We start from the raw sequence: 44,821 nt of genomic DNA on the forward strand, positions 1-44,821 counted from the left end.
AATATCAGTCTGACACTGCCAGTCGAAAACGACTCGCCACCACTCAAAACGCCACAACCGGCCTGGCACACGATGAGCGGCCCCCGGGAACAAAACCCAGGAGCCGCTCATCCATGGCTATTGACAACCGGATCTACATATCAGTTGACAGCTCCGGTGTACTTCTCGCCCGGACCCTTGCCCGGAGCATCGGGGATGGTGGATTCCTCGCGGAAGGCCAACTGCAGGGAACGCAGCCCGTCGCGCAACGGCCCGGCGTGCTGCGAGCCGATTTCGGGGGCCGCTGCGGTGACCAGGCCGGCCAGGGCGGTGATCAGTTTGCGGGCCTCATCGAGGTCCTTGAGCTCCTCCGCGTTGTCCTCGGCGGCGAGGCCGAGCTTGACGGCGGCGGCGCTCATCAGGTGCACGGCGGCCGTGGTGATGACTTCGATCGCGGGGACCTCGGAGATGTCGCGGATCTCCTGTGAGACGTCGGCCTGGGCGGCCACGGGCTCGAAAACGTGTGAATTACTCTCTGAAGTGCTCATGCTGGTAAGCTTGTCACAGACCGACTGAATGTCGTTATTTTACTGCGGGGAAGCCTTTCGGCTCCGAAGTGCACGTCCGATGGACTTGTCACGTAGGTGCGCCCGAGGGGATTCTTTCTGTAAGATGGGATTTCAGTTTGCAAGCGGAGTTCTCTCCCACCCGCGTCAGCCGCGAGTCTTCCTTCGGGAAGCAAGGTTGCCGGGTACCTGGTCGGGTATTTCCCTCGGACGTCAGTTCGGCGGGGATACATGCCGCCTCCTTGAGGCAGGCAGCTCCGATCTTCGAGGCCTTCGATTGCTCCGGCAATTGGGGGCCTTCTCTTTTTGCCGGTGGAATACCCCTCACGAACACAGGAGCTTTAACATTAGCGAGCCAAGAATCAATGAGCGTATCCGCGTCCCCGAGGTGCGGCTGGTCGGCCCTGCAGGCGAGCAAGTAGGCGTTGTCCGTATTGAGGATGCCCTGCGTTTGGCTGCCGAGTCCGATCTTGATCTCGTTGAAGTTGCACCGCAGGCCAAGCCTCCGGTGTGCAAGCTGATGGACTTCGGCAAGTACAAGTACGAAGCCGCCGTCAAGGCACGCGAGGCCCGGAAGAACCAGACCAACACGGTCCTGAAGGAAATCCGCTTCCGCCTGAAGATCGACACCCACGACTACGAAACCAAGCGCGGCCACGCGCTCCGGTTCCTCGGTGCCGGGGACAAGGTCAAAGCCATGATCCAGTTCCGCGGCCGTGAGCAGCAGCGCCCCGAGATGGGTATCCGCCTGCTCCAGCGTTTCGCGGATGACGTCGCCGAAGTCGGCGTCGTAGAGTCCAGCCCGCGGATCGATGGCCGCAACATGGTCATGGTGGTGGGTCCCCTGAAGAACAAGGCCGAAGCCAAGGCTGAGGCCCGCCGCGCAACGCAGCGCGCGGAAGCCAAAGCAGAGAACGAAGCCAAGGCTTCCGGCCGCGTTGACACCTCCGGCCCCGAAGCGCCCCTGACGCAGTCGCTGGCCGATCTTCTTCCGGAAGGCTACGAGGTCCGGACTGCGGCACCTGAGGCAACGGTGACCGAGGCCGAGACACCGGCAGCGGAAGCCCCCGCAGCGGAAGCCTCCGCGGTCGACGAGGCCCCGGCCAAGTCCGCCCCGGTGGAAGAAGCTGTCGTCTCGGAGGCCCCCAAGGCCGAGACGGCCGCCGAGACCAAGGTCGAGGCAGCTCCGGCAGAAAAGGCTCCCGTCCAGGAAGCGCCCAAGGAAGCGCCCAAGGCCGCCAAGGCTGCTCCGAAGCGCGAAGCTCCGAAGGCCGCCGCCAAGCCGGTCGTTGCCAAGGCGCCTGCGGCGCCGAAGGCTGCAGCCGGGAAGGCTCCAGAGGCTGCCCGGGCCCCCGAGGCTGAAAAGGCTGCTCCGGCAGCGGCGCCGAAGCCGGTTGCCGCTCCGAAGCCGGTACCGCGTCCGTCGGCGCCGAAACCTGCGGCACGGCCGGCCGCACCGAAGGCAGCCACCAAGCCGGGCAGCAAGAAGACCAACTAGTTCACGGCTGCCGGACAGCAATGTCCGGCAGCAAGCAACCAGCATGCCGCCCGCAGGGGCGGCTGCACGAAAGAACTGCAGACCTCGTCTGCGGATACGTAAGGAGATCGGTTCCCATGCCGAAGATGAAGACCCACAGCGGTGCTAAGAAGCGCTTCAAGCTGACCGGCAGCGGCAAGCTGCGCCGCCAGCAGGCCAACCGCCGTCACTACCTCGAGCACAAGTCCTCCAGGCTGACCCGCCGCCTCGCCGGCGACAAGATCGTCTTCAAGGGCGACGCAAAGGTCATCCGGAAGATGCTCGGCATCTAATTTCCAAGTTCTCTGACTGATTGCCACCTGGCACCAGTCAACTACCACAATGGCTTCTCAGGCCCGCCGGGATTTCCGGCAGTAGACGCTTGGGATCAGATTTTGAAGGAGTACGCACGTGGCACGTGTGAAGAGGGCGGTCAACGCCCACAAGAAGCGCCGGGTTATCCTTGAGCGCGCAAAGGGCTACCGTGGACAGCGTTCACGCCTGTACCGCAAGGCCAAAGAGCAGCTGCTGCACTCGTTTGTGTACAGCTATGGCGACCGCAAGAAGAAGAAGGGCGACTTCCGCCGCCTGTGGATCCAGCGCATCAACGCTGCATCCCGCGCCAACGGCCTGACCTACAACCGCCTGATCCAGGGCCTGAAGGCCGCTGAGGTCGAGGTTGACCGCCGCATGCTGGCCGAGCTCGCCGTTTCCGACGCCAACGCCTTCGCCGCGCTGGTCAAGGTCGCCAAGGACTCGCTGCCCGCCGACACGTCCGCCCCGGCCGTCCAGGCTGAGGCTGCACCGGCTCCGAAGGCCGCCAAGAAGGCTCCCGCGAAGAAGCCTGCTGCCAAGAAGGCTGACGCCGAGGCCGCAAAGTAGTTCCTACCGCCGTCGAAAGACAGCGTCGTTCAAGGACCGGCTGGAAAGCTACTAAGGTTCTTATATGAACGAAACCGGGCGCCCGCAAGACTTTCCACTTTCCAACCCCCGAGCTGATCGGGTGAGGAAGGTGGCACAGCTTGCCGGGCGTCCGGCCCGTTTAAAGCGCAGCGAGTTCCTGGCGGAGGGCCCGCAGGCTGTCAGGGAGGCCCTGGTCCTGCACCAGAAAAGGATTGCCGCGGGGGAGCCCGGCCTCGTCTATGAGGTTTACGCGAGCGAGGCCTGCCTCGACCGGCACCCGGACCTGGAAACACTCGCAGAGGGCACCACTGCATACCTCGCCACCGAGGAAGTGCTGGCCGCGATGGCGGACACCGTGACCCCGCAGGGCATTCTTGCGGTCTGCGGTTTCCTGGACGTCAGCCTTGAGCAGGTGCTCGACGCCCGCCCCCGGCTGGTCGCCGTCCTGTGCCAGGTCCGCGACCCAGGCAATGCCGGCACCGTGCTTCGGGCCGCGGACGCGGCCGGCGCGGACGCGGTCATCCTGACCGGTTCGAGCGTGGACATCTACAACCCCAAGGCCGTGCGGTCGACGGCGGGATCCCTCTTCCACCTTCCGATCGTCCTGGGTGCCGACGTGGCGGAGCTGGCGGCCCGCTGCAGGGAACGCGGCATCGGCGTCCTCGCGGCGGACGGCCAAGGCCAGCTGAACCTGGACCGGCTCCAGGACGAGAATACCGCACGGCGCCTGGGGGCCTCCGGCGCCGAGTCTGTCTATGCCCTGGAAAACCCGACAGCATGGCTTTTCGGCAACGAAGCCCAGGGCCTGTCCGAGGACGAACTCGCGCTGGCCGACCACCGGGTGGCCGTGCCGGTCTACGGAGGAGCGGAGAGCCTCAACCTGGGAACCGCGGCAACTGTCTGCCTCTACGCGAGCGCCCGATCGCAGCAGGGCACCGGCCCCCGGCAGGACTAGACGGGGCACAACGTCGGCGGGGCCCACCTTTCGGTGGGCCCCGCCGTCGTTGTCACCTCCGCGGCACTCGTGCTGCGCGGTCTGTGGCCGGTGCAATTACGTAGTCTTGTTGCGTCCTGTGATGGCGCCGTAGATGCCGGCAACAACCAGGCCGCCCACAATGGCGAGTAGCCAGGAACCGAGATTCCAGAATTCCATCTTGCCGCCGCCGAACAGAAGGTCGCCGATCCAGCCGCCGACAATGGCGCCGACAACGCCGAGCACCAGGCTGGTGACCCAACCCCCGCCGACCCTGCCCGGCATGACTGCCTTAACGATTGCACCTACTATGAGTCCGAGAATGATCCAGCCTATGAAGCCCATGTCTCCTCCTACATATTCGTCGGTATCCAAATTGTGAATCCCGATTATGGCTTCAAGCTAACATAGGCGGCTTTACTTGTCAGCAGGATCATACCCAATCGTTACGTGACGCCGCAGGCCCCCGCCGCGGTGCGGCGGCGGTCCGGAAACGGGTACGGTATTCCTTGCGGATAAAGGCAACTTCCGGCGTCCGCAACCATCCCGGAAGAATCCCAAAGGAGAAGCGCACGTGGCTGCAAATGGCGGAACCAAGGCGATTGTCGCGGCGCTGGCCGCCAATCTGAGCATTGCCGTCCTGAAGTTCGTCGCCTTTGTCCTGACCCTGTCTTCATCCATGCTGGCGGAGGCCATCCACTCGCTCGCGGATTCAGGCAACCAGCTGCTCCTGCTCATCGGCGGCAAGCGGGCACAGAAGGAAGCAAGCGCCGAACATCCCTTCGGCTACGGACGCGAACGCTACATCTACGCCTTCATCGTCTCCATTGTGCTCTTCAGCGTCGGCGGCCTCTTTGCCCTGTACGAAGCGTGGGGGAAGATCCAGCACCCGCATGCCATCGAAGGGGACTTCTGGTGGGTGCCGCTGGCCGTGCTCCTCGGCGCGATCGTTGCCGAGTCCTTCTCCTTCAAGACGGCGATCGCCGAATCCAACCACATCCGCGGGACACAGAGCTGGATCAAGTTCATTAGGAACGCCAAACAGCCGGAGCTTCCGGTCATTCTGCTGGAGGACTTCGGCGCCCTAGTGGGCCTCGTGTTCGCGCTCCTCGGCGTCGGGCTGACGCTCATCACCGGAAACGGCATCTGGGACGCCCTGGGTACCGGCATGATCGGCCTGCTGCTAGTGGCCATCGCCGTCGTGCTCGCGGTGGAAACGAAGTCCCTGCTGTTGGGCGAGTCGGCGACCAGGGCCGACGTCGCGAAGATCCGGACGGCCGTCGAAGCCGGAGGAACCAGGATCATCCATCTCAAGACCATGCACCTGGGCCCCGAAGAGCTGCTCGTGGCGGCCAAGATCAGTATCGGCCGGACCGACTCCGGCCAGGACATCGCCAAGGCGATTGACGACGCCGAGATCCGGATCCGCGAAGCGGTTCCGATCGCGCGGGTCATCTACCTCGAACCCGACGTGGAGCGCGTCAGCGCTCCCTGAACCGGTCTCCGGACCCGCTCTCCCGAACCGCTGTCTCCGGGCCCGCGGCCGTCACACCCGGGCCACCGTGGCGGTGCGGCTACGGTGCCAGCGGCCGTTTGCGTTCCACCGCACCGCTGATGACCGCCACGCCGAGTCCCAGGATGGCCAGGACGGCGCCCACGAGGGCCGGGGCGACGTAACCCCAGCCCCACGCGATCACAAGACCGCCGAGGAAGGCGCCCAGTGCGTTGGCCACGTTGAGGGCCGAGTGGTTCAGCGAGGACGCCAGCGACGGCGCGTCGGGGGAGGCGTCCAGCAGGCGCGTCTGCAGTGCCGGCACCAGCATGGAGCCGGCGCCGCCGACCACGAAGACCATGACATAGGCCGACCAGGGCCAGTGCACGGCCACGGCGTAGACCACGAGGGCCACAGCGATGCCGGGCAGGACCCAGTAAATCGTGCCCATGACGGACTTGTCGGCGATCCGTCCGCCGACGATATTGCCGGCCACCATGCCGAGGCCGTAGAGCGCCACCACCAGCGGCAGCCACGGACCGGGGATGCCGGCCACGTCGGTCATAGTGTGCGCGATGTAGGTGTACGTCGCGAAGAAACCGCCGAAGCCCACGATGCCGATCAGGATGGCAAGCCAGACCTGCAGCCGTTTGAGCGCCCCCAGTTCGCGGCGGACGCTGGCATCAGCGTGCGGTTTCTGGAACGGGACGAACTTCCAGAGCATGGCAAGCGTGATGAGGCCGATCAGGCCGACCAGCAGGAACAGGAGCCGCCAGCCGTAGCTCTGGCCAAGCCAGGTGGCAAAGGGAACGCCGATGACGTTGGAGACCGTCAGGCCGGCCATGACCATCGAGATGGCCCAGCCGCGTTTCGTGGGCGCCACGAGGGAAGCCGCGATGACGGCGGCGACGCCGAAAAAGGCGCCGTGCGGCAGCCCGGCCGCGAACCGGGAGACCAGCATGCTGCCGTAGTCCGGGGCGATGAAGGAGGAAAGGTTCGCAATGCTGAAAAAGAGCATGAGCCCAAGGGCCAGATACTTTCGCGGCAGTTTTGCGCCGACGGCGGCAAGGACCGGCGCGCCGACGACGACGCCGAGGGCGTAGGCCGAAATCAGGTGGCCGGCCTCGGGGGTGCTGATGTTGAGGCCGTGTTCGACTTCCTTGAGCAGGCCCATCATGGTGAATTCGGTGGTGCCGATGCCGAATCCGCCCATGGCAAGGGAAACGATGGCAAGGGCAAGGTGGCGGGTGCCGGTCTTCGGCGTCGCCGGGGCTTGTGTGGTGGTTGTCATTCGTCTGCTTCTCGGGGTGTTGCCCGGCGGTCGCCAGGAGAATTCGGCATGTTAAATATGATTTATCAACGTCGCGGACACGCCGGATATTCCCGGGGTGATCAGGAGGGCGGTCACCACCATTCTCCCCCAGACGGCCGCCGTCCCGGTCGCCCGCCGTAGACTGGGGGCGTGACTGGACTCATTGGCGTCGTAGGCGGCGCAGTAGTGGACTCGCTGGCGGAACCGGGACGGCTGCTCGTCGCACGCCGGACCTCGCCCCCGCAATTTGCCGGCATGTGGGAGTTCCCTGGCGGCAAAGTCGAGCCCGGTGAGACTGCCGAGCAGGCCCTGCACCGCGAACTCCGCGAGGAACTCGGCGTCCGGGTGCGGCTCGGGACCGAGCTGGAAGCGGCCTCCGCCGCCGGATGGCCGCTGAACGAGCGGGCGGTGATGCGGGTCTGGTTTGCCGAACTGGTGGACGGCGACCCGCAGCCGCTCCAGGACCATGACGCGCTGCGCTGGATCGATCTCCGGAACCGGGAGGAAGTCCTGGGCCTGCCGTGGATTCCGGCAGACTTTCCGATTGTCGAGTCGCTGCTGGAGGCCGTCCGGATCCCTGGTCCGCACGGCCCGGCCGGCGAACTGATCCGCTGAAAGGCGCTCCCTGACGCATTAGCCGCGCCCACCCCTCGCCAAACGTGCGGGCATGTGTCTACTCTGAAGCGAACCGAGAGGAGCGGCCAGTGCAGGTGGGGGTCGGACGGGAGCAGCGGCCAGGGGAGCGCCGGGTCGCCGCCACGCCGGAGACGGTGCAGCAGATCACCGCCCTCGGCCTGAACGTCATCGTGGAGAGCGGCGCCGGAACAGCCGCCGGGTTCGCGGACGCGGCGTTCAAGGAGGCCGGCGCCACGATGGCCACGGAGCTACCGCTCGACTCCTTGGATGTCTTGCTGCACGTCCGGCCGCTGGCGCCCTGGACGGCCGCCCGGCTTCGGCCCGGCGCCATCACCATCGGGTTCGCTTCCCCGGCTTCTGAGTTGCCGACCGTCCGGGCGCTGGCAGCAGCCGGTGTCACCGCCTTCGCCCTGGAACTTGTCCCGCGGATCTCCAGGGCACAGTCCATGGACGCCCTCAGTTCCCAGTCCCTTGTCTCGGGCTACCGCGCGGTACTGGAGGCCGCCCTGCGTTACCCGCGGTTTTTCCCGCTCTACATGACCGCCGCCGGGACCATCCCGCCGGCGAAGGTCCTGGTTCTCGGGGCCGGGGTCGCCGGACTGCAGGCCATCGGCACCGCCAAGCGGCTGGGGGCCAGGGTGTCAGCCAACGACATCCGCGCGGCCTCCGCCGATGAGGTCGCATCCATGGGAGGCACCTTCATCAACCTGGACCTCACCACCGCCGAAGGAACGGGCGGCTACGCCCGTGAACTCGGTGAGGACCGGGCCGGGCGCCAGCGCGGCCTGCTCGCCCCCCACGTCGCAGCCGCCGATGTCCTCATCACGACCGCGGCGATTCCGGGCCGCCCCGCCCCCTTGCTGGTGACGGCGGACATGGTTGCGGGCATGCGGGCCGGTTCAGTCGTGGTCGACCTCGCTGCCGAATCCGGCGGGAACGTCGAGGGGGTAGTAGCCGGCCAGGACATCCAGGTGCCGGTCGTCGGGGGATCCGTGACACTCGTTGGCCTGCAGGATGCGGCATCCGCGATGCCCTCGGACGCATCCCGCCTGTTCGCCAGGAACGTCAGCAACTTGCTCGCCCTCATGACCGTCGACGGTTCCGTCGCGCCGGACTTCCTCGACGACGTGGTCGCCGGAGCCTGCCTGACGTGCGGCGGTTCCGTGAGGCATGCCGCCACCGCCGCGGCATTGGAGGCCCTGACGGTGATGCCTGAAGAGATCGAAGGGCGGCCCTGATGGATCCGGTTACGTTGCTGACAGTAGTGGTGCTGGCCGTTTTCGTGGGCTTCGAGGTGGTCTCCAAAGTGACCAGCAAGCTGCACACACCCCTCATGTCCGGCGCCAACGCCATCCACGGCATTATCCTCGTCGGTGCGGTCATCGTGGCGGGGCAGGCCACCGACGTGTGGGCCTTGACGATCGCCCTCGTCGCGGTGATTCTCGCTACCGCAAACCTGGTCGGCGGTTTCGTGGTCACCGACCGCATGCTGGAGATGTTCAGCGGCCGGAAGCGCGTCCGCCCCCGCACCGGAGAAAGCGCTGCCGGGGCGGGCGTCCCCGGGGGTCCCGGTGCCGGTGAAGGAACGTCCGGGGAAAGCCGATGAGCATCCTTGCGCCCGGCTGGACGGGGCTGCTCTATCTCGTGGCGGCCGTCTGCTTCATCCTGGCGCTTAAGGGCCTCAGTTCACCCCGGACCGCCCGCCGCGGCAACGCCATTGGAGCAGCGGGCGCCGTTGTGGCGCTGGTGACCGTATTCCTGTCCGCAAGGCTGGAGAACCTCCCGCTGATCCTGGCCGCGATCGCCGTGGGCGCCGCCGTCGCCGTCCCGGTGGCCCGGCGCGTGCACATGACCCAGATGCCGCAGCTGGTCGCCCTGTTCAACGGGGTCGGGGGCGGCGCTGCCGCACTGGTTGCCGTGCTGGAGCTCGGCCACAGCGGGGATCCGTGGGTCCGCCTGGCGGTGGTCTTCACGATGCTGGTGGGTGCGGTGTCGTTCGCCGGCTCCGCGGTGACGGTGGGGAAGCTGCAGGAGCTGATCAGCACCCGCCCGCTGTTGTTTCCCGGCATGCCCGTGGTGATGGGGCTCGTCATGTTGGGTGCGGTGACGTCCGGGGCCGTCATCAGCCTGACAGGTTCCGCCGGCTGGTCGTGGGCCCTGCTGGTCCTGGGCCTCGCGGCCGGGCTGCTGCTGGTGCTGCCCGTCGGCGGGGCCGACGTTCCGATCGTGATCTCCCTGCTCAACGCCTTCACCGGGCTCGCGGTGGCCGCCTCCGGCGTGGTGCTCGGCAACGTGCTCCTGCTCGTCGCCGGAACGCTGGTCGGGGCAAGCGGAACCATCCTGACCAAGGTCATGGCCTCGGCGATGGGGCGGGGAGTGGCGGGCATCATGTTCGGGGCGTTCCGCGGCGGCTCGACGGCGGGCTCGACCGCCCTGAGCGACCGGCCGGTGCGGTCGGCCTCGCCGGAGGATGTGGCTGTGCAGCTTGGCTACGCCCAGCGCGTGGTGATCGTCCCCGGCTACGGGCTGGCCGTTGCCCAGGGCCAGCACGCGGTGGCGGAGCTCGCTATCGCCCTCGCGGCACGCGGTGCGGAGGTGGTTTTTGCCATCCATCCAGTGGCCGGGCGCATGCCGGGGCACATGAACGTGCTCCTCGCGGAGGCCAATGTGCCGTACGAATTGCTGCGGGAGCTGGGCGAGGCCAACCCGGAATTCCCGAACACCGACATCGTGCTGGTGGTCGGGGCCAATGACGTGGTCAACCCGGCAGCGAAGACATCGCCGGGCTCACCGATCTACGGGATGCCGATCCTGGACGTGGTGCAGGCCCAGCAGGTGGTGTTCCTCAAGCGCTCGATGCGCCCCGGGTTCGCCGGCATCGAGAACGAGCTCCTGCATGATCCGAAGACCACGCTCCTGTTCGGCGACGCCAAGGACTCGCTGTCCAAGGTGCTGGGCGCGGTCAAAGCGCTTTGACCGGGGGCCCGGGCGGGAGGCCAGTGCGGTTGCGGCCAGCGCGGTTGCGCCAGCGGGGATAAACAGCGGGGTCAAGCAGCGGGGTCAATCGGCAGGTCCGAACAGCGGGCGCGGGCGATCGGTCTCAGCACGGCCCGCTCAGGCAACGAGGCTCAGAACAGCGTCGGCTGCGCGGCAGCGGCGGCCTGGTTGCCGTGGTGCGTTCCAGCAGCCGTTTCCGGGATGCTGCCGGCCGGGTACTGGGCTTCTTCCTCGCGGGGATCATCGTTGAGGTCGCGGTGGCTGAAGCCCTGTGAGCCGGAAAAGCCGTGCAGGGCTTTGAAGTGGCGGATGCGTCCGGAGAGCCATGCCCGGTATTCCTTGGAAGCGTAGGAGCCGCTGCCGTAGAGGCGCCGGTACTTGCCGGCCAGCTGCGGATGCTCCCTCGCAATCCACTGCATGAACCATTCCCGGGTGCCGGGCTTCAGGTAGAGCGCGCCGGCCGTGACCCCCGTGGCGCCGGCTGCGGCAAGGGAGCTGAACAGAGAGTCCAAGGCTTCGTCGCTGTCGGAGAGCCAGGGGAGGATGGGCATGGCCATGACCCCGCAGGGCAATCCCGCCTCCTGCAACCGGGTGACCAGTTTCAGCCGGGCCCGCGGGCCGGGGGTGCCGGGCTCCACAGCCTCCGAGAGCTGCTCGTTGGTCATGGCCAGCGAGATGCCGACTCCGACCGGGACCTGCGCCGCGGCATGCTTCAGGAGCGGGATGTCACGGGCCAGGAGGGTGCCCTTTGTCAGGATCGACAGGGGGGTACCGGAATCGGCGAGGGCGCCGATGATGCCGGGCATCAACTTGTACCGTCCCTCGGCCCGCTGATAGGGATCCGTATTGGTGCCCAGGGCGACGTGTTCACGCCGCCAGGAAGGTTTTGCCAGTTCCCGGCGAAGGACCTCCGCAGCGTTGATCTTGACCACCACCTGGCTGTCAAAATCCAGCCCGGCGTCAAAGTCCAGGTACGTGTGGCTCTTGCGGGCAAAGCAGTACACGCAGGCGTGGCTGCAGCCGCGGTAGGGGTTGATGGTCCATTCAAACGGCATGCGTGAACCGGCGACCACCTTGTTGAGCACCGATTTGGCAGTGACCTCATGGAAGGTGATCCCGGCAAACTCAGGGGTGGTGACAGAACGCACCAGCCCGGCCAGGGGCAGGAGGGCATCGGCGGCCGGGGCCGACGGGGATCCGCTGCCGCCGGTGCTGCCTCCGGGACCTGCCTCTCCGGGACCTGCCTCTCCGGGACCCGTGGGCCCGGGACCAGCTCCAGCGCGTTCAGCGGCTCTTTCCTGTGGGGCTTTGAGTGCCTGGGCGTCCCATCTCATAGCTCCATTCGAATGTATGTTCGATTCAAAGTCAAGGACCGGCCCGGCAAGCCGCCACGGCCGGGGGGGGTCCTCCGGACCGGCGTTGCTAGGCTGGGGCCCATGATTCTCCTTACCGGCTTCGAGCCCTTCGACGGCGAAACAACCAACCCTTCCTGGTCCGCGGCCCGCGCCGCGGCGCAGCTGCTGGAAGCCGAGGGTCTCGCAGTGCAGGCGGTGCAGCTTCCCTGTGTCTTCGGGGAGTCCATCACAGCGTTGGAGGAGGCGCTGGAGCGTCACAGCCCCGAGCTCGTGGTCTGCGCAGGCCAGGCTGGCGGCAGGCCCCGCATCTCGCTGGAGCGGGTGGCCATCAACTGTGACGATGCCCGGATTCCGGACAATGCGGGCAACCGTCCCATCGACGAGGCCGTGGTTCCCGACGGACCGGCCGCCTACTTCACCTCACTTCCCGTGAAAGCAGCCCTCGCGGCGCTGAACGCTGCACAGATCCCGGCCGAGGTCTCCCAGACGGCGGGAACCTACGTCTGCAACCACGTCTTCTACGGGCTCATGCACGCCCTGCGGCTGCACCCCGGCACCCGCGGCGGCTTTGTCCACGTCCCGTACGAGACGGCCCAGCTCCCGAAGGGGAGCAGCGGCCCCTCACTGCCGGCGGAGCACATGGCGCAGGCGCTCGCCGTCGTCGTCCGCACGGCTCTGGCCACGACGGCGGACCTCAAGCTCTCCGCCGGCGCCACCCACTAGGCGCCGCCCGCTAGGAAGCGGGCAGTCTAGTCGACGAGTTCCCAGACAACTCTTACAGCCGCCGCGACGCTGGACTCGCCGGCTTCGACCGTGAGCGACTCCGCAGCCACGGCGCGCTGCATTTTCCCGACCGGGATCGGCGGCTGGAAGCCGGACTGCTGGGCGATGGACACTGCCTTGCCCAGCCCGGCGCCGGCCAGGGCAGCGTAGTGCCGCGCCGTGGCCAGGGCGTCGTTCCAGGCCGCCTCGCGGGCGCGTGCCGTGACCGCGGAGGGATCGGCGAAGCCCAGCTGCAATCCGTTGAGCCTGACGTCGTCGCCGCCGGCAGCGACCGCGGCAGCGATGATGGCGGAGGAGCCCGCGAGCTCCCGGATCCGGACGCTGAGTGTACTGGACGCCAGGTAGCCGGAGACACTTTGCCCGTGCCCTTCCTGCCAGGTGACTTCGGCCCGGACGTTGAGCCCGGAGGCCGTGATGTCCGGGCTCCCCACGCCGTGGGCCCGGAGCGCCGCAGTGACGGTGCCGGCGGCGCGGCCTGCGTCGCCGTACGCCGCGTCGACATTGCCCCGGCGGCACTCGACGCCGATGGAAATGGTCAGCAGGTCCGGCGCGGCTTCGGCGCTGCCGGACCCGGTCACCGAGATCGTTCTTGGGTTGTCCGTCATCTCACGCCTCGTTCCGTTCGCGGGCCGCGGGGCCCCTGGTGGTCGCCTGCGGGTCCGGGTAGCCGCCGCCCTGCAGCCCGGCGTGCCGCTCAAAGAAATTGCCCGACCCCGGATTGCCCGTCCGCCACTGGGACCAGGCCGCCGCCACGAAGTACAGCGGCAGGAAGGGCACTCCGAGGCACCACGCATACTGCGTGCTGTGGCGCTCCTCGTGGCCCAGCAGGACGGGATTGGCCAGGGCCTCCTGGAGGCCGGCCCGGAACAGCACCACGTTGCCCACGGTGAAGGCCCCGGCAAAGGGGAGGCGCCACCGGTAACGGCTGGCGATCAGCAGGCCGCGCGGGCCGGAGCGGACGGGCGTGCGCGCACAGGCTGCCAGCAGCAGGCCCAGGAGGGTCGAACCATTGAGCACATTGATGATCTGCCGCAGCCGTTGTCCGGAAGTCATGAGGCCATGCTAGCGGTGGGCCGAGAACGATAGTGGGGGACGGACGTCACGTTCGGGCAGCGGGGTGCCTTCTACTAGACTGGAAGCGAGCGCCCGCCGGAGGGAATTCGGCGGGCCCTGCCCTATGTCAACGACCCGCGACCCTGCCCCGTGCAGCGGTCCGTGCCGCTGGCATGACCCGACTCGTAGCTAAGAACAGTAGATGACTGAAACTTTGCCGGGCGCCGCCGTCCCGAATCCTCTGGATGAAGCCGCCATCACCGCCGCCGTAGACCAGGCCGTCGCCGCCATAGCCGCCGCCGCCACGCTCGAGGAACTCAAAGCCGTCCGCCTCGCGCACACCGGCGAGAAGTCCGCGCTGAGCCTCGCCAACCGCGAGATCGGCGGCCTGCCCAAGGACCAGAAGGCTGCGGCCGGAAAGCTCATGGGCGCCTCCCGCGGACGCGTCAACAAGGCGCTCGCGGACCGCACGGCCGAGCTCGAAGCCGAGAACGACGCCCGGATCCTCGTCGAAGAGACGGTGGACGTCACGGCGGCCCCGCGCCGGCGCCGGGCCGGCGCACGCCACCCGCTGTCCACCCTGCAGGAGCGCGTGGCGGACATCTTTGTCGGCATGGGCTGGGAAATCGCCGAAGGGCCCGAGGTGGAATCCGAATGGTTCAACTTCGATGCCCTGAACTTCAAGCCGGACCACCCGGCCCGTGACATGCAGGACACCTTTTTCGTGGAACCGCCCGAGGCCCACCTGCTGATGCGCACGCACACGTCCCCGGTCCAGGTCCGCTCCATGCTGGAACGGGAACTGCCCATCTACGTGCTGTGCCCGGGCAAGGTGTTCCGCACCGACGAGCTGGACGCAACCCACACGCCGGTGTTTCACCAGTTCGAGGGCCTGGCCATCGACAAGAAGCTCAGCATGGCTGACCTCCGCGGCACCCTGGAGCACTTCGCGCGCCAGATGTTCGGCGACGACGCCCAGATCCGGCTGCGCCCCAACTACTTCCCGTTCACCGAGCCCTCGGCGGAGCTGGACATCTGGCACCCGGGCGCCAAGGGCGGCCCGAGCTGGATCGAGTGGGGCGGCTGCGGCATGGTCAACCCCAACGTCCTCCGCGCCGCCGGCATCGATCCGGACATCTATTCAGGTTTTGCCTTCGGCATGGGCATTGAGCGCACCCTCATGTTCCGCAACGAGGTTGGCGACATGCGCGACATGATAGAAGGCGATGTACGTTTCAGCGAGCACTTCGGGATGGAGATCTAACAGTGCGTATCCCACTTTCCTGGCTGCGTGAATTCGCGCAGGTACCGGCCGCAGCAACGGCCGAAGACGTCATGGCAGAGCTGGTCAAGGTTGGCCTCGAAGAAGAAGGGGTCCACCGCCCCACGGACACCATCCGCGGCCCGATCGTGGTGGGCCAGGTCCTGAGCATCGTCAAGGAACCCCAGACCAACGGCAAGACCATCAACTGGTGCCAGGTCCGGGTGGTCCCCGAGGGCCAGCCGCAGACGCTTGCCGGCGAGGGCATCGACCCCTCCGGTGTGCAGGGGATCATCTGCGGCGCCCACAACTTCGTTGAAGGCGACAAGGTGGTGGTCACCCTTCCCGGTGCCGTGCTGCCCGGCGACTTCCGCATCTCCGCCCGCAAGACGTACGGCCACCTCTCCGCCGGCATGATCGCCTCCGTCCGTGAACTGGGCATCGGCGAGGACCATGACGGCATCCTGGTGCTGTCGCGGATCGGGCTCGACCCGGAGCTCGGCACCGACGCGATGGAGCTGCTCGGCCTCTACGACCAGGCCGCGGAAATCAACGTCACCCCGGACCGCAGCTACTGCTTCTCCATCCGCGGCGTGGCCCGCGAATACGCGCACGCCACCGGCACCGTTTTCACCGACCCGGCGTCCAGGGTCCAGGCCCCCGCAGCCCTCTCCGGCGGCTACGGCGTCAAGATCAACGACGACGCCCCCATCTACGGCAAGCCCGGCTGCGACCGCTTCGTGGCCCGCACCGTGCGCGGCGTGGACGCCACCCGGCCCACCCCGCCGTGGATGTCCTCCCGCCTCCGGCTCGCCGGCATCCGCTCCATCTCCTTGCCGGTCGACATCTCCAACTACGTCATGCTTGAGCTCGGCCAGCCGAACCACTGCTACGACCTCGACAAACTCTCCGGCGACATCGTTGTGCGGCGTGCCACCGCGGGGGAGAAGATCACCACCCTCGACGACAAGGAGCGCACGCTCGACGTCGAGGACCTCCTGATCACGGATGCCTCCGGACCCATCGGCATCGCCGGTGTCATGGGCGGGTCCCATACGGAAGTATCGGACTCCACCGCCAACATCCTCGTCGAGGCCGCGCACTTTGACGAAGTCTCGATCGCCCGCTCCCGCCGCCGCCACAAGCTGCCGTCCGAGGCGTCCAAGCGCTTCGAGCGCGGAGTGGACTGGCAGGTCGCCAACGTTGCTGCCCAGCGCGTGGTGGACCTCCTGGTCGAGCTCGCCGGGGGCACGGCAGACGAGGCCGGGACCGACGTCGGGACCGCCCCGGATGCCGTCACCATCGAACTTCCGGCAGGCTACGCCGCGGACCGGATCGGAATTGACTTCAGCGAGGAGCAGATCCTGACCTCGCTGGAGGACCTCGGCGCTATTGTCGGGAAGAACGGCGCCGGCTACACAGTGACCGCACCGAGCTGGCGCAATGACCTGGAAACCAAGGAAGACCTCTCCGAGGAAATCGCCCGCCTGGTCGGCTACGACAAGATCCCGGCGACCCTGCCGGTGGCGCCTCCGGGCCGCGGCCTGACCCGCGTCCAGCAGCAGCGCCGCCGCCTGATCCAGGCGCTGGCGGACGCCGGCCTCACCGAGGTCCTGGCCTACCCGTTCGTCTCCAAAGCTGCCAATGACACCTTTGGCGTGGCCACGGAGGGCACCGAGCGCCAAGCCCTCAAGCTCGCCAACCCGATCAGCGAGGAGCATGGCTTCCTGCGGACGTCCATCCTGCCGGGCCTGATCGAGGTGGCCAAGCGCAACCACGCCCGTGGCTTCCGCGACCTCGCCTTGTTTGAGGCGGGACTCGTGTTCCTGCCGGGCGGGAACCTGGGCACGGCCACGATCCCGCCGCTGGGCGTTAAGCCCTCCGAGGAGGTGCTGGATGCCCTGTACGACGGCGTCCCGGACCAGCCGCTGCACCTCGCCGCCGTCCTGACCGGCCATGATTCACCCGCCGCGCCCGCGCATGCGCCCCGTCCTTGGGACTGGGCGGATGCGCTGGACTTCGCCCGGCTCGCCGGTGAGGTCCTCGGCGTCGACATCCTGGTCAGCCAGGGGCAGCACCAGGCGTTCCACCCGGGACGGGCCGCGCGGCTCACGCTCCGCACCGGCGACGTGGTGGGCTACGCCGGCGAGCTGCACCCGAAACTGCTGGCGGCGCACGACATGCCGGCACGCTCGGTGGCGCTGGAGATCAATGCCGATGCCCTGTTCGAAGCCGCAGCCGACGTGATCGTGGCCAAGCACATCTCGACCTACCCGGTGGCCACCCAGGACGTGGCCCTCGTGGTGCCGCAGGACATCCCGGCGGACGATGTCCTCTCGGCCTTGCGCGAAGGCGCCGGCGAACTTCTTGAGGACGTGGCGCTCTTCGACGTGTACGTGGGCAAGGGGATCGCCGAGGGCAAGAAGTCGCTGGCGTTCAGCCTGCGGTTCCGCGCCCCGGACCGCACCCTGACCGCCGACGAGGCCTCCGCGGCCCGCGAAAGTGCCGTGGCCGTTGCGGCCGAACGCTTCGGAGCCGTACAGCGCTAAGCAAGGAAGGGGCGGGCATGGCATCACGACTCATCGTGCGTGCCTGCCCGCCCCTTCGCACACCCGGGCAGACCTTGGCGGCGGCGGCCGCCGGGCTGCAACGCGATGCCGGCGCCCTCCTGGAGGCCGCCGAGCACGCGCGGGCCCGCGCCATGGCGCCCGGCGCCCGCGACGAATTCCTGTCGGCGCGGCTCGCGCAGCGTCGCTTCGCCGCCGAACTGCTCGGAGTGCCGCCGTCGGGCCTCACTGCCCGGTACACCTGTCCACGCTGCGGGAGCGGCGGGGACGTCTCGCACGGCAGGCCCGGCTACTCCTACGAGGGAGCCGCCGTACCGCTGCTCCTGAGCCTCGCCAGGGCGTCCGGCTGGACGCTGCTGGCGGCAGTGACCGATCCAGGGCCCGGCCTGGGACTGGGGATCGACGTCGAGGACCCGGCGCGGATGGACTTTCACGGCTTCGACGCCGTGGCGCTGGCTCCGGCGGAACGGCTGGCGCTCCACCGGCTCCCCGCCACGGGACTGCTGCGCGGACGGGCGCGGCTCTGGGCCCGGAAGGAAGCCTGGCTCAAGATGACCGGTGAGGGCCTGCGGAAAGCCCCGGACACGGTCGACGTGCTGCACCGGACCGGGGTCCGGGACCTGGCTCCTGCCGAGACCGGCCTGCCGGCGGACCTCGTGGCCGCCGTCGCGCTCCGTCATTCCCGGGCCCTAAGGCATGCGGCGCCCTAGGAGGGCGGCAGCGGCGGGAGCGCTCCTTCGTAGAGCCAGGGATGCAGCAGGGCCTCGGAATCGATGCCCGTGGCGCGGTCCGCGGCGAGGATGAATGCCGGCGTTGATACGGAGCCGTGCCGGAAGCGGTGCGCCCAGTCATGCAGCAGCGCGAAGAACGCCAGGTCGCCGCAGCGCAGGCGCAATGCGTGCAGGGCGAGGGCTCCGCGCTTATACACCCGGTCATCAAACATCAGCTCCGGCCCGGGATCGCCGATGAGCAGGTCCTGGCTGCCGGCGTCGAGCTTTCGCCATGCGGCTGCAGCGCGGGACGCGACGGACATGACGCCGGCCTCCTCGGACCACAGCCACTCCGCGTAGCAGGCGAAGCCCTCGTGCAGCCAGATGTCTTTCCACGATGCCGCTGTCAGCGAATTCCCGAACCACTGGTGCGCGAGCTCGTGGGCCATCATCCGCTGCGACTCCCACTCCAGGCCCAGATGGTTGGGACCCAGGATAGACAGGGTCTGCGCCTCGAGCGGGATCTCCAGGACATCCTCGCTGACCACCACGGTGTACTCGGGGAACGGGTAGGGGCCGAAGCAGTTCGTGAACGTCCGCATCATGTCGGGCTGGCGCGCCAGCCCGGTCCTTGCTGTGTCGGCCAGCGACTCCGGGACGGCAGCGAACTGCGGCACCTGCCCGGACGGCCGCTCGGGGTTCAGCGTCAGGAGCCCGTACCGCCCGATCTGGACCGTGGCGAGGTACGTGGACATCGGTTCGGCCTGCTCATAGACCCAGGTTTCGCGGCTGGACCTGCTGGTCCGGGAAAGCAAGACGCCGTTGCACACGGGCCGGTAGTTGACGTCCGTCGTCACGCTGATCCGGTAGCTCGCCTTGTCCCCCGGGTGGTCGTTGCACGGGAACCAGGATGCCGCGCCGTTGGGCTGGCCGGCGACGAGGACGCCGTCGGAGAGCTCCTCCCAGCCCACGTCGCCCCACAGGCCGCGGCGCGGGGCGGGGTAGCCCTCGTAGCGGATGTCGAGGGTGAAGGTCTCGTCCGGCAGCAGCGGCACATCCAGGGCCACGATGAGCTGCTCGGCACGCTGGCTGAACTTGCGGACCTTCCGCCCTCCCAGCTGGACCTTGGTCACGCGCAGCCCCGTCAAATCCAGGACAACGGCCGACGTCGGAAGCTGCGCCACCGCCTGCAGCACGGCCCGGGCGCTGAGCCGGTTGCTGCTGACCCTGTAGTCGAGCTCGAGTTCATAGCGCCGGACGCGGTACGCGCTGGTGCCGTGGCCGGGCATGTAGGGATCCGGCGCGTTGGCTTCCTGGCCGGGCGGCGCGACGACGAGGCCGCTGCCTGCTGGTTCGCTGGGACTCATGGGACGGACCTTCAGTGGTTGCTGGACTGGAGTTAGTTGCTGGGCTGGCGTTGCCGGGGCTTGGGGGCAGGAACTGCCGGGCCCACCCACGGGCTGACCGGGTTGCCCATCCAGTACGTCGCCGCGGGGACCGTTTCGCCCCGCATGACCAGGGAGGCCGGACCCACGGTGCCGCCGCTGCCGATCCTGGCCTGCGGGAGGATGACCCCGTGCGGACCCATGGTTGCTCCGTCCTCGAGCGTAACAGTGTCGATGCTCATGACACGGTCGTGGAAGAGATGGGTCTGGACAACGCAGCCCCGGTTGACCGTTGAGTTCTTGCCGAGGGTGACCAGGTCCGCTTCGGGAAGCCAGTAGCTTTCGCACCACGTGCCCGCCCCGATCCTGGCTCCGAGCGCCCGGAGCCACCAGACCAGTGCAGGAGTTCCCGTCGCGGCGCGCGCGAACCACGGGGCGCTGACCATCTCGATAAACGTATCCACGACCTCGTTCCGCCAGATGAAGGAGCTCCAAAGCGGGTGCTGGCCGGGCCGGATGCGTCCGACGAGAACCCATTTGGCCACCACGGCACTGCCCGCGGCCGTCGCACCGGCGAAGAGGACCACGATGCCGCCAAGAAGGGCGGCAACGCCGTAGTTGAAAGTACCTGCCAGCCAGTCGAAGGTCAGCAGGACCCCGGCGGCGATAGCCACCGTCAGGACCACCGGGACAAACCGGCACAGCTCCCACACCGTGCGCGCGACCTTCAGCTTCAGCGGCGGCTGGTAGGTCCGCATGTCATCGGAGGCGATGGCGGTGCGCCGGAGCCGCACCGGCGGGCTGCCCAGCCACGAGGTGCCGGACTTCGCCTTGGCGGGTGTCGCCGAGAGCACGGCCACGAGGGAATTCTTGGGCACGTTGCGGCCGGCCGCCGTCATTCCGGAGTTGCCCAGGAAGGAGCGCTTCCCGATCTTGGCCGGGGCAATCCTCAGCCAGCCGCCGTCGAGTTCGTAGGACGCCACCAAGGTGTCGTCCGCCAGGAAGGCGCTTTCGCCCACCGTGGTCATCTTCGGGATCAAAAGGACCGTGGACGCCTCGACGTTCTTGCCGACCCGCGCGCCGAGCAGCCGCAGCCAGACCGGCGTGAAGAGGCTGGCATAGACCGGAAACAGGAGGTCGCGGGCCAGGTCGAGGACCCGCTCTGTGGCCCAGACCTGCCAGCCGATCCGGCTGCGCACCCGGTAGTAGCCTTCGGCGAGTCCGACTCCGAGGAGCCTCGTCGTGAGCAGGATCAGCAGCAAGTTGGCCAGGAACCAGGCCAGCGCCGCCGGCGGAAGGGACACCAGCAGCTGCGGGAGCGCCGAGGACAGGGACGGCCGGCCCCGGACGAAAAGGAAGACCACCAGTGCGGCTGCGGCGGCGGACACATAGGGGATCAGTGCCAGAACGGCCGAGGCAGCGGCGAAGCCGGCAAACCAGAGCCGGCCGGTCAGGTGGTGTTCCGCCGGGACGGCGGGCCAGGTATGCCGGGCCTTGCCGCGGCGCTCGGCGGGTGAACCGGCGACCAGCTGCCCGGCCTTGACCTTGCCCAGCACGGCAGAACCGGGCTCAACCTGGGCTCCGGCACCGATGACCACGCCCGGCATGAGCGTGCTGCGCGCCCCGATAGTAGCGCCGGCACCGATCCGGATGGCCCCGATGTGGACGCAGTCGCCGTCGATCCACCAGCCGGACAGATCGACTTCAGGTTCGATGTTGGCGCCGTTGCCGAGGGAGAGCAGGCCCGTGACGGGCGGGACCGAATGCAGCTGGACGTCCTCGCCGATTTTCGCGCCGAGTGCCCTGGCGTAGTACGGGACCCAGGGGGCGCTGGCGAGGCTGATGGCCCCGGCAAGATCCTGGATTTGTTCGGCGAGCCATAGGCGCAGATGCACCCGGCCCGAGCGGGGGTACGTTCCGGGGCCCACGTTCCTCAGCAGGAGCCGGGCGGCGGCCACGGAGACCAGCATCCGCCCCGCGGGGCTTACGAACACGAGCCAGGACGCCCCCACCCACCACCAGGACACGGTCGGCGCGTCGCTGAACCCGGCGAGGGCGGAGAGCAGGTTGTTGGCGGCCATGAGGTAGGTCAGCCAGCGCATGCCCACCAGGATATGCAGCGGAATGCCCATGAGGGTCTGGAAGACCTGGGACTTCCGGGCCGTCGGCCGGACAGTGCGTTCCGGTGCCGGGCCGGCGCCGCCCTCGGGCAGCGACTGGCGGGCCGCGTCCACGAGGGCCCCGATCCTCGGGGTCGCGTAGACATCAGCCACGGTGATGGTGGGGTAGCGCACCCGGAGGGCGGAGACCAGCTGCGCCGCGGCCAGGGAGCCGCCTCCGTAGGCGAAGAAGTCGGCGTCGAGCGTGCTGACGGCGCTGCCGAGCACGGAGCTCCACTGTTCCACGATCCAGCGGGCGTCGTCCGGGAGGTTCAGCGGAGCACCCTCGGCATCGGCCGCGCCGGCGCCGGCAAGGGGCCAGGGCAGGGCGCGGCGGTCCACCTTGCCGCTGGTTTTGGTGGGCAGCGATTCCACCAGCGTGAGGAGGGGGATGAGCGGGGCCGGAAGGCTCGTGCCCAGCCGCGCCCGGGCTTCCACCAGGTCGATCTCCCGGCCGGCAGCAGGAGCCAGGTAGCCGACCAGGATCTGGTTGCCGGCGGCCGTCGTCTGAACGGCCGCCGCCGCACCGGCAACGTCCGGCAGCGACTGCAGGGCGGCGTCGATCTCGCCGAGCTCGATCCGGCGGCCGCCGAGCTTGACCTGCTCATCCGCCCGCCCCTGGAAGATCAGGCCCCCGGCTTCGTAGCGGACCAGGTCGCCGGAGCGGTAGGCGCGCGCCCAGCCGAGGGAGGGCATCGGGGCGTATTTTTCGGCGTCCTTCGCCGGGTCCAGGTAGCGGGCCAGCCCGACGCCGCCGATGATCAGCTCGCCGACCTCGCCTTCGGCGACGGGCCGGGACCGGGCATCGACGACGGCGAGGTCCCATCCGTCCAGCGGCAGGCCGATCCGGATGGGACCGGGAGAACCCAGCGGCGCAGCGCACGCGACGACGGTGGCCTCGGTGGGGCCGTACGTGTTCCACACTTCACGGCCGTCGACGGCGAGCCGCTCCGCGAGTTCAGGCGGACACGCCTCGCCCCCGAAGATCAGCAGGCGGACGCTTTCCAGGGATTCGACGGGCCAGAGTGCCGCGAGCGTGGGAACCGTGGACACGACCGTGATGCCGTGGCTGATCAGCCACGGGCCCAGGTCCATGCCGGTCCGCACCAGCGCGCGCGGAGCGGGGACGAGGCAGGCGCCGTGGCGCCACGCGAGCCACATTTCCTCGCACGAGGCGTCGAAGGCCACGGACAGCCCCGCCAGGACGCGGTCCTGGGGTCCGATCGGTTCGCCCTGGAGGAAGAGCCGGGCCTCGGCGTCGACGAACGCGGCTGCCGAGCGGTGCTGCACCGCCACTCCCTTGGGTGTCCCGGTGGAGCCGGAGGTGAAGATCACCCACGCGTCGTCGTCGACAGCGGGCGGCCTGGCGGCAGGGAAGGGCCGGGGCCGCGTGCGGTCGGTGACGATCCGGCCGCCGCCGCGCACAATGCCGGACACCCTGGCTTCGCCAAACACCAGCTTGGCCCGTTCGTCGGGATCGTCCGCGTCCACCGGAACGTAGGCGGCGCCCACCAGCAGTACCGCAAGGATCGTGACGTAAAGCTCGTTGGTGCCGGAGGGGATCCGGACCCCGATCTTGTCGCCCGCCCCGAGCCCGGCCAGGTGCAGCTTCCTGGCCGCGGCCCGGACCTCCGCGAGGAGCTGGGCGTAACTGAGCGAATGGTGACCGTCGTCGAGGGCGGAGGCATCCGGGAAGCGGGCTGCGGTGTCCTGGATGATCCCGATGAGCGTGCGTTCCGGCGGGGCCGCGAGGGCGCCGGGCAGCTGCGCCCGGTACACCGGCCCGGTGTTGGGGGCATCACTCGTAGGCGCTTGCTGCTCAGTCACACGGGCATTCTCCCTGCATCAGATGAACGGAAGGTGTCCGGGTTGGCCGGCTGTTTGCATGCTGTTCCCCTGCTGTTCCCTTGGGGGCCGGCTCAGGGGACCAGGATGACCTTGCCGGTGGTGCGGCGCTGTTCAAGGTCATCATGGGCCTGCGCTGCTTCGGCGAGGGAGTAGCGGGCCCCGATCCGTACCTTCAGGCTGCCATTCGCGGCGGCGGCGAAGACTTCGTCCGAGCGCCAGCGGCGCTCCCGTGCGTTCCGCAGGTAGTGCCCCATGGTCGGCCTGGTCAGGTACAGGGAGCCGCCGGCGTTGAGCCGCTGCGGGTCGAACGGCGGTACCGGACCGGAGGCGCCGCCGAAGAGCACGAGCATGCCCCTGATGCGCAACGCGGCGAGGGAACCGTCGAAGGTGTCCTTCCCGACGCCGTCGTACACGACGTCCGCTCCGGTCCCGCCGGTGAGGTCGCGGACCTTGTCTGCGAAGCCGTCATAGCGGAGCACGTGGTCGGCGCCGGCTTCGCGGGCCAGCTGTTCCTTCGCGTCCGTGGAGACGGTGGTGATGACGTGCGCGCCCTTGGCCTTGAGCAGCTGGATCATCAGGAGCCCGACGCCGCCGGCGCCGGCGTGGACCAGGACGGTGTGGTCCGGTTCGACCTTGAAAGTGGAGTTGATCAGGTAGTGCGAGGTGACGCCCTGCAGCGGCAGGGCCGCGGCGGTGAAATCGTCCAGGCCGTCAGGGACCGGGAGGGCCTTGTCCTCGTCGACGAGGGCGTAGCCGGCGTAGCAGTTGACGCCTTCCGCAGTGGCCACACGGTCGCCGGGGGAGAACCCGGTGACGCCGTCGCCCAGTTCCTCCACGGTGCCGGAGGCCTCGGAGCCGGGGGTGAAAGGGTACTGGACCTTGTAGACGCCGCTGCGCTTGTACGTGTCGATGAAGTTCACGCCCGCGGCCGCAACCTTGATCAGCAGCTGTCCCGGGCCCGGCACGGGGCGCTCCGTCTGTGCGAGTTCCAGAACCTCGGGTCCGCCCGCTTGCCGGGCGAGGATTGCGTGCATCATGTGTCTCCTTTGTCCGGCCGGGGATTTCCTGGCCCGAATCCTGGCTCCATCCTAGGGACACCTGCGCCAACGGCGAAGTGACCGCCGGAATCCGGCGGTCACTTCGTGGTCATGCGCTTCGTTGCGGCCCGGAGGCAGCGGGCCGCACCCGTTACGGGCCGTCCTAGTAACGGCGCGTAACGGTTGCCATGGGGCACTCGAAGTGGCGTCCAGCGGCCAGGCCGACGTCGTTCAGGTAGCGGACGATGATGCCGTACGACTGGAGCAAGGTGGTCTCCGTGTAGGGGACCTGGTGCTTCGCGCAGAACTCGCGGACAATCACGGCTGCCTTGTCAAGCTGCGGGCGGGCCATGTCGGGGAAGAGATGGTGCTCGGCCTGGCGGTTGAGGCCGCCAAGCAGGAGGTCCATGAACCGGCCGCCGGAGATATTGCGGGACGTCAGCACCTGGCGGCTGAAGAAGTCCACGCGGCTGTCGGCGGGCAGGACCGGCATGCCTTTGTGGTTTGGCGCGAAGGAGGCGCCCATGTAGAAGCCGAAGACGGCGAGCTGGACGGCGATGAAGGCCAGGGCGATGCCCCACGGGAGGAAAGTGAAGGCCAGGACCGGCAATGCGCTAAGCCGGACCGCGAGGATCGGGATCTCCACCCAGCGGTGGGTGACCTTGGCACGCTGGACGACGAACTTGACCGAATCGATCTGCAGGCCCAGGCCCACAAGGAACAGCAGCGGGAAGAAGAGCCAGCCCTGCTTGCGGGTGAGGAAGGAGAACCGCCCCTGCCTGGTTGCCGCGGCTTCCGGGAAGAAGGCGATCGCGCCGGTGGCGATATCGGGATCCTTCGAAATCACGTTGGGGTGGTTGTGGTGCGCGCCGTGCTTCTGCTCCCACCATGAGTAGCTCATCCCGGCGACCGAGGTGGCAAGCAGCCGTGCGGCCCAGTCGTTGGCGCGGCGGGAGGCGAAAATCTGCCGGTGTCCGGCCTCGTGGGCCAGGAAGCTGAGCTGCGTGCAGACAATGCCCAGGGCTGCGGCAATCAGGAGCTGGAACCAGCTGCCACCGATCAGGGCAAAGCCGACCCACGTGGCGGCCATCAGCAGGACCAAAACGGAGAACACCGTGACGTAGAAACCGACGCGGCGTTCGAGGAGGCCTGCCGCCTTGACGCTCTTGAGGAGCTCCGAATAGCTCAGGACGACGGCGTTGGGTTGCCGGACGCGCGTTTGCGGGCGCTCCGAAGTGGTAGTGGGGGTCATGGAGCGGTGGCCTCGTAACTGTTACGGGCAACGCTGCTGCCGACGGTCGCGGCTGCGCGGTCAAGATCACCCTTTAGCCAGCATACGCCACGGCGCCCTGCAGGACTCTGGCCCTGGCCGAATCGGATGGCGGCGGAACTTCGGGACACGGGCAATCGAATGCATAAATATCGGCATCTATGCATAATCTTGCTGTATAGTCGTGCCTATGACTATTTCTGTTGCCGTCTCCGGCGCAAGCGGCTATGCCGGCGGCGAGGTGCTGCGGCTCCTCGCCGGTCATCCCGACGTCACGATCGGCGCCATCACAGCGCACAGCAACGCCGGTTCCAGACTAGGGGAAGTGCAGCAGCATCTCCATGGCCTGGCCAGCCGCATCCTCGAAGACACCACGGTGGATAACCTGTCGGGGCACGACGTCGTGTTCCTGGCACTTCCGCACGGGGCCTCCGCCGGGATCGCGGCGCAGTTGCCTGCCGGCACGCTCGTGATCGACGCCGGTGCCGACCACCGGCTGGAGGATCCGGCCGCCTGGGAAAAATTCTATGGCTCACCGCACGCCGGGACCTGGCCCTACGGCCTTCCGGAGCTACCCGGCCAGCGCGAAGCGCTCCGCGGCGCCAAGCGGATCGCCGTCCCGGGCTGCTACCCGACGTCGGCCCTGCTGGCACTGACTCCAGGTTTCAGCAACCACCTCCTGGAAGGCGGGGACGTCGTCATTGTTTCCGCCTCGGGCACTTCCGGCGCCGGCAAGGCCGCCAAGGCCAACCTGATCGGAGCCGAGGTCATGGGGTCCATGAGCCCCTATGGCGTCGGCGGCGGGCACCGGCACACGCCGGAGATTGAACAGGGCCTCTCCAAGGCACTGCATGGGCCGGTCACGGTCTCTTTCACGCCCACCCTCGCTCCCATGAGCCGGGGCATCCTCACGACGGCGACCGCGAGGATCCGGCCGGGCGTCACCGCCGGCGAACTGCGCCGCGCCTGGAGCGAGGCGTACGACGACGAGCCGTTCGTCCACCTGCTCCCGGAAGGCCAGTGGCCCTCCACCAAGTCGGTCCAGGGATCCAACCACGCCGTTCTGCAGCTGGCGCTCGACGCCCGCATCGGCCGCGTCATCGTCACCTGCGCCATCGACAACCTGACGAAGGGCACGGCCGGCGGCGCCGTGCAGTCCATGAACATTGCCCTCGGCCTCGCGGAAACCGCCGGCCTCAACCTGCAGGGAGTCGCACCGTGAGCATCACCGCACCCAAGGGATTCCGCGCCGCCGGAGTCACAGCCGGCCTCAAGGCCTCCGGCAACCCGGACATGGCCCTCGTGGTCAACGACGGCCCTTCCAAGGCCGCCGCCGCCGTCTTCACCTCCAACCGTGTGGCCGCCGCCCCCGTCCACTGGTCCCGGGAAACCGTCAAGGACGGCCGGGTGGACGCCGTCATCCTCAACTCCGGCGGAGCCAACGCCTGCACCGGACCGGAGGGCTTCCAGAACACGCACACCACTGCGGAGAAGACGGCCGAGTCCCTGGGCATCTCGGCTACGGACGTCGTCGTATGCTCCACGGGCCTGATCGGTGAACAGCTCCCCATGGACAAGATCGTTCCCGGGATCGGCGCAGCCACGGCCGCGCTGACCACGGACGGCGGCGCCGCAGCCGCCACGGCCATCATGACCACCGACTCGGTGTCCAAGCAGGCAGTGTTCACCGGCGCGGACGCCGAAGGCAACGAATTCACCATCGGCGGCATGGCCAAGGGCGCCGGCATGCTCGCCCCAGGACTCGCCACCATGCTCGTGGTCCTCACGACGGACGCGGACGTCCAGCCGGAAATGCTCGACGTCGTGCTCCGCGACGCCACCCGTGTCACCTTCGACCGCGCTGATTCGGACGGCTGCATGTCCACCAACGACACCGTGGTCCTGCTCGCCTCCGGCGCTTCCGGCGTCGTCCCCTCGGCCGTAGACTTCGGCGCCGGCCTGACGCAGGTTTGCGCGGAGCTGGCCAGGAAGCTGATCGGCGACGCCGAGGGTGCCAGCCACGACATCGCGATCCGCACCTTCAACGCCGCCACCGAGCTGGACGCGGAGACCGTCAGCCGCGCGGTCGCCCGCTCCAACCTGTTCAAGACCGCCATCTTCGGCAAGGATCCGAACTGGGGCCGCGTGCTCTCCGCCGTCGGCACCACGGACGCGGCCTTCGAGCCGGACCAGCTGAACGTGTCCATGAACGGCATCCAGATCTGCCGCAACGGCAGCATCGGCGACGACCGCAGCCTCGTGGACCTGGAACCGCGCGAGGTGCTCGTCGAGATCGATCTCCAGGCCGGCGGCGCCGAGGCCACGATCCTGACCAACGACCTCACGCACGACTACGTCCACGAAAACAGCGCCTACTCAAGCTAGGCCGTTCCCGGAGGGACGAAAAACCATGAACACCCAGACCCGCGAGACCACATCCATGGCCGACGCCCAGGACAAGGCCGCCACCCTGATCGAGGCGCTGCCCTGGATCCAGCGCTTCGCCGGCACCACCATGGTGATCAAGTACGGAGGCAACGCCATGGTCAACGACGGGCTCCGCCGGGCCTTCGCGGAGGACGTCGTGTTCCTTCACCATGTCGGCATCCACCCCGTCGTCGTGCACGGCGGCGGCCCGCAGATCAACGCCATGCTCAGCCGCCTCGGCATCGAGTCCGAATTCAAGGGCGGCCTCCGCGTCACGACGCCCGAGGCCATGGACGTGGTGCGCATGGTCCTGACCGGCCAGGTCGGCCGGGAACTCGTAGGCCTGATCAACTCCCATGGCCCCTACGCCGTGGGCATGTCCGGGGAGGACGGCGGCCTGCTCCGCGCGGTCCGGACCGGCACCGTGGTGGACGGCGAGGAGGTGGACCTGGGCCTGGTCGGTGAGGTGGTCGGCGTGAACCCCGAGGGCATCCTGGACATAGTGGCCGCCGGCCGGATCCCGGTCATCTCCACCGTTGCGCCGGAGATCTTTGACGACGGCACCCCCGACAGCCTGCAGCGGGCCCAGACCACCGGCCAGGTCCTGAACGTCAACGCCGACACGGCGGCGGCGGCGGTCGCGTCAGCACTCGGTGCATCCAAGCTGGTCATCCTGACCGATGTCGAAGGCCTCTACGCCAACTGGCCGGACCGTTCCTCGCTCATCTCGTCGCTGACAGCTTCGGAGCTGCGCGAGATGCTGCCGCGCCTTGAGTCCGGCATGATCCCGAAAATGGCGGCCTGCCTGAAAGCGATTGACGACGGCGTCGAGCGGGCGCACATCGTGGACGGCCGCCTGCCGCATTCGATGCTCCTGGAAACCTTTACGACCGCGGGTATCGGCACGCAGGTCGTCCCGGATGAGGAAGTGAACGCAAATTGAGCAGTACTGAACTGAGCCATTCCGCTGAAGGCCGCAGCAGCGATGGGGGGCCGGGTGTGGTCGGGCACCGCGATGGGCCCACGGCCTCCGCGGTCCCCGTCCGAGCTGGCGAGGACGGGGTGAGGCTGGGGACGGGCGGGGCCCCCATCGCTGCGGAGGCCGCCGCAACCACAATTGTTGCCAGCAGTAGCGGAGCCGATTGGCTCTCCCGCTACTCATCCTCCCTGCTGGGCGTCTTCGGCACCCCGCAGCGGGTCCTGGTCCGCGGAGCCGGCTGCCTCGTCTGGGACGCCGACGGCAAGGAATACCTGGACCTGCTCGGCGGGATCGCGGTCAACGCCCTGGGCCACGCCCACCCGTTCGTGACCTCGGTGATTTCCAGCCAGCTCGCCACCCTGGGCCACGTCTCCAACTTCTTCACGAGCCCGACGCAGATCGCCCTGGCCGAGAAGCTGCTGGAGCTCAGCCACGCCCCGGCCGGCTCCAAGGTCTTCTTCGCCAACTCCGGCACGGAAGCCGTCGAGGCCGCCTTCAAGCTAGCGCGCCGTAATGCCGGTCCGGACTCCAAACCGCGGACCAGGATCGTCGCCCTTGAGGGCGCGTTCCACGGCCGCACCATGGGTGCCCTGGCACTGACCTCCAAGGAAGCGTACCGGGCGCCGTTCGCGCCGCTGCCCGGCGGGGTCGTCCATGTCCCCTTCGGTGACATTGATGCCCTTCGTGCCGCGGTCGATGACACGACCGCCGCCGTTTTCCTGGAACCGATCCAGGGCGAGGCCGGGGTCCGCCCGCTGCCGGCCGGCTACCTCAAGGCTGCCCGGGAAGCCACGAGCGCAGCCGGTGCCCTCCTGATCCTCGACGAGGTCCAGACCGGAATCGGCCGCACCGGCAAATGGCTCGCGAGCGAGGACTCGGGGATCGTCCCCGACGCCGTCACCCTCGCCAAGGGCCTGGGCGGCGGATTCCCGATCGGCGCCCTCGTGACCTTCGGCCCGGAGACGTCCGGGCTGCTCACTGCCGGCCAGCATGGGACCACCTTTGGCGGCAACCCGGTAGCCACCGCGGCAGCCCTGGCCACCCTGCATGTGCTCGAAAACCAGCGCGTCCTGGCACACGTCCGGGAAGTGGGGGAGCATCTGCGCTCCGGCCTTGCCGCCATCGACGGCGTCACGGAGGTCCGCGGCGAAGGGCTCCTGATCGGGTTCGACCTCGACGCCGACGTCGCCCCGGGCGTCGTGGCCGCCGGACTCGACGCAGGCTTCATCGTCAACAGCCCCGGACCGCGCACCATCCGGCTCGCGCCGCCGCTGATCCTGACGGCCGAACAGGCCGACCGCTTCCTCGCAGCGCTGCCCGCGTTGCTCCAGACCGCAAAGGACGCCCAGTGACCGAGAATCCGAAGAGCCAGACCCGCCACTTCCTCAAGGACACTGACCTCTCCCCGGCCGAGCAGGCGGAAGTGCTTGAGCTCGCCGCCCGGATGAAGGCCGCGCCCTACAGCGTGCAGCCCTTCGCCGCGGAAGGCAGCGGCCGCAAGACCGTCGCCGTCATCTTCGACAAAACCTCCACCCGGACCCGGGTGTCCTTCGCCACCGGCGTGGCGGACATGGGCGGGAACGCGCTCATCATCAACCCGGGCGAGGCCCAGATCGGCCACAAGGAATCCGTGGAGGACACCGCCAGGGTGCTCGAGCGCATGGTGTCCACCATCGTGTGGCGCACCGGTGCGCACGCCGGCCTCGTCGCCATGGCCGAAAACTCCAAGGTTCCGGTGATCAACGCCCTGTGCGATGACTACCACCCCTGCCAGCTCCTGGCCGACCTGCTGACCATCAAGGAACACAAGGGCCAGCTCCAGGGCCTCACGATGAGCTACCTCGGCGACTCCGCCAACAACATGGCGAACTCCTACCTGCTGGCCGGCGTCACGGCAGGCATGCACGTGCGCATAGCCGGCCCGGAAGGCTACCTTCCCTCGCCGGAGATCATCGCCGCGGCCGAAGACCGCGCCTCGCAGACCGGGGGCTCCGTGCTGGTGACGGTCGACGCCGCCGAGGCACTGCTCGGCGCCGACGTCGTCGCCACGGACACCTGGGTGTCGATGGGCCAGGAGGACGAGAAGGAAGCCCGGCTGAAGCTGTTCCGCGACTACGCCGTGGACGAGGCAGCGATGAAGCTCGCGGCGCCCGACGCCGTCGTGCTCCACTGCCTTCCGGCCTACCGGGGCTACGAGATCGCCGCGGACGTCATTGACGGCCCGCAGTCCGTGGTCTGGGACGAGGCGGAAAACCGGCTCCACGCCCAGAAGGCGCTCATGGCCTGGCTCATGCACCGCTCCGGCCTGGCTCTGGTCGACGGGCTCTCGCCGGTCGGTGGGCCGGCGCCGGCGGAGGGGCTGGCCTAGTGTCCGCCCAGCCGGCCTCCCCGGGCGCCAGCCCGGCCACGAAGACGGCCAGGCAGGCGCGGATCACCGCGATCCTGACGGGCGAGTCCGTCCGTTCGCAGGCGGAGCTTGCGGCGCTCCTGGCGGACGACGGCGTCCAGGTCACCCAGGCGACGCTGTCCAGGGACCTCGTGGAACTGGGCGCGGTGCGGGTCCGCGGCAAGGACGGCGTGCTCGTCTACGCCGTACCGGGGGAGGGCGGGGAGCGTGCCGCCAAGAGCGGCGTGACCCAGGAGATCCTCGACGCGCGGCTGGCCCGGCTCTGCGGGGAACTGCTGGTCACCGCCGAAGCCTCCGCAAACATCGTGGTGCTGCGTACCCCTCCGGGAGCCGCGAATTTCCTGGCCCTCGCGATCGACCACTCCGTGATGCCCTCGATCCTGGGCACGATCGCCGGGGACGACACCGTCCTCCTGGTCACCCGGGACCCGTCGGGCGGCGCCGACGTGGCCGCCCGTTTCCTGCAGTTCGCCGAGGAAGCCGGCCAATAGCTGCGGTTGGCCTGCCGCAGGGGTGTGACAGGCTGTTCCGTAGACAAGTTTTACCCGACAGACTTTTTCCCAGACACAAAGCATCACCAAACAACGAAGGAGCATTTGACGTGACTGAGCGTATTGTTCTGGCCTACTCCGGTGGCCTGGATACTTCCGTAGCCATCGGCTGGATCGGAGAAGCCACCGGCGCCGAGGTCATCGCCGTGGCGGTCGACGTCGGACAGGGCGGCGAATCGCTGGAGACCATCCGCCAGCGCGCGCTGGGCTGTGGCGCCGTCGAGGCCTACGTGGCCGACGCGGGCGACGAGTTCGCCAACGAGTACTGCATGCCCACGCTGAAGGCCAATGCCCTCTACCAGGGCCACTACCCCCTGGTCTCGGCGATTTCCCGCCCGGTGATCGTCAAGCACCTGGTCAAGGCCGCCCGCGAATTCGGCGCCACCACGGTGGCCCACGGCTGCACAGGCAAGGGCAACGACCAGGTCCGCTTCGAAGTTGGCATCCAGACCCTCGGCCCGGACCTGAAGTGCATCGCCCCGGTCCGCGACCTCGCCCTGACCCGCGACAAGGCCATCGCCTTCGCCGAGGACAAGGGACTGCCGATCGAGACCACGAAGAAGAACCCGTACTCGATCGACCAGAACGTCTGGGGCCGCGCCGTCGAGACCGGCTACCTCGAGGACATCTGGAACGCGCCCACCAAGGACATCTACGACTACACCGCCACCCCTGAATTCCCGCCGGCACCCGATGAGGTCACCATCTCCTTCGAAGCCGGCGTGCCGGTAGCGATCGACGGCGTCAAGGTCACCCCGCTGCAGGCCATCAAGGAACTCAACCGCCGCGCCGGCGCGCAGGGCGTGGGCCGGATCGACGTCGTCGAGGACCGCCTGGTCGGCATCAAGTCCCGCGAAATCTACGAGGCTCCGGGCGCCATGGCCCTGATCACGGCACACAAGCACCTCGAGGACATCACGATCGAGCGCGAGCAGGCCCGCTTCAAGGCGACCGTCGGCCAGCGCTGGTCCGAGCTGGTGTACGACGGCCAGTGGTTCTCCCCGCTCAAGCGCTCCCTCGACGCCTTCATCGACGACACCCAGCGCTACGTCTCCGGCGACATCCGCATGGTCCTCCACGGCGGCCAGGCGATCGTCAACGGACGCCGCTCCGAGACCTCGCTTTACGACTTCGACCTCGCCACCTACGACACCGGCGACACCTTCGACCAGTCGATGGCGCGGGGCTTTATCGAGCTGTGGGGCATGTCCGCCAAGGTTGCCTCCGGCCGCGACATCCGCGTCGCAGGCCAGTGATGGAGGGCCAGGGCCCACGGGCGCAGGGGGCCCCGGCCGAGCGAAGCGAGACTGCGGTGCGCCCGGGGACAAAGTCTGAAGCCACCAACACTGGCGCCCTGTGGGGCGGCCGGTTCGCCGGCGGCCCCGCGGACGCCCTCGCGGCGCTGAGCAAGTCCACGCACTTTGACTGGCGGCTGGCCCGCTACGACATCGCCGGGTCCAAGGCGCATGCCCGCGTGCTGCACAAGGCCGGCCTGCTGGACGACGCCGAACTGGAAGGCATGCTTGCCGCCCTGACGCAGCTGGACGGGGACGTCGCCTCCGGCGCCTACCTGCCGGCCGAGTCCGACGAGGACGTGCACGGATCCCTCGAACGCGGACTGATCGAGCGCGCCGGAGCCCAGCTGGGCGGCAAGCTCCGCGCCGGCCGGTCCCGCAACGACCAGGTGGCCACGCTGGGCCGGATGTTCCTGCGCGACCACGCCCGGATCATCGCCCGCGGCGTCCTCGCCACGATCGATGCCCTCGTGGCGCAGGCCAAGGCCCACCACGGTGTGGCCATGCCGGGACGGACGCACCTCCAGCACGCCCAGCCGGTACTGCTCAGCCACCACCTGCTGGCCCACGCCTGGGCGCTGCTGCGCGACGTGCAGCGGCTGGCGGACTGGGACAAGCGCGCCGGGGTCTCGCCCTACGGCTCGGGTGCCCTCGCGGGCTCCTCGCTCGGGCTGGACCCGGAGGCGGTGGCGGCGGAACTGGGCTTTTTCTCAGCCACGCACAACTCGATCGACGGGACGGCCTCCCGCGACGTCTTCGCCGAGTTCGCCTGGATCACGGCCATGATCGGCGTCGACCTCTCCCGGGTCTCGGAGGAAGTGATCCTGTGGGCCACAAAGGAGTTCTCCTTTGTCACCCTGCACGACTCCTACTCCACCGGCTCCTCGATCATGCCGCAGAAGAAAAACCCGGACGTGGCCGAGCTCGCCCGCGGCAAGGCCGGCCGGCTGATCGGCAACCTGACCGGGCTCCTCGCCACGTTGAAAGGCCTGCCGCTCGCGTACAACCGCGACCTGCAGGAGGATAAGGAGCCGGTCTTCGACGCCGCGGACACGCTGGAGGTCCTGCTTCCGGCCGTGTCCGGCATGATCGCGACGTTGACGTTCAACACCGAACGGATGGAGGCCCTGGCACCGCAGGGCTTCGCGCTGGCCACGGATATTGCCGAGTGGCTGGTCCGGCAGGGTGTTCCGTTCCGCGAGGCGCATGAGCTCTCCGGTGCCGCTGTGAAGCAGGCCGAAAGCCGCGGCGTCGAGCTCTGGGACCTGACGGATGCTGAGTACGCGGCCATCTCGGAGCACCTGACGCCGGAGGTCCGCACGGTCCTGTCCACCGAGGGGTCGCTCAACAGCCGCAATTCCCAGGGCGGCACGGCACCGGCCGCCGTCGAACGCCAACTGCTGGCCCTGGCGGCCGAGCTCGACGGCGTCCGCGGTTACGCCGGCTAGCAACGCACGCGAGAGGGGCCACGCCGGCAGGGTTCCCTGGCCGAGCTTGCGAGGCTAGGGTGCCGGTGGGGACTTCCGGTCGCATTTCCGCCGACGCTCCTGCACTGCCTGCAGGAGCGTCGGCGGATTTCCTGCCAAAGGTGAGGGGGCGTTGGGCGTTTGCCGCGGAAGTCTTCCCGCTAGCATTGCGGCATGAGCGAATCTTTCCGCGAGCTTCTGCGCTCCCTGCCGGATTTCCCGGACGAGTTGCCCGAGTTCGATCCCGCCACGGCTCCCGCGGACCCGGCGGAGTTGTTCCGGCTATGGCTTGCCGGTGCCCTGGCCGCCGGAGAGCGCCAGCCGAACGCCTGCAGCCTGGCCACGGCCGATGAACTCGGCCGGCCGTCCTCCCGCATGCTGATCCTGAAAGACATCGACGACGACGGCTGGCACTTCGCGACGTCCCGCGACTCCCGGAAGGGCCGGGAGCTCGCGGCAAACCCGCATGCGGCCTTGACCTTCTATTGGCAGCTGCAGGGCCGGCAGGTGCGGGTCGCCGGGGACGTCGTGGAGCTGTCCGCCGCGGCGTCAGCATCCGACTGGAACGCAAGGCCCGGCGCGGATGGCGGTGAGAACCCCAGCTGGCAGCTGTACGCAGTCCGGCCCCGCGAGATTGAATTCTGGCAGGCCCGCCACGACCGCCGGCACATCCGCCACCGCTACGGCCCGGCGGTCCCCAGTTAATCCCCGTTAATCGGCTTGCTCCGGTTAGGATGGGCGCCATGACCGCAATCACACCAGAAAAGCTGCTGGAAGAACTCCACGGGGCAGCGGATATCGTGGCCGGAATCGCCGCCAACCTCACGGACCAGGACGTCAGGTCGCGCTCAGAGCTGCCCGGCTGGACCCGCGGCCACGTGCTGGCACACATCACGGGCATCGCCAACGCGATGGCGCGCCAGCTTGAACACGCCGCGCGCGGCGAAAGCATTGAGCTCTACGACGGCGGCTACGAGGGCCGCACCCGCGCCATCGATCTGGCCGCGGGACACAGCCTCGAGGAACACCGCGCCGACCTGGACGCCGCGCTGGAATGGGCCTTGCGTGCTTTCGACTCCCTCGACGCGGCGGGCTGGCGCGAGCCCATCACCTACCGCGGGGGAGTCGTGTTCGACGGCGGCCTGGCGCTTTGGCGCGAACTCGTCATCCACTCCACCGATCTTGGCACCGGCCGCGGACCGGAAACGTGGAGCCGGCCCTTCTGCGGGCACCTCTTCGACTTCCTGTCCGCCCGGGTGCCGGCGGGGCAGAAGTTCGTCCTGCAGCCGCTCGGACTGCCGGCTATTGCCATCGGCACCGGTGGCAGGTCCACGGTGATCAACGGCATGCTGACCGACATTGCGGCCTGGCTCGCCGGCCGCACGCCGACTCTCGGCAGCCTGCGCGCCACTGCGGCGGCCGACGGCGTCGACCTCCCCGCGCTCCTGCCGTGGCCGGCCGGGGTTCCGGTGAGCAACTAGCACACGCGGCTCAGCCGGCGCAGCTCACTTCAGGACGCCGTTCAATCCGGGGCAGCGCTCAATTCATCGCAAGCGCCACTGCCCGTTCGCGGTCCAGAAGGCTCTCTTTGATGGCGAGCCCCCAGCGGAAACCGCCCAGGGTGCCGTCGGTGCGGATGACGCGGTGGCAGGGAACGAACAGGGCTGCGGCGTTGAAGGCGCACGCACTGGCGGCCGCCCGGACGGCCTTGACGTTCCCGGACAGCGCGGCGTACTCCGTGTACGTCACGGGGCGGCCAGGCTCCACTTTCCGCAGCACGTCCCAGGCATGGTTGCGGAAGGGGCCGGACTTCTGCAGCACGGGCACTTCCATGGCCTGCCCTGGATTGCCGGCGTAGAACGCCTCCACGGCTTCGGAGATGGCGGCGAGATCCGGGACGGGCTCGTAGCCGGTGGGCAGGAGCTCCGCGTGGATCTGGCCCGTCAGCTCGCCGGGAACGGCGGTCCAGCCCGAGGCCAGCACGGCGCCATCGCGGGCAATGATGGTGAAGGGACCGTCCGGGGTAGACATGGTCAACAGCTGGGCTTTCATGGTTTCGCTTTCTTCGGAGTCTGCGCCGGGGTGAGAAGTTTCTTGCGTGCCGCGGCCTGGGCTGCTGCGGCGGCAAGCCAAAGGTGCATGGTGGCGTATGAGCGCCATGGGCTGACGCCGCGGAAATCAGGTGCCAGGGCCGTGCTGGAAGGGGCCGTGCCGGCCAGGGCTGTGCTGGAAGGGGCTGTGCCGGACATCGCCGGCCCGATGACGGCCGCCCGGAGGGAGCGGATGCCGTTGCGGACCGCCGCGTCGTTGGCGAGGAACACGTCCGGGGCGCCGATGACGCGCATCGCGACGTAGCCCACCGTCCAGGGCCCCACGCCGGCCAGCGGGAGGAGCTTGGACTCCAGCCCGGGCAGGTCATCGCCATAGCCAAAATCGAGCTCCCCGGAGGCCATGGCAGCGGCGGCGCCCCGGATGGAGTCAATGCGCCGCTGCGGACCGCGGAGCAACTCGAACCCGGTCTCCGCGATCTGTTCCGCCGTGGGAAACATCCGGTGCAGGCCATCTGCGGGAACCAGGCTTTCGCTCCCGGCCTCGGAGAGCTGAACCAGGGCCGTCCGGGCTGCTGCGACGGTGATCTGCTGCCCGATCATCGCCCGGATCAGCAGCTCCTGCGGATCGAATGACCCGGGCATCCGCATGCCGGGCGTCCGCTCCACGCTTGCGGCCAGGCGCGGGTCGGCGGCGAGGGCCCCGTCGATGGCGAGCGGATCGGCGTCGAGATCCAGCAGGCGGCGGACGCGGCTGAGCAGCGAGGAAAGGTCCCGGAGGTCGACGGCACCGATCGTCAGGACGAGCGGACGGCCGGGGGCACCGGCGTCGAAGTCCACCCGGAACCGCGCATCCCCGTGCGTCAGCCGCAGGGTCCTGGCGTAAGAGCTGGACGTCCCTTCCTCGATGCCGGGGACGGCGCGGACGGCGAGGAAGTCGAAAATGCCCGGATCGAACGGCTCCCGGTACGGCAGGTTCAGCGTCAGGGCTGTCGAGGACGCCGGGGCCCGGTGGTGCCTCGCCGTGGCCCGGAGCGCGGAGGGCGTCATGGCAAAAACTTCGCCGATGGTCTCGTTGAACTGGCGGACGCTGCTGAACCCGGCTGCAAAGGCGACGTCGGACACCAGCATGTCCGTGGAGACGAGCAGCGTGCGGGCCGTCTGGGCCCGGCTGGCACGGGCCAGCGACAGCGGACCCGCGCCGAGCTCGTGGCTGAGGATCCGGTTGAGCTGGCGTGAGGAATAGCCCAGCCGGGATGCGAGACCCTCCACGCCGTCGCGGTTGATCACGCCGTCGTTGATCAGCCGCATGGCCCGGCCGGCGATGTCGGAGCGGAGGTTCCAGGCGGGCGTGCCCGGCACGGCTTCGGGGAGGCAACGCTTGCAGGCCCGGTAGCCGGCATCATGGGCCGCGGCGGACGTCTCGTAGAACGTGACGTTGGCCGCTTTCGGGGTCCGGGCCGGGCAGGAGGGCCGGCAGTAGATGCCGGTCGTCCGGACAGCGGTATAGAACTGCCCGTCGAAACGGGTGTCGCGGGCATCGATTGCCCGGTAGCGCTGCCAAAAGTCCATGGGTCCATCCTGCCAGCTTCCCGGTTCGCCTGCTAGCGGAATTCGGACACGGGCGTGGAGCCCGTTGCCCGGAGTTGTTAAAGTCTGAATATGAGTACCAATCCATCGGCCGCCGCTACGCCACCGGCGTTCGACGCGAACCGGACCCTGCGCGAGGTGCTTTCGGCGGATGCCAGGCACGTCGCGCCGTTGCTTCTCGGCGCCGTCCTGACGCACGACGGGCGCGAAGGCACGGTCTCGGTGCGGATCACGGAGGTGGAGGCCTACCTCGGACCGCATGACTCGCTGCACCCGGATCCCGGCTCGCATACCTTCCGCGGCGCGACACGGCGGAATGCGCCGATGTTCGGCCCGGCGGGCCACCTCTACGTGTACTTCACGTACGGGATGCACCACTGCGCCAACATCGTCTGCGGACCCGAGGGCATGGCCTCGGGACTGCTGCTGCGGGCCGGCGAGGTCGTCGCGGGACAGGACGTGGCACTGGCCAGGCGCCCGACGTCGAAATCCGCCAAGGACCTGGCGAGCGGCCCCGCACGGCTCGCCACGGCGCTTGGGCTGACGACTGCGGACAGCGGGCGGGACGCACTCGGCGCGCCGTTCCGGCTGGAATTGCCGGTGGCTCCGGCCGCCGACATCAGCTCAGGTCCGCGCGTGGGAGTCTCCGGCGCCGGCGGCACGGACGACTATCCCTGGCGGTTCTGGCTCAGTGGCGACCCGACCGTGTCCCGCTACAAGGCCGCGAAGGTCAGGACCGCGTAACCGGGCACGCCAGCGGGTGCCCGGCATCCGCACTGGAGCACCGCACAGGGGATGATCAAGCATTATGGGCGAAGGCAAGCGTGGGAAGCCGGCCAGCGAGCTGGAAAGGCTCCATATCTTTGAGAAGCTGGCCGCGGAGTACTTCCGGATGGTTGAGCTATTCACACCCCGTGGAGGGCCCGTTCCCCCCGACGCCATGGAGTGGGAGCGCAGGCACTGGGTCGAGCTCTTCCGCGCGGCCCTGTTGCGCAAGTTCATCGTTCCCGAGGAGCACGTATCGCTCAAGCTCGTGGTGAGGGCCCTGCGTCTGTGCAACACCTCATCAGAGGGCAGAGTGGAGGCGGGCGCAGATGAAGTGGCCCACTTGTTCACTGCCGAGATGATCCGGGACCGGCAGCCGCTGATGTCAGAATCGGCCCCGGATGAAGCGCGTGACCTGTTCGAGGACGTTCTCTATGGACGGCTCCTCCACGGTGACGCCGACAGGTTCCACCGCGCCGGCTGGGCGGAGGACTACGCCCGGATGAGCGCCGTGGCGGCCGAAAGGTTCGAGGCGGAGCGCGCGCTCAGAAAAGCCCTCGACGTCGTCAGGTACGGCCTCGCGAACGGCCTCCTGCGGCTACCGGAACCGCCAGCCAGTAAGGTGGACGGGTGAATCCAAGCGAGTCGAACCAGAACAAAACAGCGAAGCCGGTGGACGGGCTGATCAGCAGCCTGTGCGCAACTATCCCGGACTATCCCAAACCCGGAATCAGCTTCAAGGACCTGACCCCCGTCTTCGCCGACGGCCCCGCACTGAAGGCAGTGGTCGACGCCCTCGTCGGACCATTCAAGGGCCAGTTCGACGCCGTCGCCGGCGTCGAGGCCCGCGGCTTCCTGCTCGCAGCGGCCGCGGCGTACGCCACAGGCACCGGAGTCATCACCGTCCGCAAGGCCGGCAAACTGCCGCGTGCTGTTGTGTCCGAGGACTATGCGCTCGAATACGGCACGGCCACCCTCGAGCTGCACACCACGGACCTCGCTCCGGGGAGCCGGGTCCTGATCCTCGATGACGTGCTCGCCACCGGCGGCACCCTGGGCGCAGCCGCCCGGCTGTTCGAACGGTGCGGTATCCACGTCGCGGGCATCGGCGTGGTGATGGAGCTCGACGACCTGTCCGGCCGCGAGGCCTTGAGCGGCTATCCGGTCCGCTCCCTGCTGCGCCTTTAGCTGGACCATTCCGGCCGGACCGGTACAATTCCCTGACTAACATTGCCTCGACATGTTCAGACGGGTTCACCGAAATGGTTGTAGAATGGACGGTCCGTCTTTTTCGATAGGGGAACGTTCGATGCACGACGCTGATTTGGCCCATGAACGCGACTATGTGGCCGGACTCTATGCCCGGCTCGATGAGTTGCGGGCAGAAAAGCGCGCACAGCTGGCCCAGGTACGCCGCGCCGGTGCCGTGGGCACCATGCAGAATGTCTCCGAACGTGACGCCTTCGCGGCGCTCTATGAGGACCGCCTCGCCCAGCTCGACGCCGTCGATGACCGCCTCGTGTTCGGCCGCCTGGACCTTGATTCCGGGGAGGCGCAGTACATCGGCCGCATCGGCCTGACAACCGAGGACCTGCAGCGCCTCATGGTGGACTGGCGGGCACCCGAAGCCGGCCACTTCTACCAGGCCACCGCGTTCGACCGCCAGGGTGTCCGCCGCCGGCGCCACCTGATTCTGCAGGGACGCGAGGTCAAGGCGATCGAGGATGACGTGCTCGACGCCGACATGCTCGCCGACAACGATTCCCTCCAGGGCGAAGGCGCCCTGCTGGCCGCACTGAACTCCAAGCGGACCGGCCGCATGTCGGACATCGTCGGCACCATCCAGTCCGAGCAGGACCGGATCATCCGCTCCTCCATCTCCGGCGCCCTCGTGGTCCAGGGCGGCCCGGGCACCGGCAAGACTGCTGTCGCGTTGCACCGTGCTGCGTACCTCCTGTACACCCACCGGGAACGCCTCAAGACGGCGGGCGTGCTTTTGGTGGGCCCGACGTCGTCGTTCATGAAATACATCGAACGCGTGCTGCCCTCCCTTGGCGAGACCGGCGTCGTGATGGCGAGCCTGGGCCGGCTCATGCCCGGAATCACCGCTGTCGCCGAGCCGGAATCCGACGTTGCCGCGATCAAGGGCCGGCTTGCGATGGCCGAAGTCGTCGCCAACGCCGTGGCCAACCGGCAGCGCATCCCGGCCGCGAACCGCATCCTCGAGGTCGACGGACGCAAGCTCGTCCTGACGCCGCGGCAGGTCCGGCGTGCCCGCGACAAGGCACGGGCCACCGGCAAGCCGCACAACGAGGCCCGTGTCTCCTTCGTCAAGATCCTGCTGCGCGAACTGACCGAACAGATGACGGAACTCGTGGAGGCCGGGAGCATCGGCAACAATGCCGACCGCTCCTACCTCGCCGAGGACGTGCGCTCCGCACGCGATGTCCGGATCGCCCTGAACTTGTGCTGGATGCCGATGACCCCGGAGAAGCTTGTGTCGGAGCTCCTGAGCAAGCCGGCCATCCTGGAAGCCTGCACCCCGAACCTCACCCCGGCCGAGCGGGCCTTGCTGCTCCGGCCCGCGGATGCGCCCTGGACTGAGGCCGATGTGCCGCTCCTGGACGAGGCCGCCGAACTCCTCGGCGAGCTTGACCCGGCGGCCGGCAGGGGACTGGCGCAACAGGAACACGACCGTGCCCGCGATCTCGCCAACGCCAAGCAGACGCTGGTCAACATGGAAACCGCGGGGGTCGATGTCCTCATTTCCGCCGAGGACCTGGTGGACCAGAACCAGGAGCGCGAGACCCGGCTGACCGCGGCGGAACGCGCCACGACCGACCGCACGTGGGCTTTCGGGCACATCGTGGTCGACGAAGCGCAGGAACTCTCGCCGATGCAGTGGCGCCTCCTCGTGCGCCGCTGCCCGCTGAAGTCCTTCACGATCGTGGGCGACATCGCCCAGACAAGCTCCGTCGCGGGTGCCAATTCATGGCACAGCGCCCTGGCCCCGATGTTTGGCGACCGCTGGCAGCTCGAGGAACTCACCGTCAACTACCGCACCCCCTCCCAGATCGCCGAGGCCGCCGCACGGATGGCCAACGCCGCCGGGCTCGTTGTCTCGGCGCCCAAGGCTGTCCGCGAAGGACGCTGGGCACCCGTCATTGACCGGGTCGACACGGGCGGGATCGTCAGCAAACTCGTTGATGTACTTCCCGGCGAGCTGGCCGCCATCGAGGGCGGCCTGCTCGCCGTGATTGCCGACGGCCCGCTGCTCCCGGAGGCCGCGGCAGCGCTGCGGGCGGTGTACGGCCGCCGCGTCGGGAACGGTGCCGGCAGCTATGCGCAGGACATCGTGGTCATCAGCCCCCGTGAGGCAAAGGGCCTGGAGTTCGACGGCGTCGTGGTCCTGGAGCCGACCGCCATGCTCAACCATGAGCACGGCCGGGTCGGGGATCTGTACGTCGCGATGACCCGGCCCACGCAGCGGCTGCGGCTCATCGCCGCCGCCGGCGTGCCGGCAGGCATCGAGGGCTAGGACAGGCGGCGGCGCCAGGCCGTCCGCCTGCGTCACCTGTGCTGCGGGGGTAGCGATCCTGCTACCTTAGATTCCGTGTCCCAGCTAAATAATCTCGATGCCCAGCAGAACGACTCCAGTTTCGCCAACATCTGGCAGGAACTGAAATGGCGTGGCCTTGTCCACGTCTCCACGGACGAGGCGGAGCTGGAGAAGCTGCTTGCCGGTGATCCCGTGACGTACTACTGCGGCTTCGATCCGACCGCGCCGAGCCTGCACCTGGGCAACCTGGTGCAGCTGTTGCTCATGCGCCGGATCCAGCTGGCCGGCCACAAGCCCCTCGGGCTGGTGGGCGGTTCCACCGGCCTGATTGGCGATCCGCGTCCGACGGCCGAGCGCACCCTCAACACCAAGGACACCGTGACGGAGTGGGTGGGGTACCTGCAGGCCCAGGTCCGCCGCTTCCTGAGCTTCGACGGCGACAACGCCGCCCGCATGGTCAACAACCTCGACTGGACAGCGCCACTGAGCGCCATCGACTTCCTCCGCGACATCGGCAAGCACTTCCGTGTCGGCACCATGCTGCGCAAGGATGCCGTTGCGTCCCGCCTGGGTTCCGACGAAGGCATCAGCTACACGGAGTTCAGCTACCAGATCCTGCAGGGCATGGATTACCTCCAGCTCTACCGCGACTACGACTGCGTGCTGCAGACCGGCGGTTCGGACCAGTGGGGCAACCTGACCAGCGGCACCGAACTCATCCGCAAGGTCGAGGGCAAGCATGTCCATGCCCTGGGCACGCCGCTCATCACGAACTCCGACGGCACCAAGTTCGGCAAGAGCGAGGGCAACGCGATCTGGCTTGACCCCCGGATGTGCAGCCCGTACGCCTTCTACCAGTTCTGGCTGAACACCGCGGACGGCGACGTCGCCGCACGCCTGAAGGTGTTCACGTTCCTGAGCCGCGCCGAGATCGAGGCACTGGAGCTCGCCGTCGCCGAACGGCCGTTCGCCCGGGAAGGCCAGCGGACGCTTGCCTACGAGGTGACCTCGCTCGTCCACGGCGCGGAGGCCACAGACAAAGTCATCGCTGCTTCGGCAGCGGTCTTCGGCAACGGCGACCTCACCTTGCTCGACGAGGCAACCCTGAAGGCCGCCACCTCGGAACTGCCTTCAGCCAATGTCGATGCCGGCGCCCTGGGGATCATTGAGCTCCTCGTCGCCTCGGGCCTGTCGGAAAGCAAGTCGGCGGCCCGCAGGACGGTGAATGAAGGAGGGGCGTACGTTAACAACGCGAAAGTCTCGGATCCGGAGGCCGTAGTTGCGCCCGGTGAACTGCTCCTTGGACGGTACCTATTGCTGCGCCGGGGTAAGAAGAACCTGGCAACGGTGGAAGTCACCGCGCCGTAGGACTCGTGCTCCCGGAGGCTGCCAGCATGCTCCTCCCCGGCCGATTTGCCCGGCAGGGGAGGAGCGTGTAGTGTCTTCTGAGTCGCCGCCGTTGAGTGGTGACAAACCCCCAACAAAACAGAGGCAGTTTTTCAGGCGCTAGGCGCTGAGATGGAAAATTTGCCTCACATTTTGCTGGGCGGATTCGCTCCACTAAGTGAAATTCGGGAGAATATCCCGGATTTGCAAAGTGGAAATGAATGAAATAAGCTATAAACATCGCAGCGAAGAAAAACGAAATAAAGAATTCATGGAAATGAATTATTTCGGCAAGTATTCGAATGTGTCTGTTGTTTGAGAACTCAATAGTGTGCCAAGTTTGTTGATACCAATTTATTGTATTGAATTGGTTGGATTGGCCAGGTTGCGCCACCCCGTGGTGTGGTCTGGTTTTTACAGCTGGTTTCAAATTTTGTGCAGCCGGCGCGTCCCGTTTTCCCGGGGGTGTTGGTTGTGTCTGTTTTTGTTTTACTTCAACGGAGAGTTTGATCCTGGCTCAGGATGAACGCTGGCGGCGTGCTTAAC

General features: G+C 68.2%; 40 protein-coding genes. 28 read left to right on the plus strand and 12 right to left on the minus strand.

The genetic code is table 11. The features are described from left to right. Positions 1-140 precede the first annotated feature (140 nt). Positions 141-527: a DUF1844 domain-containing protein gene (locus AC1DES_RS16990; protein WP_476896879.1), complete on the minus strand. Its 387-nt coding sequence runs from the start codon at positions 525-527 to the stop codon at positions 141-143. 406 nt (positions 528-933) lie between these two features. Here AC1DES_RS16990 and infC point away from each other — a divergent pair, with 406 nt between their 5' ends. From infC to AC1DES_RS17010, 4 genes are all read left to right on the plus strand, one after another. Next, positions 934-2,043, plus strand: coding sequence for a translation initiation factor IF-3 (gene infC / locus AC1DES_RS16995; RefSeq protein ID WP_476896880.1), 1,110 nt, complete (start codon positions 934-936; stop codon positions 2,041-2,043). 116 nt (positions 2,044-2,159) lie between these two features. Then, positions 2,160-2,354 (plus strand): 50S ribosomal protein L35, encoded by a 195-nt coding sequence (gene rpmI / locus AC1DES_RS17000; RefSeq protein WP_009358635.1) that lies wholly within the window; start codon positions 2,160-2,162, stop codon positions 2,352-2,354. 118 nt (positions 2,355-2,472) lie between these two features. After that, positions 2,473-2,943: a 50S ribosomal protein L20 gene (gene rplT, locus AC1DES_RS17005; protein WP_018774438.1), complete on the plus strand. Its 471-nt coding sequence runs from the start codon at positions 2,473-2,475 to the stop codon at positions 2,941-2,943. A gap of 64 nt (positions 2,944-3,007) precedes the next feature. Further along, positions 3,008-3,919: a TrmH family RNA methyltransferase gene (locus tag AC1DES_RS17010; protein ID WP_476896881.1), complete on the plus strand. Its 912-nt coding sequence runs from the start codon at positions 3,008-3,010 to the stop codon at positions 3,917-3,919. Between the two features lie 96 nt (positions 3,920-4,015). On the opposite strand, the gene AC1DES_RS17015 is transcribed toward AC1DES_RS17010, so the two are convergent. Beyond that, complete coding sequence (locus tag AC1DES_RS17015; RefSeq protein ID WP_476896915.1) at positions 4,016-4,282, minus strand: GlsB/YeaQ/YmgE family stress response membrane protein; 267 nt, start codon at positions 4,280-4,282, stop codon at positions 4,016-4,018. Positions 4,283-4,511: 229 nt separating this feature from the next. On the opposite strand from AC1DES_RS17015, the gene AC1DES_RS17020 reads away from it, so the two are divergent. Beyond that, positions 4,512-5,432: a cation diffusion facilitator family transporter gene (locus AC1DES_RS17020; protein WP_476896882.1), complete on the plus strand. Its 921-nt coding sequence runs from the start codon at positions 4,512-4,514 to the stop codon at positions 5,430-5,432. Between the two features lie 79 nt (positions 5,433-5,511). Here the strand turns inward: AC1DES_RS17020 and AC1DES_RS17025 are convergent, their stop codons facing one another. Next, positions 5,512-6,720, minus strand: coding sequence for an MFS transporter (locus AC1DES_RS17025; protein ID WP_476896883.1), 1,209 nt, complete (start codon positions 6,718-6,720; stop codon positions 5,512-5,514). Between the two features lie 171 nt (positions 6,721-6,891). Between AC1DES_RS17025 and AC1DES_RS17030 the strand changes: the two genes are divergently transcribed. From AC1DES_RS17030 to AC1DES_RS17045, 4 genes are all read left to right on the plus strand, one after another. Then, on the plus strand, positions 6,892-7,356 hold the full coding sequence (locus AC1DES_RS17030; protein WP_476896884.1) for a (deoxy)nucleoside triphosphate pyrophosphohydrolase: 465 nt from the start codon (positions 6,892-6,894) through the stop codon (positions 7,354-7,356). Positions 7,357-7,445: 89 nt separating this feature from the next. Next, a complete protein-coding gene (locus tag AC1DES_RS17035) occupies positions 7,446-8,615 on the plus strand; it encodes a Re/Si-specific NAD(P)(+) transhydrogenase subunit alpha (protein ID WP_476896885.1) in 1,170 nt (389 codons plus the stop codon). Then, positions 8,615-8,983 carry an NAD(P) transhydrogenase subunit alpha part 2 gene (locus AC1DES_RS17040; protein WP_476896886.1) on the plus strand — a complete coding sequence of 123 codons (369 nt, stop codon included), beginning with the start codon at positions 8,615-8,617 and terminating at the stop codon, positions 8,981-8,983. The genes AC1DES_RS17035 and AC1DES_RS17040 overlap by 1 nt, the downstream gene beginning before the upstream one ends. Next, on the plus strand, positions 8,980-10,353 hold the full coding sequence (locus AC1DES_RS17045) for an NAD(P)(+) transhydrogenase (Re/Si-specific) subunit beta (RefSeq protein WP_476896887.1): 1,374 nt from the start codon (positions 8,980-8,982) through the stop codon (positions 10,351-10,353). The genes AC1DES_RS17040 and AC1DES_RS17045 overlap by 4 nt, the downstream gene beginning before the upstream one ends. Positions 10,354-10,505: 152 nt before the next feature. Here the strand turns inward: AC1DES_RS17045 and AC1DES_RS17050 are convergent, their stop codons facing one another. Then, a complete protein-coding gene (locus AC1DES_RS17050; protein WP_476896888.1) occupies positions 10,506-11,708 on the minus strand; it encodes an Rv2578c family radical SAM protein in 1,203 nt (400 codons plus the stop codon). 102 nt (positions 11,709-11,810) lie between these two features. Here AC1DES_RS17050 and pcp point away from each other — a divergent pair, with 102 nt between their 5' ends. After that, the gene (pcp, locus tag AC1DES_RS17055; protein ID WP_476896889.1) at positions 11,811-12,452 is read left to right on the plus strand and encodes a pyroglutamyl-peptidase I; all 642 of its coding nucleotides are present in this window, start codon (positions 11,811-11,813) and stop codon (positions 12,450-12,452) included. A gap of 26 nt (positions 12,453-12,478) precedes the next feature. On the opposite strand, the gene AC1DES_RS17060 is transcribed toward pcp, so the two are convergent. Together AC1DES_RS17060 and AC1DES_RS17065 are read right to left on the minus strand one after the other, a co-directional pair. After that, entirely contained in the window at positions 12,479-13,117 is a 639-nt protein-coding gene (locus AC1DES_RS17060) for an SIMPL domain-containing protein (RefSeq protein ID WP_476896890.1), read from the minus strand. A 1-nt stretch (position 13,118) separates the two neighbouring features. Next, entirely contained in the window at positions 13,119-13,565 is a 447-nt protein-coding gene (locus AC1DES_RS17065) for a hypothetical protein (RefSeq protein ID WP_476896891.1), read from the minus strand. A 202-nt stretch (positions 13,566-13,767) separates the two neighbouring features. Here AC1DES_RS17065 and pheS point away from each other — a divergent pair, with 202 nt between their 5' ends. The 3 genes from pheS to AC1DES_RS17080 are packed head-to-tail and all read left to right on the plus strand — an operon-like array spanning position 13,768 to position 18,103. Next, the gene (pheS, locus tag AC1DES_RS17070) at positions 13,768-14,829 is read left to right on the plus strand and encodes a phenylalanine--tRNA ligase subunit alpha (protein WP_476896892.1); all 1,062 of its coding nucleotides are present in this window, start codon (positions 13,768-13,770) and stop codon (positions 14,827-14,829) included. A 2-nt stretch (positions 14,830-14,831) separates the two neighbouring features. Beyond that, entirely contained in the window at positions 14,832-17,375 is a 2,544-nt protein-coding gene (gene pheT / locus AC1DES_RS17075; RefSeq protein WP_476896893.1) for a phenylalanine--tRNA ligase subunit beta, read from the plus strand. Positions 17,376-17,392: 17 nt separating this feature from the next. Beyond that, complete coding sequence (locus tag AC1DES_RS17080) at positions 17,393-18,103, plus strand: 4'-phosphopantetheinyl transferase family protein (RefSeq protein WP_476896894.1); 711 nt, start codon at positions 17,393-17,395, stop codon at positions 18,101-18,103. Here the strand turns inward: AC1DES_RS17080 and AC1DES_RS17085 are convergent. The 4 genes from AC1DES_RS17085 to AC1DES_RS17100 all read right to left on the minus strand — a co-directional run bounded on the left by AC1DES_RS17085 (position 18,100) and on the right by AC1DES_RS17100 (position 25,784). Beyond that, complete coding sequence (locus AC1DES_RS17085) at positions 18,100-19,470, minus strand: M1 family metallopeptidase (protein WP_476896895.1); 1,371 nt, start codon at positions 19,468-19,470, stop codon at positions 18,100-18,102. The genes AC1DES_RS17080 and AC1DES_RS17085 overlap by 4 nt on opposite strands. 32 nt (positions 19,471-19,502) lie before the next feature. Beyond that, positions 19,503-23,474 carry a Pls/PosA family non-ribosomal peptide synthetase gene (locus AC1DES_RS17090; protein WP_476896896.1) on the minus strand — a complete coding sequence of 1,324 codons (3,972 nt, stop codon included), beginning with the start codon at positions 23,472-23,474 and terminating at the stop codon, positions 19,503-19,505. 92 nt (positions 23,475-23,566) lie between these two features. Next, positions 23,567-24,532, minus strand: a complete 966-nt coding sequence (locus AC1DES_RS17095; RefSeq protein WP_476896897.1) for a quinone oxidoreductase family protein — start codon at positions 24,530-24,532, stop codon at positions 23,567-23,569. Between the two features lie 163 nt (positions 24,533-24,695). Further along, positions 24,696-25,784 carry a fatty acid desaturase family protein gene (locus AC1DES_RS17100; RefSeq protein WP_476896898.1) on the minus strand — a complete coding sequence of 363 codons (1,089 nt, stop codon included), beginning with the start codon at positions 25,782-25,784 and terminating at the stop codon, positions 24,696-24,698. A 208-nt stretch (positions 25,785-25,992) separates the two neighbouring features. Between AC1DES_RS17100 and argC the strand changes: the two genes are divergently transcribed. The 10 genes from argC (at position 25,993) to AC1DES_RS17150 (ending at position 36,408) form a co-directional block, all read left to right on the plus strand. Beyond that, positions 25,993-27,024, plus strand: a complete 1,032-nt coding sequence (gene argC, locus AC1DES_RS17105; protein WP_476896899.1) for an N-acetyl-gamma-glutamyl-phosphate reductase — start codon at positions 25,993-25,995, stop codon at positions 27,022-27,024. Beyond that, on the plus strand, positions 27,021-28,187 hold the full coding sequence (gene argJ, locus AC1DES_RS17110; RefSeq protein WP_476896900.1) for a bifunctional glutamate N-acetyltransferase/amino-acid acetyltransferase ArgJ: 1,167 nt from the start codon (positions 27,021-27,023) through the stop codon (positions 28,185-28,187). Before argC ends, argJ begins: the two co-directional genes overlap by 4 nt. A gap of 25 nt (positions 28,188-28,212) precedes the next feature. Beyond that, positions 28,213-29,172 carry an acetylglutamate kinase gene (gene argB, locus AC1DES_RS17115; protein ID WP_476896901.1) on the plus strand — a complete coding sequence of 320 codons (960 nt, stop codon included), beginning with the start codon at positions 28,213-28,215 and terminating at the stop codon, positions 29,170-29,172. Between the two features lie 146 nt (positions 29,173-29,318). After that, positions 29,319-30,560: an acetylornithine transaminase gene (locus tag AC1DES_RS17120; RefSeq protein WP_476896916.1), complete on the plus strand. Its 1,242-nt coding sequence runs from the start codon at positions 29,319-29,321 to the stop codon at positions 30,558-30,560. Then, the gene (gene argF / locus AC1DES_RS17125; RefSeq protein WP_476896902.1) at positions 30,557-31,576 is read left to right on the plus strand and encodes an ornithine carbamoyltransferase; all 1,020 of its coding nucleotides are present in this window, start codon (positions 30,557-30,559) and stop codon (positions 31,574-31,576) included. Before AC1DES_RS17120 ends, argF begins: the two co-directional genes overlap by 4 nt. Next, entirely contained in the window at positions 31,576-32,106 is a 531-nt protein-coding gene (locus AC1DES_RS17130) for an arginine repressor (RefSeq protein ID WP_476896903.1), read from the plus strand. The genes argF and AC1DES_RS17130 overlap by 1 nt, the downstream gene beginning before the upstream one ends. A gap of 110 nt (positions 32,107-32,216) precedes the next feature. Continuing rightward, positions 32,217-33,422 carry an argininosuccinate synthase gene (locus AC1DES_RS17135; RefSeq protein WP_476896904.1) on the plus strand — a complete coding sequence of 402 codons (1,206 nt, stop codon included), beginning with the start codon at positions 32,217-32,219 and terminating at the stop codon, positions 33,420-33,422. Next, positions 33,419-34,909, plus strand: coding sequence for an argininosuccinate lyase (gene argH / locus AC1DES_RS17140; protein WP_476896905.1), 1,491 nt, complete (start codon positions 33,419-33,421; stop codon positions 34,907-34,909). The genes AC1DES_RS17135 and argH overlap by 4 nt, the downstream gene beginning before the upstream one ends. 192 nt (positions 34,910-35,101) lie before the next feature. Further along, complete coding sequence (locus AC1DES_RS17145; RefSeq protein WP_476896906.1) at positions 35,102-35,632, plus strand: pyridoxine/pyridoxamine 5'-phosphate oxidase; 531 nt, start codon at positions 35,102-35,104, stop codon at positions 35,630-35,632. 38 nt (positions 35,633-35,670) lie between these two features. Next, positions 35,671-36,408, plus strand: coding sequence for a maleylpyruvate isomerase family mycothiol-dependent enzyme (locus tag AC1DES_RS17150; protein WP_476896907.1), 738 nt, complete (start codon positions 35,671-35,673; stop codon positions 36,406-36,408). A 58-nt stretch (positions 36,409-36,466) separates the two neighbouring features. Here the strand turns inward: AC1DES_RS17150 and AC1DES_RS17155 are convergent, their stop codons facing one another. Both AC1DES_RS17155 and AC1DES_RS17160 read right to left on the minus strand, forming a co-directional pair. Beyond that, the gene (locus tag AC1DES_RS17155; RefSeq protein ID WP_476896908.1) at positions 36,467-36,979 is read right to left on the minus strand and encodes a methylated-DNA--[protein]-cysteine S-methyltransferase; all 513 of its coding nucleotides are present in this window, start codon (positions 36,977-36,979) and stop codon (positions 36,467-36,469) included. Continuing rightward, positions 36,976-38,547, minus strand: coding sequence for a DNA-3-methyladenine glycosylase 2 family protein (locus AC1DES_RS17160; RefSeq protein ID WP_476896909.1), 1,572 nt, complete (start codon positions 38,545-38,547; stop codon positions 36,976-36,978). Before AC1DES_RS17160 ends, AC1DES_RS17155 begins: the two co-directional genes overlap by 4 nt. Positions 38,548-38,637: 90 nt before the next feature. Here AC1DES_RS17160 and AC1DES_RS17165 point away from each other — a divergent pair, with 90 nt between their 5' ends. The 5 genes from AC1DES_RS17165 to tyrS all read left to right on the plus strand — a co-directional run bounded on the left by AC1DES_RS17165 (position 38,638) and on the right by tyrS (position 44,257). Beyond that, entirely contained in the window at positions 38,638-39,309 is a 672-nt protein-coding gene (locus AC1DES_RS17165; protein WP_476896910.1) for a DNA-3-methyladenine glycosylase, read from the plus strand. Positions 39,310-39,373: 64 nt separating this feature from the next. Further along, positions 39,374-39,964 (plus strand): hypothetical protein, encoded by a 591-nt coding sequence (locus AC1DES_RS17170; protein WP_476896911.1) that lies wholly within the window; start codon positions 39,374-39,376, stop codon positions 39,962-39,964. Next, positions 39,961-40,518 carry an adenine phosphoribosyltransferase gene (locus AC1DES_RS17175; RefSeq protein WP_476896912.1) on the plus strand — a complete coding sequence of 186 codons (558 nt, stop codon included), beginning with the start codon at positions 39,961-39,963 and terminating at the stop codon, positions 40,516-40,518. Before AC1DES_RS17170 ends, AC1DES_RS17175 begins: the two co-directional genes overlap by 4 nt. A 121-nt stretch (positions 40,519-40,639) precedes the next feature. After that, positions 40,640-42,868, plus strand: a complete 2,229-nt coding sequence (locus tag AC1DES_RS17180; protein WP_476896913.1) for a HelD family protein — start codon at positions 40,640-40,642, stop codon at positions 42,866-42,868. Between the two features lie 75 nt (positions 42,869-42,943). After that, positions 42,944-44,257, plus strand: a complete 1,314-nt coding sequence (gene tyrS / locus AC1DES_RS17185; RefSeq protein WP_476896914.1) for a tyrosine--tRNA ligase — start codon at positions 42,944-42,946, stop codon at positions 44,255-44,257. The last annotated feature ends 564 nt before the right edge of the window (positions 44,258-44,821 follow it).

It is taken from the genome of Arthrobacter sp. 05T442, assembly GCF_056395945.1.

Excerpts from the sequence above, each read along its gene's own strand:
- AC1DES_RS16990 (WP_476896879.1), bottom strand. The coding sequence starts at position 527 with ATGAGCACTTCAGAGAGTAATTCACACGTTTTCGAGCCCGTGGCCGCC.
- rpmI (WP_009358635.1), top strand. The coding sequence starts at position 2,160 with ATGCCGAAGATGAAGACCCACAGCGGTGCTAAGAAGCGCTTCAAGCTG.
- AC1DES_RS17010 (WP_476896881.1), top strand. The coding sequence starts at position 3,008 with ATGAACGAAACCGGGCGCCCGCAAGACTTTCCACTTTCCAACCCCCGA.
- AC1DES_RS17015 (WP_476896915.1), bottom strand. The coding sequence starts at position 4,282 with ATGGGCTTCATAGGCTGGATCATTCTCGGACTCATAGTAGGTGCAATC.
- AC1DES_RS17025 (WP_476896883.1), bottom strand. The coding sequence starts at position 6,720 with ATGACAACCACCACACAAGCCCCGGCGACGCCGAAGACCGGCACCCGC.
- AC1DES_RS17040 (WP_476896886.1), top strand. The coding sequence starts at position 8,615 with ATGGATCCGGTTACGTTGCTGACAGTAGTGGTGCTGGCCGTTTTCGTG.
- AC1DES_RS17045 (WP_476896887.1), top strand. The coding sequence starts at position 8,980 with ATGAGCATCCTTGCGCCCGGCTGGACGGGGCTGCTCTATCTCGTGGCG.
- AC1DES_RS17050 (WP_476896888.1), bottom strand. The coding sequence starts at position 11,708 with ATGAGATGGGACGCCCAGGCACTCAAAGCCCCACAGGAAAGAGCCGCT.
- pcp (WP_476896889.1), top strand. The coding sequence starts at position 11,811 with ATGATTCTCCTTACCGGCTTCGAGCCCTTCGACGGCGAAACAACCAAC.
- AC1DES_RS17060 (WP_476896890.1), bottom strand. The coding sequence starts at position 13,117 with ATGACGGACAACCCAAGAACGATCTCGGTGACCGGGTCCGGCAGCGCC.
- AC1DES_RS17065 (WP_476896891.1), bottom strand. The coding sequence starts at position 13,565 with ATGACTTCCGGACAACGGCTGCGGCAGATCATCAATGTGCTCAATGGT.
- pheS (WP_476896892.1), top strand. The coding sequence starts at position 13,768 with ATGACTGAAACTTTGCCGGGCGCCGCCGTCCCGAATCCTCTGGATGAA.
- AC1DES_RS17080 (WP_476896894.1), top strand. The coding sequence starts at position 17,393 with ATGGCATCACGACTCATCGTGCGTGCCTGCCCGCCCCTTCGCACACCC.
- AC1DES_RS17085 (WP_476896895.1), bottom strand. The coding sequence starts at position 19,470 with ATGAGTCCCAGCGAACCAGCAGGCAGCGGCCTCGTCGTCGCGCCGCCC.
- AC1DES_RS17095 (WP_476896897.1), bottom strand. The coding sequence starts at position 24,532 with ATGATGCACGCAATCCTCGCCCGGCAAGCGGGCGGACCCGAGGTTCTG.
- AC1DES_RS17100 (WP_476896898.1), bottom strand. The coding sequence starts at position 25,784 with ATGACCCCCACTACCACTTCGGAGCGCCCGCAAACGCGCGTCCGGCAA.
- argC (WP_476896899.1), top strand. The coding sequence starts at position 25,993 with ATGACTATTTCTGTTGCCGTCTCCGGCGCAAGCGGCTATGCCGGCGGC.
- argB (WP_476896901.1), top strand. The coding sequence starts at position 28,213 with ATGAACACCCAGACCCGCGAGACCACATCCATGGCCGACGCCCAGGAC.
- AC1DES_RS17145 (WP_476896906.1), top strand. The coding sequence starts at position 35,102 with ATGAGCGAATCTTTCCGCGAGCTTCTGCGCTCCCTGCCGGATTTCCCG.
- AC1DES_RS17150 (WP_476896907.1), top strand. The coding sequence starts at position 35,671 with ATGACCGCAATCACACCAGAAAAGCTGCTGGAAGAACTCCACGGGGCA.
- AC1DES_RS17155 (WP_476896908.1), bottom strand. The coding sequence starts at position 36,979 with ATGAAAGCCCAGCTGTTGACCATGTCTACCCCGGACGGTCCCTTCACC.
- AC1DES_RS17160 (WP_476896909.1), bottom strand. The coding sequence starts at position 38,547 with ATGGACTTTTGGCAGCGCTACCGGGCAATCGATGCCCGCGACACCCGT.
- AC1DES_RS17165 (WP_476896910.1), top strand. The coding sequence starts at position 38,638 with ATGAGTACCAATCCATCGGCCGCCGCTACGCCACCGGCGTTCGACGCG.
- AC1DES_RS17170 (WP_476896911.1), top strand. The coding sequence starts at position 39,374 with ATGGGCGAAGGCAAGCGTGGGAAGCCGGCCAGCGAGCTGGAAAGGCTC.
- AC1DES_RS17180 (WP_476896913.1), top strand. The coding sequence starts at position 40,640 with ATGCACGACGCTGATTTGGCCCATGAACGCGACTATGTGGCCGGACTC.